The 57671-nt window shown below is 70.2% G+C and carries 21 protein-coding genes and 2 riboswitches (2 of these 23 only partly in view); of the genes, 9 read left to right on the top strand and 12 right to left on the bottom strand.

Annotated features, from left to right (window positions below):
- The 7 genes from AC07VX_RS09405 to AC07VX_RS09375 all read left to right on the top strand — a co-directional run.
- Positions 1-33542: the 3' portion of an Ig-like domain-containing protein gene (locus AC07VX_RS09405; RefSeq protein ID WP_493164443.1), read on the top strand. 7345 nt of this gene lie to the left of the window's left edge; 33542 of the gene's 40887 nt are visible here — the last part of the coding sequence; the start codon falls outside the window, past its left edge; it ends in the stop codon at positions 33540-33542.
- Between the two features lie 29 nt (positions 33543-33571).
- Positions 33572-34171 (top strand): PEP-CTERM sorting domain-containing protein, encoded by a 600-nt coding sequence (locus AC07VX_RS09400; RefSeq protein ID WP_493164442.1) that lies wholly within the window; start codon positions 33572-33574, stop codon positions 34169-34171.
- Positions 34172-34230: 59 nt separating this feature from the next.
- Positions 34231-36069, top strand: a complete 1839-nt coding sequence (locus AC07VX_RS09395) for a hypothetical protein (protein ID WP_493164441.1) — start codon at positions 34231-34233, stop codon at positions 36067-36069.
- A complete protein-coding gene (locus tag AC07VX_RS09390) occupies positions 36057-38231 on the top strand; it encodes a PqqD family peptide modification chaperone (RefSeq protein WP_493164440.1) in 2175 nt (724 codons plus the stop codon). The genes AC07VX_RS09395 and AC07VX_RS09390 overlap by 13 nt, the downstream gene beginning before the upstream one ends.
- Positions 38232-38234: 3 nt before the next feature.
- Entirely contained in the window at positions 38235-40223 is a 1989-nt protein-coding gene (locus tag AC07VX_RS09385) for a preprotein translocase subunit SecA (protein WP_493164439.1), read from the top strand.
- Entirely contained in the window at positions 40220-41038 is an 819-nt protein-coding gene (locus AC07VX_RS09380; protein WP_493164438.1) for an efflux RND transporter periplasmic adaptor subunit, read from the top strand. Before AC07VX_RS09385 ends, AC07VX_RS09380 begins: the two co-directional genes overlap by 4 nt.
- 47 nt (positions 41039-41085) lie before the next feature.
- Positions 41086-41167: riboswitch (S-adenosyl-L-homocysteine riboswitch) on the top strand.
- Positions 41168-41180: 13 nt separating this feature from the next.
- Positions 41181-42362 (top strand): MFS transporter, encoded by a 1182-nt coding sequence (locus AC07VX_RS09375; protein ID WP_493164437.1) that lies wholly within the window; start codon positions 41181-41183, stop codon positions 42360-42362.
- On the opposite strand, the gene AC07VX_RS09370 is transcribed toward AC07VX_RS09375, so the two are convergent.
- The 8 genes from AC07VX_RS09370 to AC07VX_RS09335 form a co-directional block, all read right to left on the bottom strand.
- A complete protein-coding gene (locus AC07VX_RS09370; RefSeq protein ID WP_493164436.1) occupies positions 42352-43275 on the bottom strand; it encodes a DUF3616 domain-containing protein in 924 nt (307 codons plus the stop codon). The genes AC07VX_RS09375 and AC07VX_RS09370 overlap by 11 nt on opposite strands.
- Positions 43272-45089, bottom strand: coding sequence for an aminopeptidase P family protein (locus AC07VX_RS09365; protein WP_493164435.1), 1818 nt, complete (start codon positions 45087-45089; stop codon positions 43272-43274). Before AC07VX_RS09365 ends, AC07VX_RS09370 begins: the two co-directional genes overlap by 4 nt.
- Before the next feature lie 56 nt (positions 45090-45145).
- Positions 45146-45973 carry a tryptophan 2,3-dioxygenase gene (gene kynA / locus AC07VX_RS09360; protein ID WP_493164434.1) on the bottom strand — a complete coding sequence of 276 codons (828 nt, stop codon included), beginning with the start codon at positions 45971-45973 and terminating at the stop codon, positions 45146-45148.
- A 3-nt stretch (positions 45974-45976) separates the two neighbouring features.
- On the bottom strand, positions 45977-47230 hold the full coding sequence (kynU, locus tag AC07VX_RS09355; protein ID WP_493164433.1) for a kynureninase: 1254 nt from the start codon (positions 47228-47230) through the stop codon (positions 45977-45979).
- On the bottom strand, positions 47227-47868 hold the full coding sequence (kynB, locus tag AC07VX_RS09350) for an arylformamidase (protein ID WP_493164432.1): 642 nt from the start codon (positions 47866-47868) through the stop codon (positions 47227-47229). The genes kynU and kynB overlap by 4 nt, the downstream gene beginning before the upstream one ends.
- 86 nt (positions 47869-47954) lie before the next feature.
- Positions 47955-49079, bottom strand: coding sequence for an ABC transporter substrate-binding protein (locus tag AC07VX_RS09345; protein ID WP_493164431.1), 1125 nt, complete (start codon positions 49077-49079; stop codon positions 47955-47957).
- Positions 49080-49289: 210 nt separating this feature from the next.
- Positions 49290-49868, bottom strand: a complete 579-nt coding sequence (locus tag AC07VX_RS09340) for a TMEM165/GDT1 family protein (protein WP_493164430.1) — start codon at positions 49866-49868, stop codon at positions 49290-49292.
- A gap of 2 nt (positions 49869-49870) precedes the next feature.
- Positions 49871-50052: riboswitch (yybP-ykoY riboswitch) on the bottom strand.
- Between the two features lie 91 nt (positions 50053-50143).
- Positions 50144-51019 (bottom strand): LysR family transcriptional regulator, encoded by an 876-nt coding sequence (locus tag AC07VX_RS09335; protein WP_493164510.1) that lies wholly within the window; start codon positions 51017-51019, stop codon positions 50144-50146.
- Between the two features lie 141 nt (positions 51020-51160).
- Between AC07VX_RS09335 and AC07VX_RS09330 the strand changes: the two genes are divergently transcribed.
- Positions 51161-52339: an acyl-CoA dehydrogenase gene (locus tag AC07VX_RS09330; RefSeq protein ID WP_493164429.1), complete on the top strand. Its 1179-nt coding sequence runs from the start codon at positions 51161-51163 to the stop codon at positions 52337-52339.
- Positions 52340-52403: 64 nt separating this feature from the next.
- Positions 52404-52850 carry a DUF4440 domain-containing protein gene (locus AC07VX_RS09325; RefSeq protein WP_493164428.1) on the top strand — a complete coding sequence of 149 codons (447 nt, stop codon included), beginning with the start codon at positions 52404-52406 and terminating at the stop codon, positions 52848-52850.
- Positions 52851-52859: 9 nt separating this feature from the next.
- Here AC07VX_RS09325 and AC07VX_RS09320 read toward each other — a convergent pair whose 3' ends face one another.
- The 4 genes in view from AC07VX_RS09320 to AC07VX_RS09305 are tightly spaced (at most 35 nt apart) and all read right to left on the bottom strand, a layout consistent with a single transcriptional unit that may run on beyond the window.
- Positions 52860-53636, bottom strand: a complete 777-nt coding sequence (locus AC07VX_RS09320) for a glutaminyl-peptide cyclotransferase (protein ID WP_493164427.1) — start codon at positions 53634-53636, stop codon at positions 52860-52862.
- 35 nt (positions 53637-53671) lie between these two features.
- Complete coding sequence (locus tag AC07VX_RS09315; protein WP_493164426.1) at positions 53672-55054, bottom strand: TolC family protein; 1383 nt, start codon at positions 55052-55054, stop codon at positions 53672-53674.
- Positions 55055-55059: 5 nt separating this feature from the next.
- Positions 55060-57075 (bottom strand): ABC transporter permease, encoded by a 2016-nt coding sequence (locus tag AC07VX_RS09310; protein WP_493164425.1) that lies wholly within the window; start codon positions 57073-57075, stop codon positions 55060-55062.
- Between the two features lies 1 nt (position 57076).
- Positions 57077-57671 carry the 3' portion of an efflux RND transporter periplasmic adaptor subunit gene (locus AC07VX_RS09305; RefSeq protein WP_493164424.1) on the bottom strand. The gene runs 560 nt beyond the window's last position, so the window shows 595 of its 1155 coding nt (coding positions 561-1155); its start codon lies beyond the right edge, outside the window — the gene reads right to left on this strand; it ends in the stop codon at positions 57077-57079.

Here is a 57671-nt window from a genome sequence, read left to right as displayed (position 1 = left end):
TCGACGTGGCGGCCACCTCGCACGAGAACCTGCTCACCATCGCCGTCGGCGGCGGCGCATCCAGCAGCGCGGCGGTGGCCGGCTCGGTCGTCGTCAACGTGCTGAACGAAACCACCAAGGCCCGCATCGACGACGGCTCGACCTTCACGGTCGGCACCGCATCGGGCGCCACCCAGGCCGACATGAAGGTGAGGGCGGACGACGAGTCCACCATCGTCTCGGTCGCCGGCTCGGTGGCCGCGTCCAGCAGCGTCGGCGTGGGCCTGGGTGCCGTCGTCAACACGCTGAACAAGACGACCGAGGCCCGCCTGGGCTCGGGCGTGAACGGCACGACGGACGGCGACCTCAAGGTCACCTCCGCGTCCAACGAGGACATCTCCACCGTCGCAGCCGGCGTGGCCGCGAGCTCCAGCGTCGGCGTCGCGGCGGACGCCAACGTGCAGGTGCTCAACGTCACCACGCGCGCCATCCTCGGCGACGACCCGACCGACGCCAAGGCCAACGCCGGTGCCGGCGACGTGCATGCCCAGGGCAGCATCGTCGTCGCCGCCGACGAGAACACCGAGATCGACCTCATCACCGGCTCCGTGGGCGCCTCCGGCTCGGCCGGCGTCGGCGCGGCCGTGGGCGTCGTCACGGCTACGAAGAACACCGTCGCCCTCGTCGGCGACGGCGCCAAGGTCACGGCCGACGGCCTGCGCGCCGGCCTGACGGTCGAGGACGGCGGCATCGGCGTCGGCTACGCCGCCGCGCCTCCCATGAACGCCAGTGGCCTGCCCAACGCGGCGGCCGGCCAGCGCGGCAGCTCGGCGGCCTTCGAGGTCGGCACGCCCACCTTCAACGCGCCCGACGGCAACGGCAAGAGCAGCACCGACCCCAGCTTCAGCGGCAACCGTGTCGCCACGCCCAGCGTGCGCAGCGGCTTCACGGGCCTGGCCGTCACTGCCACCAACCGTGACGACATCGAGACCTTCGCCGTCGCGCTGGGTGCGGGCACGGCCGGCATCGGCGTCGGCTCGGCGACCAATGTCGTCAGCACCAGCACGACGGCCGGCATCGGCGCGGGCGCCAACGTCAATGCCGACACCAGCACCGGCGCGGCCGGGCAGAGCGTGCTCGTCGGCGCGGGTGACGACTTCTCCCACGTGGCCTTGGCCGGCGCGCTGGGCTTCGGCACCGTGGGCGTGGCGCCGGGCGTGGACGTGACCGTGCTGTCGCACGACACCAGCGCCAGCATCGGCGGCAGCGCCAGCGTCAAGGCGCGCGATGACATCGTCGTGCAGTCGTCCAACCAGGACCACCTGCTGCTCATCTCCGCCGGCATCGCCGCCGGCACGGTGGGCGTGGGCGGCGCGGTCAACGTGCTGGTCGTCAACAACCACACGGCGGCCACCATCGGCGCCGCAGCAGCGGTGCAGGCCGGCGGCGACGTCGGCGTGCTGGCCAAGGACGTGACCGATGTCAACCTCATCGCCGGTGCCTTTGGTGGCGGCACGGTGGGCGTGGGTGCGTCCGTCGGCGTCATGAGCGTGACCAAGCACACCGATGCCGGCGTGCTGACCGGCGCCAGCGTCGATGCCAAGGGCGCCGGCACGGGGCTGCTGGGCATGCTGGACGGCAGCGTCGGCGCGGGCGGCCTCGGCACGGCCGAGCGCCATGGTGTAGTCGTCCAGGCCGACAGCAGCGAGAACTTCTTCCACCTCGACGTGGCGGCCGGCGCGGGTTATGTGGGCGTGGGCGGCGGCGTGGGTGTCACGCTGCTGGACTCCGACACCACGGCCATCATCGGCGCCAACACGCGAATCAACCGCAACAACGGCAATGCCGGCGCGGACGGCGACCAGGGTGTCTACGTGACGGCGGCCAACAACGCGTCGGGCACCCACTTCACCGGCGCGGTGGCCGGCGGCTTCGTCGGCGTGGGCGGCGCGGTGCAGGTGGGCAGCCTGCGCAACGACACGGCCGCACGCATCCTCGGCAATGCTGACGTGGCAGCCGCGGGCGACGTGGCCGTCAACGGCCTGTCGCGCATCGACCTCGACTCGCTGACCATCTCCGGCGCCGGCGGCTTCGTCGGCGCGGCAGGCGCGGTGACGGTGTGGTCCGTCGGCACGCCGCTGGAGCGCAGCTACAAGAACGACCAGGGCACGGCGGCCGACGGCCTGACCAAGACCCAGGGTGACGGCAGCTCCGGCTCGGGCGACAGCGACGCGGCCAGCCAGGCCTCGATGGCCAAGGGGCAGGTCGGCAGCGTGCTCGGCGGGTTCGCCGGCGGCTCGGCCGGCAGCGGCCAGCAGCGCGTGCACGACCGCGCCGGCGCAGCCAGCACACTGGTCAACGGCTCCGGCCCCAGCCAGGCCGACTGGCTGGCCGCCATCAACGCGGCCAACCCGGCCCAGGGCACCGAGGCGACGGTCGCCGGCGGCACCAGCATCACGGCCGGCAATGCCATCACCGTCAATGCCCGCCAGTGGGCGGACGTGGACTTCCTCGTCGGCGCCGTCGGTGCCGGCGCGGGCGGCATCGGCGCCGGCATCGGCGTGTTCTCCACCGCCTTCAACACGAATGCCAATGCCGGCGGCACCTACACCGCCGGCGGCCAGTTCAAGGTCAGCTCGCGGCTGGACAGCACGGTCGACGCCATCGCCTTCGCCGGCGGTGCCGGCTTCGTCGGCCTGGGCGCCGCCGTGTCCGTGCTCAGCGACCACAGCTACGTGCAGAGCGCCCTGGCCGACGGTGCACGCGTGCGCGCCGCGTCCAGCGTCGACGTGACGGCCCTGTCCAACCGCACCATCCACCTGAACACCGACCAGGGCGCCGCCGGCGCGGTCGCCGCGGGCGCATCCTTCACGCGGTTGACGAGCGACGGCCAGGTCAGCGCCGACGTGGGCCCGGGTGCCCGCATCGGGCAGGACGCCGGCTTCAACGTCGGCGCGCTGCACGTCTACGCCGAGGCGAACTTCGACACCTACGCGCACACGCTGGCCTTCTCGGTCGGCGCTGTCGCCATCAGCGCCAACTTCGCCATCGTCGAGGTGACGCCGACCGTGCGTGCCTCGGTGGGCGACGCCTCGCTGATCAAGACCACGGGCGATGCCACCGTCGACGCCATCACCACCGGCAAGGCCGACGCGAACGTGCTGACCGTCACCGCCGGTGCCGGCGCGACTGGCGTGAGCCTGTCCTCGGCCACCTTCTCGCCCACCGTGCAGGCGCTGTTCGGCGCCACCGCGGTGCTGAATGCCGGCGGCCTGATTCGCGTGCAGGCGCGCAACAACCACAACGGCACCAACGCCCTGGCCAACCAGGGTGCCTGGGCCACGTCCACGGCGCCGGGCTTCGGAGGCTTCACCGGCAACGGCGCGGTGCCTACGGCCGAGGCCAACGGCGTCGTCAAGGCCAGCATCGGCTCGGGCTCCCTGATCAGCGCTGGCGGCCGCGTGGATGTGCTGGCCTACGGCAACAACGAGGCCCAGGCCAAGGCGCTGGCGCTGTCGGTCGGCGGCGCCACGGTCGGCGTCAGCGTCGGCAACGCGCGCGCCAACGGCGGCACGACGGCCGAACTGCTCGGTGGCGTCGGCAGCTCCACCGACCTGACCGTGCGCTCGCAGGCGCGCAATCTCGCCAACTCGGCCTCCGATGCGTCCGGCGGCGGCATCGTCGGCACCAACGGTGCCAGCAGCACGGCGCGCGCCAACGGCAATGTGCAGACGACCGTGGGCGTCGCGGCGCAGAATGCGACGCTCAACGCCAGCGGCAGCATCGTCGTCGAGTCCCGATCCAGCAACGACGCGACGGCCAACACCTACGGCCTGTCGCTGGGCCTGGGCGGTGCGGTGGGCATCATGGCCGCCAGCGCCGAGGCTTCGCCCGACGTTCGCTCCACCGTCACCGGCAACACCAACCTCGTTTCGGGCGGCGGCGTGCGCGTCGGGGCCTATCACAACCAGGGTGGCGAGGACGTCACCGCCAAGGCCGACGCGGCCAGCGGCAGCCTGGGCCTGGCGGCCTCGGGCGCCATCGTCAACGCCAGCAGCCTCGGCGGCGCCCAGGCACTCGTGGGCGACAACACCTCGATGGCCGGCGGCAGCGGCGCGGTCGTCGTCGAGGGCCTGTCCAGCAACACGGCCAACGCCACGGGCGATGCGCTGTCGGTGGCCTGGGGTGTCGGTGCCGGCGCCGTCGTGGCCCATGCCACCACCGGTGGCACGACAGGCGCCGTCAGCGGCGCCGACGTGACCGGCGCCAGTTACTCGGTTCTGGCCCACGCGGACCAGAACGCCGACGGCAACGCCAAGGCGGCGGCCGGGGGCGTGCTGACCGGGGCCAGCGGTGCGTTCGGCACCAGCAGCGTCACGCCCACGGTCAACGCAGGCATCGGCGACGGTGCCCAGGTCAGCGTCGGCGGCCCGATTTCCATCTTGGCCGAAACCAATGCCGATTCCGACGGCATCGCCACCGGCGTGGCCGTGTCGGGCGGCGTGTCGATGGGCAAGTCCGCTGCCGATGCGACGCTGAGCCCGACCATGACCAACCGCATCGGCACCGGCGCCAGCCTCAGCGCCAACGGTGCTGGCTCGGACCTATCCATTCGCACCAGCGTGAACAACGGCAGCAGCCAGGCTGGCGGCGCCACGGCCACTGCCACGGCCGCCTCCGGCGGTGCTGCGCTGGGCACCAGTGGCACCGGTGCCTCGGCGCAGACCAGCTACAACATCCTGCAGAGCTCCGGCTCGGGCGTCACGCTGAACGCCGGCCGCGACCTGAACATCGGCCTGTCGGTGGGCAACCATGTCGAGTCCCTGGCCGACAGCGACACCTTCGGCCTCGTCGCTGCCGTCGGTGGTGCCGCATCCGACGCGACGGTGGATGGCTCGGCTACCAGCAACTTCACGAGCGCGAGCGGCACGGTCGGGCGCGACCTGAACGCGCTGGGCATCTCCAACCAGGTCGTCAACGGCACGGCCAAGGCGGCCGGCGGCGGCCTGTTCAGCGGCCAGATCAACAGCGCGACGGCGAGCTTCACGCCCACCCTGGGCATCAACCTGGGCAGCGGCACGACGCATGTGGGCGGCAACGCGACGGTGCAGATGCTCTCCAGCACCGACACGACGGCCAGCGCCATCGGCAAGGCCCTGAGCATCGCCGGCAGCATCGGTGCGTCCTCGGCCACGGCGACGATGAGCCCGACCGTTTTCGCGCGCACCGGAGCGCAGCTGCTGGACGCCGGCGGGGCCGTCCTCGTCGAGGCCCGCCACAACCACGACGGCACGGCCGCCACGGGCCAGGACACCACCGCCACGGCCAAGGCCTCGGCGGGCAGCGCCCTCGTCAGCGGCACGGGGGCGTCCGCCTCCGCCACGGCGGCAGCCAATGTCGACGCCACCGTCGGCGCCGGTGCCAAGCTGACGGCGGGCGGTTCGGTCAAGGTGCTGGCCGATGGCGCCAACATCGCCACCGGCGACACCTCGGGCCTGGGCGCAGCCGGCCTGATCGGCTTCGGCAAGTCGACCAGCTCGGCCGTCGTCGGCGGCGGCACGACGGCCGACCTGCGCGGCGGTGTCGGCGGCTCCACGGCCATCAACGTCGTTGCCCAGGGCAAGAACACGGCCGTGGCCGAGGCTGCGGCCTCCGGCGCGGCGGGCCTGGGTGGCGTCAGCGGCGGCAGCGCGACGGCACGCTCCAACAGCGGCGTGTCGGCCGGCATGGGCGACGGCAGCGTCGCCAGCAACGACCTCAGCACCGGCGCCGTGCTCATCGACGCCATCTCCAGCGCCGATGCCGACGCCAAGGGCAAGGCCTTCTCCTTCGGCTTCGGCGGCGCGGTGGGCATCATGAGCGCGACCAGCCAGGTCAGCCCGGCCGTCACGGCCGAGGTGCGCGGCACCACCGGCGTGACCGGCAACGGCATCACCGTGCGCGCCCGCCACAACCAGGGCGGCGAAGACAGCACGGCCGTCGCCGACGCAGCCGGCGTGAGTGGCGGCGTGTCCATCGGCGGCGCCAGTGCCGACGCGACGGCCGCGGCCGACACCAAGGCCTTGACCGGCAATGCGACCAGCTTCGACGCTGGCAACCAGGGCGTCTCCGTGCTCGCCACGGCGAGCAACATCGTCACCGGCACGGGCCAATCCTTCAACGGCGCTTTGGGCGTGTCGGCCGGCGTCGTGTCGGCCACCGCGCGCTCGGGCGGCATCACCGAGGCCACCAGCGGCGCCGACGTACAGGCCGGCTCGCTGAGCGTGCAGTCCAGCGCCACGCAGACGGGCAACGCGAGTGCCGAAGGCACGGCCGGCGGCCTGCTTGCCGCCGGCACCGGTGCGGGCGCAACCACCACCGTCAACCCCGACGTGCGCGCCGGCCTGGGCGATGGCGCCGTCATCGACGTGGCGGGCGGCATCAACGTCACCGGCACGGCAACGACCGACGCCGACGGCACCGCCAAGGGCGTGGCCGTGTCGGCCGGGCCGTCGCTGGGCCTGTCCAAGTCCGACGTGACGCTGGCGCCGACGATGACGCTGCGCGTCGGCACCGGCGTCAGTGCCACCACGCACTCGGCCAACACCGGCGACATCAACTTCGCGCTGACCCACAACGGCGGCAGCACCCAGGCCGGGGGCGCCACGTCCACGGCGTTTGCCGCAGGCGGCGGCATCGCAGCCGGCGGCGGCGCCGATGCGAGCGCGGCCGTCAACTACAACATCAACGCGACGACCGGCACCGGCGTCACGTTGAACGCGGCGCGCGGCGTGTCCTTCGCGGCGCTGACCGGCGCCCATGTCGAGGCCACCGGGGATGCCCGTGGCTTTGGCGTCGTCGGCGGCCTGGGCGGTGCGCTGTCCAGCGCCACCGTCACCGGCACCGTCAGCCAGGCCCTGGGCGCCGTCAGCGGCACGCAGAGCATCGATTTCAAGGTCGACACGACCGCCAACCACCTCGTCAACGCCACCTCCGAGGCCTCGGGCCTGGGCCTGCTGGCCGCCGGCCAGGTCAACTCGGCCACGGCCAACTTCAGCCCGACGATCACCGCCAACCTGGGCGGCGGCGGCGCGATCAACGTCGGCCGCGACCTCATCGTCAACGCGCTGTCCACGGCCGACACCACGGCCACGGCCCAGGGCCGGGCGGTCAGCGGCGGTGTCGGCTTCGGCAGCTCCATCGCTTCGGCGACGATGAGCCCCAGCATCAACGCGCTGACGGGCAACGAGACGGCCAACGTCGGCCGCAACATCAGCATCCGCGCCAGCCACAACCACGACGGCGCCGGCGGCACCGGCCAGGACACCTCGGCCCTGGCACGCAGCTCCTCCGGCAGCCTGCTGGCCAGCGGCGCGGGCGCGTCGGCCACGGCCAACGCCAGTGCCGCCACGACGGCGCGCAGCGGTGCCGGCAGCGTGCTGACGGCCGGCGGTTCGCTCAGCATCCATGCCGACGCGGCCAACATCGGCCACACTGAAACCTCGGGTGCGTCCATCGGCCTGCTGGTGGCGCTGGGCAAGTCGGTGGCGGTGTCCAACGCCAACGGCGCGACGACGGCCGAGATCGCTGGCGGCTCCGGCGGCAGCAGCGGCGTGGACGTGCGCGCGCTGGGCCACAACTACGCCGACGCACAGGCCAATGCCTCGGGTGGCGGCCTGGGCGCGGGCGTCAACAGCGGCGACGCGACAGCCAAGGCAGCCGGCAGCGTGACGGCGGGCGCCGGCAACGCGAGCTCGGCCAGCGTGGTCAGCAGCTCGGGCGCCATCAACATCCTGGCGCTGTCCGAGATGGACGCCGACGCCCAGGCGCGCGGCTTCACGGCCGGCCTCGCGGGCGCCGTGGGCGTCATGGTGGCCAATGCCGAGGTGTCGCCCACGGTCAGCAACCTCGTGCAGGGCACGACGACGCTGAGCGGGCAGGGCGTCAACGTGCTGGCCCAGCACAACCAGGGCGGCCAGAACGCCCGTGCCCGGGCCGACAGCACCGGCATCGGCGGCGGCGTGACCGTCGCCGGCAGCACCTCCACGGCCAAGTCGGGCGCCAACACCAGCAGCACCACCCAGGTCGCCTCCACCTTGAATGGCAACGGTGGCGTCGTCACCGTGCAGGCCCTGGCCAACAACCTCGTCAGCGCCGACGGCCGCTCGGTCGGCGGTGCGCTGGCCGGCGCAGCCCGCGGCGCCATGACGGCCACGGCCACCTCCACCGGCACCACCTCGGCCAACAGCGCCGCCAAGGTCAACGGCGCCGGCCTCCTCATCGACGCGACGGTCAACCAGACCTCCACGGCCAACAGCTCCGCCGCCACCGGCGGCCTCATCGCCGCCAGCTCCGGCGCCACGGCCAACAGCGCCGTCACGCCCACCGTCTCCGCCGGCATCGGCGCGGGCGCCGTCATCGACGTGAACGGCGCCGTCAACGTCGGCGCGAATGCGAACACGCAGTCCACCGGCATCGCCGATGGCGTGCAGTTCGCCGGCGGCGTGGGCGCCGGCGGCTCGGTGGCCAATGTCGATATCAACCCGACGATGACGGTCAACATCGGCAACAACGCCCGCGTCACCACCCATGGCGGCAACGGCAACGTGCAGATGGCGCTGCGCCTGAACAACGGCGACGCGGGTGCCGGCAAGGCAACGGCGCGCTCCAGCGCCAGCGCCGGTGCAGCCGGCATCTCGGTATCGGGCAGCAACTCGACGGCCGACGTCACGGCCAACCTGACCAACAACACCGGCTCGGGCGTTGTCTTCAACACCTCGGGCGACGTGCGCTTCGACACGCTCTCCGGCCTGACGGCCGACGCGACCGGCGACAGCCTGAACGCGGCTCTGGTCGGCGCGGGCGGCATCGCCAAGTCCAGCGCTACCATCGGCGGCACGACGAACGCCACCACCGGCAGCATCTCCGGCACGGTGGGCGGCGACCTCGTCGTCAACACCGCCAGCAACTACGCCGCCGTCTCCAAGACCGAGGGCTCGGCCTTCGGCCTGCTGGGCTCGGGTGGCACCAACACTTCCAACGCCATCGTCACGCCGACGATCAACGTCGGCATCGGCGCGGGCGGCAGCATTTCAGCCGGGCGTGACGTCATCATCAACAACGTCTCGACCGGCGATGCGGATGCGCGCAGCGACGGCGTCGCCGTGGCCGGGGCCGGCTCCTACGCTGGCTCCGATGCGACCGCCCGCGTGCGGCCCGACATGGACACCGTGGTGGGCGCGGCCGACGTCGCCGCCGGCCGCAACTTCACGATGCTGGCCAGCCAGAACCACAACGGTTCGGGCGCCAACGGCAAGGACGCCCACGCCTATGCCAACGCCTCCGGCGGCTCCTTCGGTTTCAGCGGCATCGGCGCTAACAGCCTGGCCCAGTCCTCGGCCGACATGACGACGACGCTGGGCGGCACCGGCAGCGACCTGTCCGCCGGCAGCGGCGACTTCACCGTGATCACGCGCTCGGGCAACGTCGCCAGCGCCGAGGGCTATGGCCTGTCCATCGGCGGCCTGCTCGGCAAGGGCAATGCCCGCGCCGACAGCATCGCCGGAGGCACGCTCACCAACGCGCAGAACAACAGCTACGCCAACGACAACCAGACGACGACGATCGCTGCCGGCACCGGCATCGCGGCCGGCGGCAACGTCGCCATCGACAACATCAGCGACCAGGGCGCGGCGACCGACACGACGGCGCCGGCCGGCGGCCTGATCGGCGTGGCGGCCAACGACTCCAGCGCCATCGTCGCGCGCAACCTGACGACCTCGATGCTGGGCAGCGGCATCACGGCCGGCGGCAACATCCTGCTGGGCGGCGCCACCAGCGGCGGCGCCCGCGCCACCTCGGATGCCGACTCCTTCGGCCTGGTGTCGCTGGGCAAGGCGGTGGCCAATGCCAAGGTCACGCCCACGGTCGCGACGACCGCGGGCGGCGTGCTGGACGCCGGCGGCCGCATCACCATCCGCGCCGCCCACGACGGCTCGCAGGGCGCGTCAGCTGCCGGCGAGGCGGGCGGGGCCAGCGGCTTCGCCAGCATCAACGGCGCGGACACCGCCGCGGCCACGGCCGCCAACGTCAGCGCCGAGATCCGCAACGGCGCATCGGTCCATGGCACCGGCGGCACCGAGGTGCTGTCCGCCGTGTCAGACAAGGCCAGCGCCAAGGCCGACGGCGAGGCCTATTCCTTCGGCGTGGCCATCGGTTCGACGGATGCGCGCGCGGATGCCAACTCCATCAGCCGCGCGACGGTGGGCGATGCCCAGATCACCGGCGCCAGCCTGACCATCGACGCCGCCGGCGGCGGCCGCGGCGCCGCGACCGCGCTGGCCACCACCGGCGGCCTCCTGGTGGCGGGCAGCGGCGCGGCGCCGGTCGTCAACGTCAACCCCAGCATCACCGCCGAACTGCTGGGCGGTGCCAACGTGGACGTGGGCGGCAACGTGGCCGTGCGCGCCCACGGCAATGCCGAGGGCGACGGCGTGGCCGACGGCAGCACCTTCGCCGGCGTGGGCTCCAGCGCCACGGCGTCAGCCGACGTGCACATCACGCCGGTCGTGCACGCCGACATCCTGGCCGGCGCCCACGTGAAGGCCGGCGGCAGCGTCGAGCTCAAGGCCGACCAGGGCCAGACCGTCAGCACCGGTGACACCACCTTCGGCGCCGGCGGCGTCGACACCGGCAACAACGTCATCACGCTCAACGGCGATCACGGGCTGAGCACCGGCGACACGGTGACCTACAGCATCGGCCTGGACAGCAACGGCGCTGTCGGCGGCCTGGTCGACGGGCGCAACTACCAGGTCATCGTGCAGTCGCCCACCGCGGTCAAGCTGGGCTCGGTGTTCAAGTCGACGACGGTCGACGCGGCGCGCGACGAGATCAAGTTCGACGTCGAGCACGGCTTCTCCGATGGCCAGCGTGTCATCTATCACAGCGCCGGCAACGCGGGCATCAGCGGGCTGGCCGACGGCCAGACCTACTACGTGCGCGTCATCGACCCGCAGACCATCAAGCTGGCGACCAGCCAGGCGGCGGCCACGGTGGCGCCCAAGACCTTCCTCAGCGGCGCGGTGAACGCGACCACCGACCGCATCACGCTGGGCGGCCACGGCTTCGTGGACGGCCAGGCCGTCACCTACCGCACGGCCGGCGCGGAGCAATTCGTCGGCACGGCCGTCGAGGCCGACGGCGCCGACTTGATCACGATCAGCGGCCACGGCTTCAACACCGGCGACCAGGTCAAGTACACGCTGCGCGACCTCGTCATCGAGAACCCCAACAAGCCGCCCACCGCCATCACCGGCCTGACGGCGGACTCGACCTACTACGTCATCCGCGTCGATGCCGATCACATCAAGCTGGCCACGACCTCGACGGACGCCACCAACGGCACCGCCATCGACATTGGCAAGACGGCCGATTCAGCCGCCAGCGGCCATGTGCTGACGCGCATCGGTGCGGCCCCGCTGTCCGGCCTGACGAGCGGCAACACCTACTACGTCAAGTTGGTCGACGCCAACACCTTCCAGCTCGCCGCCACCTCGGGCGGCGCGGCCATCGACATCGGCGCCGGCGGCGGCAAGCACACCATCGGCGTCGAGGGCATCGAGCTCTCGGGCGCCGCCACCAGCGGCCAGCATCAGCTGGAGATCGACATCACCGGCACCGGCAGCGGCAATGGCCACCGGCTGCTGGGCGCCGGCGGCGCGCTGCAGCTTGTCAACAGCGTGACCGACAACGGCGTGTCCAGCGCCAAGACGACGGGTGCCTCGGGCGCGCTGTTCGGCACGCACACCGGCTCGGATGCCGAGGTCAACCTGCTGACCAACGTGCGCGCCAACGTGGGCGACAACGCGGTCGTGCAGGCCGGCGGCGACATCACCCTGAACGCCTTCTCGGCGGCCAACGGCGCCGGCACGGCGGGCTCCACCGGCGGCGCCTTCATCGCGGTCGGCAACTCCATCGCCAACGTCAACGCGACCCAGACCGTGCAGGCCAACGCCGGCGCCGGCGCGCAGCTGAACTCGGGCGGCTCGGTCAGCATGCAGTCGACCAGTTCGCAGAACGGCACCATCGCCGCCAACTCCAAGGGCGGTGGCTTCATCAATTCGTCCCAGGTCACCGGGCGCGTACAGCTCAACCACAGCACCACGGCCGGCATCGGCAGCGGCGGCAGCATCGTCGCGGCGCACAACGTCGACATCAAGGCCGAGTCCAAGTTCGACGGCGACGTGTCCGGCAAGGCCTCCAGCGGCGGCCTGGGCGCCGACTCCGACTCGGACATGACCTGGCAGGTCGGCAGCAGCGGCAGCCAGCAGCAGACCGCGGTCAACGTCGACAACAACGCCGTCGTCAAGGCAGGCGACGACATCACGCTCGACGCGGCCATGTCGCACGCCAAGAGCCGCGTGACGGCCGATGCCTACTCGGCCGCCGTGGGCGCCAACCCCGACTCGCACGCCTACTCGCGCATGTTCTCCGACGCCGTCGTGAACGTGCGCGCAGGCGCTCTGGTCAGCTCGCTGGAGAACATCAAGGTCAGGTCCTCGCACGGCGGCCTGGACGCCTATGCCTACTCCGAGGGCGAGGCCGACGCGGCCGGTGGCGACACCGACGTCGACCTGTCCATCGAGCAGCGGCTCAATGCCCTGATCAACGCCGAGGCCGGGGCGACCTTCGAGACGCACGCCCTGGACGTCAACGCCGACCTGGGCAGCTACTCAACGAGCTATCGCTACGTGAAGGACGGCGCCTGGGTGGACGATGGCACCGTCAACGTCGGCACGCCGCACACCTACAACCAGCACATCGACTTCAACGCCGATGCTCGCCTGGCCTCCGGCCCCAACCCGGTGCTGCTGGTGGACGCGGCCGGCAACGTCGTGACGGCGCAGAACGTGTCGGTCAACAACACGGCCAGCACCGTCATCGTCAACGACATCGCCAACAACAGCGTCGGCACGGCCAATTTCCGCGCCAACGGCGTCTACAACACCGACCCCGCTCACTTCGACATGCAGCCCGGCTCCATCGCCGGCACGCAGTCGACCTTCACCTTCGTTCACACCTTCAACCGCATCACGCTGACCAACCAGTCAGCCAAGGACCTGCGCATCAACAACATCGCGCCGGTCAACACGACGGCGGTGCCGCAGGTGCACATCGACGTCGACAACGTGACCGGGCCCGCCGGCGATCCGACGCCGTTCGAGTTCAACATCCGCCACAGCTATGGCGCGACCGAGCTGCTAATCCGCAACACCAGCACGAATCCCGGTGCCGACATCCAGCTCAACGGTGTCATCGACAACCCGCTCGGCTCCACGTTGATCGCGGCCGTCGGCGGCAGCATCGTGCCGTTCAGCCCGGGCGCGCTGGTGCGCACCAGCACCGCCACGCTGAGCGCCGGCGGCAGCATCGGCAGCAGCAGCACGTCGCGTCTGGAGCTGGAGTTGGTGCAGAGCGCCGGCAAGGATGCGGCGCTGACCAGCGCCTCCGGCGGCAGCACGTTCCTCGGCATCCGCGGCCTGCTGCGCGACCCTGCGGCCGGCGGCTTCACGCTGTCCCTGGGCAACCTGTCGGCCGGGGGCGAGCTCAACCTGCTGCTGCGAGAGGCCAGGAAGCAGGTCACCGTCAACGGCGTGCCGCCGACCTACCAGGTCGACGTCAACATCGACTACGCCAGCCGCGGCCTGGATCTCGGCACGACGACCTGGATCCGCCACTTCCGGCCCGACCAGGCCGGCGGCGCCCTCGTCGACTTCCCGGTCGGCTACTTCGGCACCGGCAACACGGCGATCGCGTCCACCACCTCCCTCGGCAAGCTCGACGCCGGCACCAACCTCAGCGTCATCGCCGAGACGCCGGCCCAGCGCATGGACCTGTTCCAGCGCAACACCTGGATCGCCGGCGCCAACGCCACCGTGCGCTCCAATGGCGACGTCACGCTGCCCAGCACCCTGCAGGCCGGCACCGGCAACCTGTCGGTGCAGAGCCAGAACGCCTCCGTCTACGCCGACCACCTGATCGCTGGCGGCAACGCCACGATCACCGCCGCGCTGGACATCTCCAACGTGCTGGCCGCCTATGCCCACACCTGGATCAGCCTCTACACCAACAACCTGCTGACGGCAGGTGGCACCGCCAGCCTGCTGGCCGGCCGCGACATCACGCTGCCGCGCATCGTGCAGGCGGCGGGCAACGTCAGTGTCCAGGCCAGCCAGCAGGTGCTGGCCCCGGCATCGATCTGGTCGCAGAACGCCGACGTCAGCATCACCAGCGTCGACGGCTCGGTGCAGGTCGACCATGTCGTCGCCGGCAGCGACGTCAGCATCACGGCCAGCCAGGGCACCATCTCCAACGTGACCGGTGGCCAGACCGGCACGCGCATCGCCGCCTATCCGAACAATCTCATCACGGCTGGCGACAGCATCACCCTGCTGGCCGGTGGCGACATCACGCTGCCCCGCCTCGTGCTGGCGCTGGCCGGACCGATCAGCATCACCTCCACTGGTGGCAGCGTGCTGCTGGCCCAGGTGCAGGCCGACAACAACGACGTGACCATCTCCGCCGCCAAGGGCGGCATCCAGGAGATCGGCAGCGACGCCGCGGCCGACGTCCTCGGCATCAACCTGCGCCTGACCGCGGGTGGCGCCGGCATCGGCAGCGGCGCCAACGCGCTGGAGATCGACTCCTCGCGCCCCAGCCACGGCAATGTCTGGGCGCTGGCCGACGGCTCCATCTACATGACCGAGGTGGCCGGCGACCTCAACCTCGACCGCGTGCGCTCCAGCAGCGCCGACGTCGAGCTCAAGGTGCTGGCCGGCGACCTGCTGGACGACCTGTCCGACCTGGCCGCCGACATCGAGGGCAACAACCTCACGCTGACCGTCAGCGGCAGCATCGGCAGCTACTACAACGATGTCGAGATCGACAGCCGCTTCAGCGCGGCGGGAGGTTTCGTCACGGCCAGCGGCAACGCCGGCGTGCAGCTGACCGAGGTCGTGCAGGCCCTCTACGTGGGCAGCATCGTCAGCAGCGCCGGCCAGGTGCGCCTGGCGTCGCGCGACAGCCAGGCCGCCGGCGAGGACATCGTCATCGAGGCCGGCCGCACGGTGCAGGCCGGCAAGAGTGTCACGCTCGCCGCGGGCGACAACCTGACCATCTTCGGCACGGTGACGGCGGGCGACCGCCTGTTCCTGAACGTCGACGACCACAGCGCCGATGCAGCCGGCGGCGTTGCCGCCATCGGCGGCACCGTGACCGGCGACCGGCCCGAGCTGTCGGGCGGCGATCAGGACGACATCCTCGACGTGTCGGCGCAGTCCCAGGGCTGGACGATCCATGGCCTGGGCGGCAACGACACCATCAGCGGCGGCGCCGGGGCCGACGACCTCTACGGCGGCGACGGCGTCGACAACATTGCCGGCTTCGGCGGCGACGACTTCATCGACGCCGGCAGCGGCGCCGGCGGCACGCTGGACGGCGGTGCGGGCAACGACCGCATCTACGGCAGCGACGACGGTGGCCCCCAGGGCGACACCATCCTCGGCGGCGACGGCAACGACCAGATCTGGGCCTTGGGTGGCAACGACCTGATCGACGCCGGCGCGGGCGACGACTTCGTCGACGCGGGCGCGGGCGACGACACCGTCTATGGCGGCGCCGGCAAGGACGTCCTCTACGGCGGTCGCGGCAACGACCTCATCCGCGGCCACGGCCCCAACAGCGGTGCCGACGACAACGCAAGCGACCGCATCTACGGCGAGCAGGGTGACGACGAACTGCACGGCGACGGCGGCGACGACCTCATCGACGGTGGCTTCGGTGCCGACCGCATCTACGGCGAGGCCGGCAACGACGAGCTCAACCAGGGCTACGGCCAGGGCGGCCTCATCGACGGCGGCGACGGCAACGACCTGCTCGTTGGCTCGGCCGATGGCGACGACACCCTGCTGGGCGGCGCCGGCGACGACCGCCTGCAAGGCCTGGCCGGCAACGACCACCTGGACGGCGGCGCGGGTGCCGACACGCTGGAAGGCGGGGAGGGCGACGACCTGCTCGAAGGCGGCGCGGGTGCTGACCTGATGGTGGGAGGTGCGGGCAACGACACGCTGTACGGCCACTCGGTGACCGGTGCCGGCGACGACAACGCGGCCGACTACCTCTATGGCGACTTCGGCAGCAACGGCAACGAGGCCGGCTCCGGCCGCGACAAGCTCTACGGCCAGGGCGGCAACGACCTGCTGTACGGCGAAGGCGGCGACGATCTCATCGAGGGCAGCGCCGGCATGGCCATGCCCGAGACCGGCGGCGGCACGACCAACCTGATCGACTTCGGCGGTGCCGGCGACGACGCCACCTTCGCCGGCACCGTCACGCCCACGCCGGCACCGGCCATCGTGCCGGTGGACGACACCAGCCCGCGCGCGGCGGGCGCGCTGCCGGACGGCGTGGTGGGCAGCGGCCGCTGGGCCGACCTGAACGGCAGCTCGGCGGACTCCGCGGCCCTGCGCGGCCTGGCCGGCGACATCGGCCTGTCGCGGGACCCGGCCGTGGCGGTCGGCGCCGGCGGCGAGCGGTTCGTGGCCTGGAGCGACAGCCGCAACGGCAACCTCGAGATCTACGTCGCCAAGCACGACGGCACGCAGTGGGTCATGCTGGGCGGCAGCGCCGCGCAGGGCGGCGTGTCGGCCAGCACGGCGGCGGCGTCTGCCAAGCCGACGCTGATGGTGGACGGCACCGGTGCGCCCATCGTCGCGTGGACGGAGACGCTGGCCAACGGCAGCCACGACATCATCGTCAAGCGCTGGGACGGCGCGGCGTGGGTCAGCCTGGGCAACGCCAGTGGCACCGGCACGGCCCTGCAGGGCAAGCTGGTGGCCACCACCAACGGCCCGGTCCTCGTCTTCAGCGGCGGCTCGGCGGCCAGCCCCGAGCTGTTCGCCAAGGTCTACACCGGCGGCAACTGGATCGCGCTGGGCACGCAGGCGGCCAGCGGCCTGGCCACCGGCAGCGAGCTGCGGGATTTCAGCGTCACCGCCAGCGGCAACAAGGTCGCCGTCGCCTACTCGGCCGTGCAGACGGGCGGCACGCTGCGCCAGGTCTACGTCACCGAGTTCACGCCCGGCGGCGCGCCGGACACGGGCACCTGGGCGGGCCTGGCCGGCTCCAACGCCGGCGCTGGCGTCAGCGGCGGCGCCGCCGTCAGGGCGGCCCTGGGCCTCGACACGACCTGGCACGCCCAGCCCAGCGTCGCCTACTTCGGCGGCAGCCTCTTCGTCGCCTGGCAGGCCTGGGCCGACCAGGGCGCCACCGTCGTCACGGCCCAGCTCGGCGCCGGCGGCATCACGGTGAACGATGTCATCAAGGACCAGAGCCGCCCCGGCCTGCCGCAGCTCGCGGCGGGCGGCGCCTCGCTGCGCCTGGTATGGGTCAACACCCCGCTGGCCGACGCAGCCAGCAGCCTGTTCGAGCGCCAGTGGAACGCGGCCACCCAGCATTTCGAGGAAGTGCTGCCGGGCCAGGCCAGCGGCGTGGGCGCTGGCAGCGGCATCAGCCAGACGGGCGGCGAGCCGCAGCAGCTGGCGCTCGCCGTGGACGGCAGCGGCAAGGCCGTGCTGGCCTGGGCGGATGCCAGCGTCGGCTCACCCGAGATCATGGTGCGCGCCGATGTGGCCCCGGTCAGCCGCGTGTTCATGGCGACGGCCGGCAACACGGTGCAGGCCATCCTCGACACCCAGACGCTGGGCGCGGGCGACGTCATCGTCGTCAACGGCAGCCAGGGCGGCTTCACGGTGTCGGCCGCCGACGCCGGCGTGACCGTCTGGGGCGCACCGGGCAGCACCATCACCGGCGCCGTGAGCATCAACGGCGCCAACGTGACGCTGCAAAACCTCAAGCTGCAGTCCACGCTGACGATCGCGGCCAACGGCGTCGGCGTCAGCGACTCCAGCGCCACCGGCGCGGTCAGCATCACGGCGGGCCAAGGCGCCCGCCTGTTCGGCAACAAGTTCAGCGGCGGCGTCAGCATCGCCGCCGGCGTGCAGGACGCCAGCCTGCGCTTCAACACCATCGCCGGCGCCATCGGCCTGCTGCTGGACGGCGCGACCGGCGTGCAGATCCGCGACAACGGCGTCACCGGCTCAACCGCGGCGCTACGCATCGTCGGCGGCTCCGCTGCCAGCGGCCGCATCGCCGGCAACAGCTTCGTCGCCACCGGCACGGGTACCGGCCTCGACCTGCTGGCCACTTTCAACGGCCTCATCGAGACCAACCGCGTCCAGGGCGGCGCGCTGGGCGTCAACTACGCGGCGGCGAACCAGCTGGCCGGCAATACCGTCACTGGCGCCACGGTCGGCCTGAAGAGCAGCCTGATCGGCAACGCGGCGCTGGGCTGGGTGGGCGCGTCCGTCGACCGCCCGAACACCTTCGAGGCCAACGCCACCGGCGTTCAGCTGCTCGGCGGCGCGCTGATGCAGGGCCAGGTCGTGCGCGGCAACACGGTGGGTGTCACCGGCACCGGCCAGATCGGCGGCGAGACGCTGGACCACGCCAACCTCATCGAGGCCAACACGACCGGCGTCAACGCCTTCACCGGCACCATCCAGTTCAACCGTTTCTCGGCCAACACGACGGCCATCAATGCGACCAGCGAGCAGCGCGTGCTGCACAACCTGTTCTATCGCAACACGCTGGTCGGCATCGAGATCAACGGCAAGAGCGACGTGCGGGTGTTCAACAACACCTTCTACGCCGTCACCGGCGACAACCTGAGGGCCGAGGGCGGCAGCACCGAAGTCGAGGTGCAGAACAACCTGATGTGGGCGATGGGTGGCTATGACCTGTTCGTGGCCAACGACAGCCGCTACGGCTTCTACTCCGACTACAACAACCTGTTCACTTCCGGTGCGGGCAAGGTCGGCTTCTGGACCAAGGACTTCAGCGACATCCTCGACTGGCAGGCCGACATCGCCCGCTTCGACCTGCACTCCATCGGCGCCACCGTCGTCAACCCGACCTGGGCCCAGCCCGAGTTCGTCAGCCTGCTGGGCGACGACTTCCGCCTGCGCGAGCCGGTGGCATTGCAACGCTTCAGCTCGCCCGGCATCGACATGGGCAATGTGCTGGTGGACAACGGCCGCAACCCGGCCGACCAGAACCTCATCGCCAACCCTGGCTTCGAGAACGGCCTGACCGGCTGGGAAGTCAACGCCGGCTCGCAGGCCTTCGTGACGCCGAACGGCTCGGCGCCGCTGGCCTACGAGGGCAGCAACTTCTACTTCGCCGGCGGCGTGGCCGGCGGCTTCGCGCGCCAGACCTTCACGCTGGCCCAGTTGGGCCTGACGGCGGCCCAAGCCGACAGCCAGGACATCGAACTGCTGTTCGGCGGCCGCATCCGCATGGGCGTGGAGAGCCCGGTGGACAGCGGCGAGGTGCAGCTGACCTTCCGCAACGCTGCCGGCGACGTGATCGCCACGGCCACGGCCAAGGCCAGCGGCACGACCAACCGCTGGGAACTTGTCGGCCAGCGTGCCGAGGTGCCCTTCGGCACGCGCTCGGTGGAGTTCGTCTACAAGACCAACCGCCTCGCCGGCGGCAATGCCGACGGCTATTTCGACCAGGCCTTCCTCTACAAGATCACCGAGAACCAGGCCAGCGACCTCGGTGCCTACGGCCATGCCTACACCGACCAGCCGCTGACCGGCTCGCCGCGCATCAACCTGCGCAGCCCCGACCTCTACGTCGACTGGGAGAAGTTCAAGCCCCTGAACATCACCTGGGAGACCTTCGGCAACACCGACGACTCGCCGGTGCGCATCGACGTTTACCAGGACACGGCCGACGGCCCCAAGTGGGTGGCCAACGTCGTTGCGGCCACGCCGGACTCCGGCCAGTTCACCTGGATTCCCGGCAACAGCGGCATCGACTACAACACCCACGGCCTGCGCATCCAGATCAGCCTGGTGACCAACGCCGCCGTGCTGGACCGCAGCCAGGAAACCTTCACGGTGCCCGAGGACGGGCTGACCTACTGGGTCAACGACGGCTCGACCGCCGGCGACGAGTACGCCACGGCCGCCGGCGACAACCGCAACACCGGCAAGTCGGCCGGTGCGCCCAAGCCCAACGTCACCAACCTGTTCCGCAGCTATGACCTGCAGGCCGGCGCCACGCTCTACGTGGACACCGGCAACTACGCCTTCCTGGAGTCGCTGGCGTTGTCCGGCTCGGTCTCGCGCGGCTTCGGCATCGACGAGGGCTTCCGCCTCACCGGCCCGACCCAGGCCGGCCATACCGCTTCGCTCTTCCCCATCGTGCCGAACGAGCGCAGTTGGGCGCTGCTAGACCTTTCCGACACCGACTTCGTCACCATCACTAACCTGCAGCTGCGCGACGCCAACCGCGGCCTGCTGATCACCGGCGGCGCCGAGGCCGTGGAGCTGGACAACATCGAGTCCTACGGCCACGTCAACGAGGGCATCTACGCCAGCCAGATCAACGCACCGCTGGCCACCTGGACCGGCCTGAACGTGCACGACAACGGCCAGACCGGGCTCTACGTCAGCGGCACGCTGGGCGGCATCGATCAGCTCACCGCCAGCCGCAACCGCGGCCAGGGCGGCCTGTTTGCCGATACGAGCCTGGGCTTCCTGACGAACTCCACGCTGACCAGCAACACCGGCAACGGCGCCTACCTCTACTACCCCGGCGCCACGCGCGTGCAGGGCAACTTGTTCCAGGGCAACTCCGGCACGGGCCTGCTGCAATACGTGGGCGGCAGCACGCAGGCCCTGGTGGGCGGCGCCATCGGCTCGGGCCTGGGCAACCGCTTCCTGGGCAACGGCAACGGCGGCGCCAGCTTCAGCGGCAACGCGCTGGTGCAGGGCAACGTGGCCAGCGGCAACCTCGGCGCCGGCGCTTACGGCATCGGCATGAGTGGCGGCGAGGCGCGCGAGAACGTTGTCTACGGCAATGCCAACGGCCTGTACATGTACAGCGGTGCGGTCAACAACAACCGCATCTACAACAACGTCAACTTCACCAACAACACCGGCTACGGCCTGTGGGTTTCGTCCGGCACCGCCACGGGCAACACGGTCTACAGCAACGGCGTCGGCCTCTACAGCCAGGGCAACAGCACGCTGCGCAGCAACCTCGTCTACGCCAACAACCTCGTCGGCGTGCAGCTCAACGGCAGCGCGCCGCAGTTCGTCGGCAACACGGTCTACCAGACCACGGGCGACGCCGTCCAGCTCTACGGATCGGCCAGCAACGCCAAGTTCGTCGACAACATCCTGTGGGTCGGCGCCGGCGGCGTCGGCATCAATGTCGACTCGAACTCGCAGAACGGCTTCACGTCCAACTTCAACATCTTCCAGGGCGCCGTGGGCATATGGCAGGGCACGCAGCGCGCCACGCTGACGGCCTGGCGCCAGGCCAACTTCCAGGACCTGGACAGCCAGGCCACCAACCCGCTGTTCGTCGACATCGACGGTGCCGACGGCAACCTAGGCTATGCCGGCGCCGCCAGCGACGGCCGCGACGACGACTTCCACCTGCAGAGCACGCAGGGCAGCTTCCATGGCGCGTCGCTGGCACCCGTCGTCGGTGCGGGTGGCCTGCCCACGCTGCTGACCGGCACGCTGACAAACGATGCCCAGGACAGCCCCGGCATCGACCGCGGCGCGCTGGACCAGCCCTTCGCCAACGAGCCCGCGCCGCAGGGCGGCTACGTCAACATCGGCTCGGACGGCAACACCCTCTACGCTTCACTCAGCCCGGCCGTCTACGTGCGCGTGATGACGCCCAACGGCGGCGAGACCGTGGCCGAGGGCGAGAAGTTCACGGTGCGCTGGCGCTCGGACGGCTTCACCGGCAACGTCAACCTCGATCTCAGCCTGGACGGCATCAACTGGCAATCGCTGGCCGCCGGCGAGGCCAACGACGGCGTCTACGACTGGACGCCGGCCACCGGCCAGTTCCCGGGCGGCGATTACTACCTGCGCGTCAGCTCGGCCACCCAGCCGGCCGTCAGCGACCGCTCGGACGCGACCTTCCACCTCGCCTCCACGGTCACCGTGTTCTACGTCAACGACAGCGCGACCACCGGCGACGAGTACACGACCGCCATCGGCGACGACGCCAACGACGGCCGCAGCGCGTCCAAGCCCAAGGCCTCGCTGCAGGCGCTGCTGAACGCCTACGACTTCAAGCCGGGTGACCTCATCCTCATCGACACCGGCATTTACAACTCGTCGACCAACCTTCTGGTGGATGCGCAGGACAGCGGCGTCGTCATCCGTGGGGCCGTCAACCACGCCTCCATCCTGAACCGCGGCAACACCAACAGCGGCCAATACGCCTTCATGCTGGGCAGCGGTGCCACCGACGTGACGCTGGACCGCGTGACGCTGACCGGCGGCCAGTACGGCTTCGTCATCAGCGACAACGCGGCCGCCCACCGCTTCGTGCTGAGCAACAGCGACATCAGCGGCAACAGCTCGGGCGGCGTCTGGATCGGCCAGAACATCGACGACGGCAAGATCCTCGGCAACATCGTCCACGACAACGGCAACAGCACCGGCATCTACGGCCAGTACACCACCCGCCTGCTCGTCAGCGGCAACGAGGTCTACAACCAGAGCACCGGCATCTACACCTACTCGTCGGGCGACGAGGCGAGCGACGGCCCGACCATCACGGGCAACCAGGTGCACGACATCGGCGGCGTCGGCATCCAGCAGTACTACGACGGCTGGGTCAAGGGCAACACCGTCTGGGCTACCGCCACCGGCATCGGTGCCTCCGGCAACTACGAGGTCAGCGGCAACAAGGTCTGGGGCAACACGACCGGCATCGACGCCTCCAGCGTCGCCGTGACGGGCAACACCGCCTATGCCAACACGACCGGCCTCAGCGTCTCCAGCCTCGTCGCGAGCAACAACCGCGTCTACGACAACGCGCTGGGCGTCAACGTCAGCAGCAACACGCTGCTCACCAACAACCTGATCTGGGACAACACCAACGGCGTACGCATGGCCGGCGGCTACAGCGGCACCGAGCAGCAGGGCGTCGTCAACAACACCATCGTGCAGAGCGGCGGCACCGCCGTCATCGTCGAGAACGCCAGCAACGCCCGCATCGTCAACAACATCCTGGACCTGCGCAGCGGCGCGACCGGCATCTCGGTCAACCCGAACAGCGAAGGCGGCTTCACCAGCGACTACAACCTCTTCTCAGCCCAGCCCGGCACCGTGCTGACGCGCTGGGAAGGCCGTGATTTCGCCAGCCGCCCCGACTGGGTCTACGAGACCGGCTACGACGTGCACAGCCGCGTCAGCGCGCCGAGCTACGCCGACGAGAACGGCGCCGACAACCGCTTCGGCTGGGACAACAGCCCCATCGGCAGCGCCATCATCCTGGACGACGGCGACGCCGACGTCAGCTTCACCGGCAGCTGGGCAACGGTTTCCACCGGCACGCCGGGCTACGGCGGTGACCGCCGCGAAGCCAACGGCAACCAGTACGGCACCGGCAGCAACTACGCCACCTACACCTTCACCGGCCTGCAGCCCGGCACCTACGTCGTCGCGGCGACCTGGGCCAGCACCTCCGGCAATACCGGCAACGCGCCGTACTACTTCTACGACGGCGCAGCCACGGCGGCCAACCTGCTGCGCAACATGCGCACCAACCAGAGCGCCCTGCCGGCCGACTACGCCGTCAACGGCGCCAACTGGCGCGACCTGGCCACCGTCGTCATCACCGGCAACACGCTGACCGTGCGCGTCAGCGACGCCGCCTCGTACGGCAAGATCGTGGCCGACGCCCTCCGCGTGCAGCGCATCGCTGGCGACAGCGGTGCGGACGACGACTTCCACCTGCTCGCCGGCTCGGCCGGCGTGGACGGCGGCGACCCGACCTCGCCCTATTTCATCGAGCCGCTGAACAACGGCGCCCGCATCGATCAGGGCGCCTACGGCAACACGGCGGGCGCCACGCAAAGCGCGGCGCCGATGATCCAGGTCAACGGCCCCACCGGGTACGCCAAGCTCACCGTCGGCGAGCCGGCCACCATCGAGTGGCACACCGCCGGCCTGCTGCCCACCGAGCCCGTGCTGGCCATCAACGCCGGCAATGCCGGCCCCATCGCGGGCGGCGCCCTGGGCAACTGGCAGCGCAACGCCTACCAGACGCAGGGCTACAGCTATACCAGCAACACCGATGCCGTGGACCTGAGTGGCGTGACCAACCCCGCGCCGACGGCCGTCTACCAGAGCTCGGTCTACGCCAACGGCACCGTCGGCCAGGGCCTGAGCTATGCGCTGCCGGTGACAGACGGCCATTACGTCATCCGCCTGCATTTCGCGGAGGACTACATCTACACCCAGCCGGGCTACCGCCAGTTCGACATCAAGCTCAATGGCGCCACCGTCGAGAGCAACTTCGACATCCGCGCCACCGCGGGCGCCAACCACAAGGCGGTCGTCAAGGAGTTCACCGTCACTGCCAGCGGCGGCACCGGCATCAACCTCGACCTCATCACCAAGAGCAGCGGCTGGGGCGCCGAGATCAGCGGCATCGAGGTCCAGCGTGTCGTTCCCGCCGGCGACGCGGCGGCCAAGGTCAACCTGCAGGTCAGCCTGGACAGCGGCCTGTCCTGGACCACCGTCGCCACCGGCCTGGCGATGGATCGCTTCGGCAACGGCCGCACGACCTGGACGCCGGACTTCGCCACCGCCGGCAACACGGCGCTGGTCCGCGCCGTCGCCGTCTACGGAGATGGCACGACGGCAGCGAGCGACACCTCGGACGAGCCCTTCCTGATCGCCAATGGCGGCCATGTCTACTACGTCAACGACGGCGCCACCGCCGGCGACGAGTACACGACGGCCGCGGGCGACAACGCCAACAGCGGCAAGGACGCGGCCCACCCGATGGCCAGCCTTTCGGCCCTGTTCCGCGCCTACGACCTGGGCCCGGGCGACACCGTCTTCGTCGACAGCGGCCGCTACAACCTGATCACCAACTTCACGCTCGCCGCCAAGGATTCGGGCGTGCGCATCGTCGGCGCGCTGCATGCCGTCACCGAGCTCAACCGCGGCAACACCAACGGCAACCAGTACGCCGTCAACATCGCCGGCGCCACCGACATCACCCTGGAGAACCTCAAGCTCAGCGGCGGCCAGTACGGCCTCGTCATCGGCGACAACAGCGGCTCGCACCGGGCGACGCTGAAGAACCTCGAAGTGACGGGCAACACCTCCGGCGGCATCTGGATCGGCCAGAACGTCGACGACGTCCTCGTCACCGGCAACACGGTGCACGACAACGGCGGCACCGGCATCTACGGCCAGTACACGACGCGGCTGCTGGTCACCGACAACGAGGTCTACAACCAGTCCACCGGCATCTACACCTACTCTGCCGGCGACGAGGCCAACGACGCCCCGGTCGTCAGCAACAACCGCGTGCACGGCGCCAGCACCGGCATCCAGATCTACTACGAGGGCGTGGCGCGCGGCAACGAGGTGTGGGAGTCCGGCACGGGCCTTTACCTGCAGAGCGCGCGCGGCGAGGGCAACGTGCTGCGCCAGAACACCACCGGTATCGGCGGTGGCAGCGCCGAGATCTTCGACAACCAGGTGTTTGCCAACACCATGGGCATCGAGGCCTCCAGCAGCACCATCACCGGCAACCGCATCTACAGCAACACGACCGGCCTGCGCGACGCCGGCTCCGACCTGATTCGCAACAACCTCTTCTGGGCCAACACGGCGGCCGTGCGCATCGCCGGCGGCCGCAGCGGCAACGACCTGAACGGCTTCTACAACAACACCATCCGCCAGACCGGCGGCCGGGCCGTGGAGGTCGAGGCCAATGCCTACAACGTCCGGTTGCGCAACAACATCTTCGACCTGACCGGCGGCACGGCCATCTACGTGCCGGCCAACTCCGAGCGCGGCTTCGACAGCGACTACAACCTCTTCGGCGGCAGCAACCCGCTGGACTTCCTGGGCATGAACTGGGAAGGCGTGGACTTCAACAACCTGCTGACCTGGCGCTTCGAGACCGCCAACGACGTGCACAGCCAGGTGGCGCCGGTGCAGTTCGCCGATGCCAATGGTGCCGACAACGCCTACGGCTGGTCGGTGGCGCCCATCGGCAACGCGATCATCCTGGACGACGGCGACATCGGCGTCAGCCTGACCGGCAGCTTCACCACCGTCACCAGCGGCACGCCGGGCTACGGCGGTGACCGCCGCGAGGCTGGCGGCAACGTCTACGGCACGGGTGCCAACTACGCCACCTACACCTTCACCGGCCTGCAGCCGGGCACCTATCAGATCGCCGCGACCTGGGCCCACAACGTCAGCGGCGGCTATGCATCCAACACGCCCTACGAGATCTATGACGGCCTGATCGACCCCGACAATCTGATCAGCTTCCAGCGCACCGGCCAGAACAGCCTGCCCAACGACTTCACCGCCGACGGCGCCAAGTGGCGCGACATCTCGACCGTCGTCGTCAGCGGCACGACGCTGACCGTTCGCGTCAGCGACGCCGGCGCCTATGGCAAGTTCAGCGCGGACGCCATCCGCCTGCAGCGCGTGCAGGGCGATGCCGGCGCCGACGACGACTTCCACCTGCCCGTCGGCGCTGCCGGCGTGGATGCCGGCGACCCGAGCTTCGACTACAGCCGCGAGCCGCTGAACAACGGTGCCCGCATCGACATGGGCGCCTACGGCAACACCGCAGGTGCCACGCACAACCCGGTGCCCATGATCCAGGTCACCGGGCCGGACGGCTACGCCAAGCTGGAGGTCGGCACCGCGGCCGACATCGCCTGGCACACCGCCGGCATCAACGCGACCGAGCCGGCCCTGCTCATCAACACCGGCAACGCCGGCCCGGTGGGCGACGCGATCAACGGCTGGTGGCAGCGCAACGCCTACCAGACCCAGAGCTACAGCTACACCAGCAACACGGACGTGGTGGACCTCAGCGGCGCCACCAACCCCGCGCCGGCCGCCGTCTACCAGAGCTCGGTCTATGCCAACGGCACCATCGGCCAGGGCTTGAGCTATGCGCTGCCCGTCGGTGACGGCCAGTACGTCATCCGCCTGCACTTCGCCGAGGACTACATCTACACCCAGCCGGGTTACCGCCAGTTCGACATCAAGCTCAACGGCAGCACCGTGCAGAGCAACTTCGACATCCGCGCCGCCGCGGGCGCCAACCACAAGGCCGTCATCCGCGAGTTCAACGTTGTCGCAAGCGGCGGCAATGGCATCAACCTCGACCTCATCACCAAGACCAGCGGCTGGGGCGCCGAGATCAGCGGCATCGAGGTGCTGCGCGTGGTGCCGGCGGCCGACCTGCAGGCCACCGTCGAACTGCAGACCAGCCTGGACAACGGCGCCAGCTGGCAGACCCTGGCCACCGGCCTCGGCATGGACCGCTTCGGCAACGGCCACTACAGCTGGACGCCCGACCAGGCCACCAACGGCAACACCGCGCTGGTGCGTGCCGTGCTGCGGCACGGCGACGGCAGCGTCGCGGCCCAGGACGACAGCAACGAGCCTTTCCTGGTCGCCAACGGCGGCACGGAGTTCTACATCAACGACGGCAGCACCGTCGGCGACGAGAGCAGCACGGCCGCGGGCAGCAACCTCAACAGCGGCAAGGACGCGGCCCACCCGATGGCCAGCCTCACGGCGCTGCTGCGCGCCTACAACCTGGACGCCGGCGATGTCGTCCACGTCGACACCGGCAGCTATCGCATCTACACGAACGCCGGCTTCGACGCGAGCGACTCCGGCGTGCGCATCAGCGGCCCGAGCGGCCTCGGCCACACCGCCACCATCAGCCGCGGCAACACCAACACCGGCGCCTACACGCTGCACTTCGTCGGGGCCGACAACGTCACCATCGACCATCTCGGCATCACCGGCGGCGCCTATGGCGTCGTGCTCGACGGCAACGCCGACAGCGACAACAACACCTTCCGCGCCAACGACGTCAGCAGCAACACCAACGACGGCATCTGGGTGGGCAATCTCAATGACGGCAACGTCTTCGCCGACAACGTGCTGCGCAACAACGCCCAGCGCGGCATCTACATCGAGAGCGGCAGCAACAACACCGTCCAGGGCAACGACATCCGCAACAACCAGACCGGCCTGTACTTCAACTCCGGCAGCAACAACCTGGCCCTGGACAACAAGGTCCACGACAACAGCTCGGTTGGCCTCTACGCCTACTCGACCACCAACGCCATCTTCCGCGACAACGAGGTCTACAACCAGGCCAGCTACGGCATCCAGAACTACTACGGCAGCCTGCTGGTCGAGGGCAACCTCATCCACCACAACGGCACGGGCTTCGACAGCCAGTACGGCTCAACGCTGCGCAGCAACTACATCTATGCCAACACCACCGGCGTCCAGGTCTACGACGGCACGCTGGAGGGAAACCGCATCTACAGCAACTCCGTCGGCGTCATCGACACCGGCTACAGCCGCCTCGTCAACAACATCATCTACGCCAACACCAACCAGGGCGTGAGAGTGCAGGGCGGCCACACCATCGAAAGCGGTGACGGCCTCTACAACAACACCATCCTGCAGACGGTGGGCGAGGGCATCCGTCTGACCGGCAGTGCCAGCAACGTGCTGCTCGTCAACAACATCCTGCGCGTCGATGCCGGCTACGGCATCAGCGTGGACGCCAACAGCCAGGCCGGCTTCCAGAGCAACAACAACCTGCTCTACCGCGGCCCGGCCGCCAACGCCTACATCGGCCTGTGGAACGGCGCCACCCAGGCGACGCTGGCCGCCTGGCAGACCGCCAGCGGCAAGGACGCCAACTCGCAGACCGGCAACCCGCTGCTGCTGGACGTCGACGGCGCCGACAACATCCTCGGCGAGCAAGGCGTCTCCACCGGCAACGGCTTCGACGACAACTTCGAACTCGATGCCTACTCGCCGGCTATCGATGCCGGCAACGCCTACCTGTCGCCGGCCAAGGACATCGAAGGCCGCGACCGCCGCAACGACCCCGACTCGGTCGACAAGGGCTCGGGCTGGGATCTCTTCGTGCCGGCCGACCAGGGGGCCAGCCTCTTCACGGCTACCGGCACGGCCAAGAACTTCCGCACCACCGACTACGCCTTCGAGCAGGCCCTGGGCTTCAACTTCACGTTCTACGGCAAGACCTACACCACGATGCTGGTGAACTCGAACGGCTTCGTGCAGTTCGCCGGCCCCGACTCGGCCTACAGCGGCAATGCCAATTCCACCGCAACCCTGCTCCGCAACGTCCGCATCGCTCCGCTGTGGGATGACCTCGACACCGGCCCCACCGGCAAGGACGTCTTCGTCAGCCAGACGGCCACCAGCATCACCGTACGCTGGGCCGCCAAGCTGCAGGGCACCAACACCGACGTCAACGTGTCGATGACGCTGTTCTCCGACGGCAAGGTCCGCTTCGATTACGGTGCCGGCAACACCGGCCTCACGCCCACCGTTGGCCTGTCGGCCGGCAACGGCTTCGCCTACGTGCTTGCCGGCTACGACGGCCAGGCCAGCCTCGCCAGCGCCAACTCCCTTCTGTGGACGCCCACACCCGGCCTCGTCTACTACGACATCGGCGCCTACGAGTTCCAGGGCGCGTCTGGCGACACCACCGGCCCGCAGGTCGTCAGCATCTCGCAGTTGCCGGCCAACGGCGGCAAGACGGCATTGGCCTTCTCGTCCGTGCAAGTGGACTTCAGCGAATCCCTGAACGGCGTGTCCGCCCGCAGCCCGGCCAACTACGAGCTGCGCGGCGCTGGCGCCGACGGTACCTTCGACACCGGCGACGACGTCGTCGTCAAGGTCACGCCGTTCTATTCCTTCCCCGAGACAAAGCTGACGCTGAACTTCGGCGGCGTGCTGGCCGAGGGCAAGTACCGCCTGACGCTGTCGGGCACCAAGGCCATCTTCGACACCGCCGGCAATCCGCTGGACGGCGACGCCAACGGCACGCCGGGCGGCGACTATGTCCGCACCTTCACCATCGACCGCACCACCAACCACCCGCCGGTGGCGGCGCCGGCCACCGTCAGCGTCGCGGAGAACGGCAGCATCGTCATCACGCTGGCCGCGACCGACGCCGACGGCGACACCCTGGGCTACTCCATCCCCACCGACGTCCAGCACGGCACGCTGTCCGCCATCGACCCGGTCAACCACAAGCTCACCTACACGCCCGACGCCAACTACAACGGCCCGGACAGCTTCGTCTTCAAGGTCGACGACGGCAAGACCGGCTCCTCGTCGGCCCAGGTCACCATCAACGTCACGCCGGTCAACACGGCGCCTGCCGTCGTTGACCAGTCTGCCAACGTCAACGAGAACGGCAGTGCCAACCTGCTGCTGGATGCCACCGACGTCGAGACCGCGCGCGCCAACCTGACGTTCGAACTCGTCACCGCGCCCACGCATGGCAGCGTCGTCCAGGGCGCCGGCGGCGCCTGGGTCTACACACCCACGGCCGGCTACATCGGCGCCGACAGCTTCACCTGGCGCGTCAAGGACGGCGGCGACCCCGACGGCACCGCCGGCAACGCAAAGACCTCGGCCACGGCGACCTACAGCCTCACGGTCGTCAACGTCAACGACCCGCCGGTCATCACGCCGGTGGCCGACCAGCAGGTCAACGAGGGCAGCCAGATCCAGGTCCAGCTCACCGCCACCGACCCCGACGGCCCGGGCAAGACCTGGACGCTGCTCAGCGGCCCCTCAGGCGCCACGCTCGACGCCAGCACCGGCCTCTTCAAGTGGACGCCGGCCGACGGCGCCGCCAGCGTGGACATCCTCGTGCGCGTCAGCGACGGCGGCAGCCCCAACCGCACGGCTGACGCGAGCTTCAAGATCAACGTCAAGGACGTCGATCCCAAGCTCGTCTTCACCGCGCCCGGCGGCGCCAGCGGCAAGGGCGGCCAGCCCTACACCTTCACCTACACCGTCACCGACCCCGGCACCGACACCATCACCTCGCTCTTCGTCGACTGGGGTGACGGCAACACCGAGACCGTTGCCGGCAACCCGGGCAGCCTCACTCACACCTTTGCCAGCCTGGCTGCCGACTACACGGTCAGCGTCACACCGACCGACGAGGATGGCGCGCACCCGCCGAGCACCCTGGCACTGCACATGGCCTTCAATGGTGCGCCGACGGCCCAGGACGACAGCTACACCGTCCACGCCGGCAAGACGCTCACCGTCCCCGCCCCGGGCCTGCTGGCCAACGACAGCGACCCCGACGGCGGCACGCTCGCCATCCAGTCCATCGACGTCACCGGCACCCAGGGCGTGGTGCAGGTCTTCGCCGACGGCCGCATGGTCTTCACGCCGACGGCCGGCTTCACCGGCAACACGCAGTTCAGCTACAAGCTGAGCGACGGCCAGGGCGGCACGGCGACGGGCATCGTCCGCATCACCGTGGCCAACGCCGCGCCGCTGGCCGCCGACGACAGCTACACCACGCGTCCCGGCCAGGTCATCGACATCCCGGCACCGGGCCTGCTGACCAACGACACGGACGCCGATGGCGACGCGCTGGCCATCCAGTCCATTGACGTCACCGGCACCCAGGGCACGGTGCAGGTCTTTGCCGATGGCCGCATGAAGTTCACGCCCACGGCGGGCTTTGTCGGCAACACGCAGTTCAGCTACAAGCTGAGCGACGGCCTCGGCGGCACCGCCACCGGCATCGTGCGCATCACCGTCGCCAACGCCGCACCGGTCGCGGTCGACGACAGCTACAACATGCATGCCGGCCAGGTGCTGGACATCCCGGCGCCGGGCCTGCTGGCCAACGACACCGATGCCGACGGCGACCCGCTGAGCATCCAGTCAATCGACGTGACGGGCACCCAGGGCACCGTGCAGGTCTTTGCCGACGGCCGCATGAAGTTCACGCCCACGGCCGGCTTCACCGGCAACACGCAGTTCAGCTACCGCCTCAGCGACGGCTTCGGCGGCATCGCCACCGGCATCGTGCGCATCGCCGTCGGCAACGCCCCGCCTGTGGCCGTCAACGACAGCTACACCGTCACCGCCGGCCAGGTGCTGGACATCCCGGCGCCGGGCCTGCTGACCAACGACACCGATGCGGACGGCGACCCGCTGAGCATCCAGTCCATCGACGTGACCGGCACGCAAGGCTCGGTGCAGGTCTTTGCCGACGGCCGCATGCGCTTCACGCCCACGGCCGGCTTCACGGGCGCGACGAGCTTCACCTATCGCGTCGGCGACAGCCTTGGCGCCACGGCCACCGGCCGCGTCGACATCACCGTGCAGGCCGCTCCGGCCCTGCATGTCGACGCCTTCCAGGCCACCGACACCGGCTTCCACCTGCACTTCGACCAGGTCATCGACGCCAGCCTCATCCAGCAGTACGGCGCGGGCAACGTGGTGCCGGACATCGACTTCGCCGGCCCCTCGGGCCGTGTGGCCGGCAGCGTCGTCTTCGACGCAGACGGCCGCGGCCTGAGCTTCGTGCAGACCGGCGGCCTGCTCGCCGCCGGCAACTACACGCTGACGCTCAACGCAGGCGCGGACGGCTTCGTCAGCCTCGCCGGCCTGCGCCTGGACGGCAACGGCGACGGCACGACCGGCGATGCCTGGACGCGCAGCTTCACGGTCGCTGCCTACAGCGGCGCCGTGCTGGCGGTGCAGGAATTCGCCCGCGGCCCAGGACAGGTCGCCAGCTACGACCCGGCCCTCGGCGCCTTCGCCGTCACGCTGCGGGGCGCCACCGGGTTCAGCAGCCTCAGCTTCGACCTTGCCTACGACCCGGCCCTGCTCACGGTGACCGGCGCCACGCTCGCCAACGGCCTGCCCGCCGGCAGCAGCATCAGCGCCAACGCAGCGCAGCCGGGCCTGCTGCATGTGCAGGTCACGCTGGGCAGCGCGATTGCCGACACCGCCCTGCGCAACCTCGTCCTCGTGCAGGCGACCGTGCCGGTCTCTGCCGGCTACGGTGCTGCCGAGGTGCTGCACCTGGCCAACATGAGCGGCAACGGCGGCACGCTGCGCGGCGATGACGGCCTGCACGTGGTGGCCGTGCTGGGCGACGGCGACGGCAGCCGCGCCATCGGCAGCGCCGACGTGACCCTGGTTCAGCGCGTGGCCGCCAAGACCGACACCGGCTTCGCGGCCTACCGGCTCATCGACCCGGTCCGTATCGCCGACATGAACCGCGACACCCGCGTGACCGCCACCGACGCCCTCATCCTGCTGCAGCAGGCCCAGGCCACACCGGCTTCGGCACCCAGCGCGGCGAGCGTGGGCACCGCTGCCGATTCCTCGGCCCAGCCCACAGCCAAGGCGGCATCGCTGCAGCCGGCGCCGCTGCCGGCCGCTGCGAACGGCGCCGCGGCGCCGGCCCCCGTCGTGAAGATCGGCGGCGGTGCGCTGGACTTCGGCCTCAACGCGCCACTGGCCAGCGGCACCTGGGTGAATGACTGGGTTGCAGGATCGCGCCAGACGGCGCCCAATGACTGGAAGCTGACGCTGTGAACAAATTCAAAACCTCTGAGGGGCACCCCATGAAGACCTACACCCGACACCTGTGGCTCGCGCCGCTGGCCTGCGCGGCCGCTCTGGGCCTGGCCGTGCCGGCCCAGGCGCTCACTGTCACGGGCAGCGCGACGTCCGCGAGCGTCATCCAGGGAGGCAGCGCCACGCTGACGCTGACCCTCGATGTGTCGGACCCCGTTGCGCTGCTCGGCCTCACGCTGACGGGCGACTGGGACGTCGGCGCGCTCTCCGTCGACATGGCGGCGGCCCAGGCCTTCGGCGGCAGCCTGGCCAGCTTCGTCGCGCTCTACCCCGACATCCACGAGGTCAGCAGCGACGACCATCATCTCGGCGTCGTGGTGGGGGCGTTGGTGGCCCCCTTCAACCTGCCGGCCGGCCCGTCGACCCTTCAGTTCACGTTCACGGGCCTGCAGGCCGGCGCGCAGAAGCTGCAGTTCTTCGTCGAGCTGACCGACCCCAGCGTGCTGGCCGAGCCGTTCCCGCCGCCGGCCAGCAGCGCCTTCGATGCCACCATCACCGTGACCGCCGTGCCCGAACCCAGTCCGGCTGCGCTGCTTGCTGCCGGCATTGCCGTGTTGGGCCTGCTCGCGCGACGCAAGCTGGGCTGACTGGTGTTTGTCGCCATCCCGAGCGGGCAGGGTGGCGGGCATGATGACCTGAAGCCGTGATGAACGCCCGCCACGATCTGCCCACGCCCAACCCCGCCCTCGGCGCCGACGCCGCCTGGGCGTCCCTCGCCGAGGCCAGCTCCGCGGAGGCCCTGTGCCGCGCTTGGCTGGCCGTGCTGTGCAGCCTGGTTCCCGGCGTGCAGGTGGGTCTGCTGCTGCTGCAGGACGCGGCCGGCTCCTACGTTCCCGCCGCCGCCTGGCCCGAGGGCACGGAGCTTCAGCGCCTGGCCGACATCGCCCGCGAATGCCTGGCCACCCGCCAGGGCGTGCGCCGCCAGCACGCCGGCCATCCGGTGCAGCTGGCCTACCCGCTGGCCGCCGGCGAGGCCCTGCACGGCGCCGTCGTGCTGGAACTGCTGGACGCCAGCCCCGAGGCCGCGCGCCTGGCTGCCCGCCTCACGCACTGGGGTGCCGGCTGGATGGCCGACCTGTTCGCGCAGCGCGAGCTGGGCCAGGCCCGCCAGCGGCTGGACGAGTCGGCCTTCCTGTTCGAGGTGTCGCTCGCCGCGCTGGCCGAACCCGACTTCCGCCAGGCCGGCCTCACCCTCGTCAACAAGCTGGCCGCGCGTTTCGGCTGCCACCAGGTGCAGCTGGCACTGGCCGACGGCCCCAAGCTGGAGACAGCTGCCGTGTCGCACTCTGCCTGGTTCGACGAACGCGCCAACCTGACGGCCCTGGCCCGCGCCGCGATGACAGAGGCCTTCGACCAGCGCGCTGCCGTCGTCTGGCCCGAGGACGACAGCAGCGACTCGCGCGTGCTGCGCATGGCCCATGGGCGCTACGCGGCCGACTCCGGCAGCCTGGCCCTGGCCTCCCAGCCGCTGGCCATCGGCGCCGCGCCGCCGTTTGCCGTGCTGCTGTTCGAGCGCAACACCGTCTTCCTGCCGGCCGAGTTGAAGGGCATGGCGCTGCTGGCCGGTGTGCTGGCCCCCGTGCTGGAGCACAAGCATGCACGCGACGAGAGCCTGGCCCGCCATGCCCGCCGCAGCGTGCGCCACGCGGCCGCGCGGCTCACCGACGCCTCCCACCCCGGCCTCAAGCTGGGGGGCGGCACGCTGGCGCTGCTGCTGCTGATCGCCGCCCTCGTGCCGGTGGAGCACCGCGTGTCGGCGCCGGCCATGGTCGAGGGTGCCGTGCAGCGCGCGGCCGTCGCACCCTTCGACGGCTTTCTGCGGGAGGCTCCGGCCCGCGCCGGTGACACCGTCAAGGCCGGCCAGGTGCTGGCGCGCATGGACGACCGCGAGCTGCAGCTGGAAAAGGTGCGCTGGGAGACCGAGCTGGAGATGGCCCAGCGCAAGGAGCGCGAAGCCATGGCGCTGTCCGACCGCGTCAACCAGCGCCTCTCCGCCGCCCAGGCCAACCAGGCCCGCGCGCAGCTGGACCTGACGCTGTCCAAGCTGGCCCGCGTGGAGCTGGCAGCGCCGTTCGACGCCATCGTCGTCAAGGGTGACCTGTCCCAGCAGCTCGGTGCGCCGCTGGAAATGGGCAAGACGCTGTTCGAGCTGGCGCCGCTGGCCAGCTGGCGCGTCATGCTCAAGGTGGACGAGCGCGACATCGCCCGCGTGCAGCCGGGGCAGGGCGGCGAGCTGGTGTTGACCGGCGCGCCCGGCCAGCGCTGGCGCTTCACGCTGAAGTCGGTGACGCCGGTGTCGGTGGTGGAGGAGGGGCGCAACTACTTCCGCGCCGAGGCCGAGCTGGAAAGTCAGGAGGGCGTCCCGCTCAAGCCCAACATGGAGGGTGTGGCCAAGGTCGTCGTCGGGGAGCGCAGCCTGCTGTGGGTGTGGACGCATCGCTTTACCGACTGGTTGAGACTGGCCCTGTGGCAATGGACGCCGTAACCCTTCCTCCAAGACCACTCGGCGACGCGCTGTTCTCGGCCAACTGGTACCGCGTCGCCACGCTGAAGCCGCGGCTGCGCGGCCATGTGCGCATCCACCGCCATGTCTACCGCGGCGAGATCTGGTACGTCGTCGAGGACCGCGTCGCCGGCAAATACCACCGCTTCAACCCCAGCAGCTACCGCGTCATCGGGCTGCTGGACGGCGAACGCACGCTGCAGCAGGTCTGGGACCGGCTCAGCGCTGCGATGGACGAGCACACGCCCAGTCAGGACGAGCTGGTGCAGCTGTTCGGCCAGCTCTACGCGGCCGACCTCATCCAGTGCGACGTGACGCCCGACGTGGCCGAACTGTTCGAGCGCGGCGGCAAGCAGCGCCGCTCCAAGCTGCTGCAGCGCTTCGCCAACCCCGTGTCGCTGCGCTTCCCGCTGGTGGACCCCGACGCCTGGCTGGGCCGCGTCATCGTCGCCGCAGGGCCGCTGAAGGGCTGGGTAGGCATGGCTCTCTGGCTTGCCGTCGTTCTGCCGGCCGTGCTGCTGGCGCCCAGCCACTGGGGCGAGCTGACCGGCAACATCAACGAGCGCCTGCTGGCCGTCGACAACCTGCTGCTGCTGGCCATCCTCTTCCCGCTGCTGAAGGCCGCGCACGAGATCGGCCACGGACTGGCGGCCAAGCGCTTCGGCGGCGAGGTTCACGAGATGGGCGTGATGCTGCTCGTGTTCTTTCCGGTGCCTTACGTGGACGCCAGCAGTTCGGCCGCCTTCGAGAGCCGCTGGCCGCGCATGCTGGTGGGAGCGGCGGGCATGCTGACCGAGCTCTTCATCGCGGCCATCGCCTTCTATCTGTGGCTGGCGCTGGAGCCGGGCTTCGTGCGCTCGCTGGCCTTCAACGTCATCGTGCTGGCCAGCATGACGACGCTGATGTTCAACGCCAACCCGCTGCTGCGCTACGACGGCTACTACATCTTCGCGGACGCCATCGAAAGCCCCAACCTCGGCCAGCGCGCCACCGACTACTGGGGCTGGTTGCTGCGTTACCACCTATTCGGTCAGCACCAGGCCGAGCCGCCGCTGTCCACGTCCGGCGAGCGCCGCTGGTTCCTCGTCTACGCGCCGATGGCGCTGGCCTACCGCCTCTTCGTCATGTTCAGCATCGCGGTCTTCATCGCGAGCCGCTACTTCTTCGTCGGCGTGCTGATCGCCGCCTGGGGCATCGTCGCCAGCGTGCTGCTGCCCTGGGCGCGCGGTTTGAAGAAGCTGGCCGGCGACCCGGCGCTGGAGCCGCAGGCCGGGCGGGTTCGGCGGGTGCTGTGGGTGTCCGGTGCGCTCGTCGTGCTGCTGCTGTTCGTCATCCCTCTGCCGCATCACTCGGTCGCGACCGGCGTGGTCTGGCCCAGCGACAACGCCGTGCTGCGCGCCCAGGGTGGCGGCTTCTTCTCCAAGCTGCTGGTGCGGCCGGGCGAGGTCGTGCTGGAAGGCCAGGCCGTCGCCCAGCTCTTCGACCCGGCGCTGGAGGCTCGCGTCGGCGAGCAGCGCGGCCGGCTGGAGCTGGCCCAGGCCAAGCATGACGCGGCCTTCGGCGTCATCGGCATCGCGCCGGCCAAGGCGGCGCTGCTGGCCGAGGAGGTGCGGCGTGAGCAAGCGGCGCTGGCTTCACTGGAAGGCGAGGCGGCCAAGCTCGTCGTGCGGGCGGAGGTGGCCGGCTTGCTGCTGCTGACGCGGCCCGACGATCTGCCGGGGCGCTTCTTCAAGCGCGGCGAGGTGCTGGGCCACATCGACACCGCCGGTCCGGCGCGCGTGCGCGTCGTGCTGCCGCAGTGGCAGAGCGCGGCGGTGCGGAGCTTCGAGGTGAGGTTGCCTCAGCAGCCCGGGGTGAGCTACGAGGCCAGGCTGGCGCGCAGCGTGCCGGCGGCGGCGAGGGAGTTGCCCAGTCCGGCGTTGGGAACGGCTGCGGGCGGGGACATTCCGCTGGACCCGCACGATCCCAAGGGCTTGCAGGCGCTGCAGACCTTGTTCGAGCACGAACTGCAGCTGGGCGGGGACATGCCGTACCGGCAGATCGGCGCGCGGGTGCTGGTGCGGCTGGAGCATGAGTCGGAGCCGGTGGCGATGCGCGTGTGGGAAGGCCTGCGGCGCCTGTTCCTGTCGCACTTCCAGCTCTGAGTCATGAGCGCCGCCACGCTGCCCCTCGACATCGGTGAATCCATCGCCCACGGCGTCTTCCCCGAGCGCCGCGACGTCGACGAGCCCATACACGACCGCCTTGCCCGCGGAGTGCTGTGGCGCCTAAAGCGCCGCTTCATCCCCGGCGTGCCCACGCTGCGCGCGATGGCCAGGGCAGCGGGTGAGCTCGAAGCCGAACTCCAGCAGCAGTCCGACGAGGAACTGCGCCGCCGCCTGTTCAAGACGGCCCCCGCCGCCGTCCAGGCTGGCAAGGCCAGCGGCCTCGCCGAAGTGATGGCCCTTGTCCGCGAAGGCGCCCGCCGGTCCTTGAGCAAGCGCCCCTTCGACACCCAGCTCATGGGCGCCGCCGTGCTGCTCGAAGGTCGCCTCGCCGAGATGCAGACGGGCGAGGGCAAGACGCTGACCGCCGGCCTCGCCGCGGCCATCGCCGGCGCTGCCGGCCTGCCCACCCATGTCGTCACCGTCAACGACTACCTCGCCCGCCGCGACTGCGAGCTGATGCAGCCGCTGTTCGGCTTCTTCGGCATGACGGCCGGCGTCGTCTGGGCCACGCTGGAGCACGAGGCCAAGCGCCAGGCCTACCAGCGGCCCATCACCTACTGCACCAACCAGAGCCTGGTGTTCGACTATCTGCGCGACCGCGTCGCTGCCGGCGGCCGTGTCAGCCCGGCGCAGATGCAAGCCCGCCTGCTGCACGGCCAGCTCCCCCAGCCGCTGCTGCTGCGCGGCCTGCACTTCGCCATCGTCGACGAGGCCGATTCCATCCTCATCGACGAGGCCCGCACGCCGCTGATCCTGTCCGAGAAGCAGGGCCAGCCGCCCGACGCGACCGATTACCAGCAGGCACTGAAGATCGCCGCCACGCTCAAGCTCGGCGAGCACTTCGGCATCGACGCCGCCCGCCACAGCCTGCACTTCGAGGCCGCCGGCCTGCCCGCCGTGCGCGAGGCGGCCGAGGGGCTGGGCGGCATCTGGGGCGTGGCGCGCGGGCGCGAGCACCTTGTCGGACAGGCGCTGCGCGCGCTGCACCTGTTCCACCGCGACCAGCACTACGTCGTCATCGACGGCGCCGTGCAGATCGTCGACGAGTACACCGGCCGCGTGCTGGAGGGCCGCAGCTGGGAGGGCGGTCTGCACCAGATGATCGAGGCCAAGGAAGGGCTGGACCTGACCGAGCCGGCGCGCACGCTGGCCCGCATCACCTTCCAGCGCTTCTTCTGCCGCTACCTGCGCCTGGCCGGCATGACGGGCACCGCCGCCGAAGTGGCTGCCGAGCTGAACACGGTGTACCGCCTCGACGTCGTGCGCCTGCCCACGCACAAGCCCGACCAACGCGTCACGCTCCCCGCCCGCCTCGTGCGAAGCCAGGCCGCCAAGTGGACGGCCGTGCGCGAGGCCATCGGCGGGCAGCTGGCCTGCGGCCGGCCGGTGCTCGTCGGCACGCGCTCGGTGCGGGCCTCGGTCGCCTTGTCGGAGGAGCTCGGTCCGCGCCAGGTCCACCGCGTGCTGAATGCCCGCCAGGACAAGGAAGAGGCCGACATCGTCGCCATGGCCGGCGAGGCCGGCGCCGTGACCGTCGCCACCAACATGGCCGGCCGCGGCACCGACATCCACCTCGGCGACGGCGTCACGCAGAAGGGGGGGCTCGCTGTCCTGCTGACCGAGTTCCACGACTCGGCCCGCATCGACCGCCAGCTTGTCGGCCGCGGCGCGCGCCAGGGCGACCCCGGTGTGGCCCTGGCCATCGTCGCACTGGACGACGAGATCTTCACCGCCCACGCCGCGACGCTGCAGGCCTTGCTGAGTCGCCTCTTCGCCGGCCGCGACGAACTGCCCGCCTGGGCGCTGGAACTGCTGCGCCGCGCCGCGCAAGGCCATGCCGGCCGCCTGCATGCCGCCATGCGCTACCGCACCCTCAAGGCCGACCGCCAACTCGACAACCTGCTTGGATTCGCCGGAAACCAGATATGAGATTTGTTCTCCCGCTGCTGCTCCTGCCTGCCGCCGCCATGGCGCAAACGCCCAAGCCCGCCGCTGCGCCGGCCGGCCATGACTGCCTCATCGAGCCCAACCAGCGCATCGAGATCCGCAGCCCGGCCAACGCGCTCATCGACAAGGTGCTGGTGGAGCGCGGCAGCCAGGTGAGGGCGGGCGACACCCTGGTGCTGCTGGACGGCAGCGTCGAGCGCGAAGCCCTGGCCGGCGCCCAGCAGCGAGCCGAGTCGGAGGCCGAGCTGCGCGTGGCGCGCGCCCGCGCCGACTACGCCCGCGAGAAGTTCCGCCGCCGCGAGGACCTGCGCGAGCAGAACTACATCACCGCCCAGGACCGCGACGAGGCCCAGGCCGAGCTGCGCGTCGCCGAGGCCGAGCTGGCCCTGGCCGTGGACAACCGGCGTCTGGCAGGCATCGAGGCCCAGCGCCTGAATGCCGTCATGAAGCAGCGCGCCCTGCGCGCGCCCTTCAACGGCGTGGTGACCGACCGCCTGCAAAACCCGGGCGAGCTGGCTTTCACGGGCGAGGGCTCGCGGCCCATCCTGAAGATGGCGCAGACGAATCCGCTGCGCGTGGAAGTGGTGCTGCCCGTGTCGTTGCTTGGCCAGATCAAGGCCGGCCACACGGCCGAGATCACGCCCGAGGCGCCGCTCAAGGGCCAGTGGAAGGCACAGATCAAGGTCGTCGACGGCGTGATGGATTCAGCCAGCGGCAGTTTCGGCGTGCGGCTGGAGCTGCCCAATCCGAACGGCGACATCCCGGCCGGTGTGCGCTGCAGGGTGAAGTTCCTCTAACGCCTCAGCTACTAGAATCCGCGCCACACCGCATCGCGTGGTGCCGTCCCGCCGAGGGGTGCTGCGACGGAAGCCCGGGAGCTTCCGCCACGCTTGGCGACGACGACCGGACAAGGGCGCCCTCTGTGAAGAAGAGGCCCGCTTGCCATCCACCTCCGCATCGATACGCACCATCCTGCCGCTGGCCTTCGTGACCGGCGTCAGCATGGCCGCGATGGATCTCTATCTGCCCGCCGTGCCCGCCCTGCAGGCCGGCCTGGGCATCAGCGTGTCGCTGGCCCAGGCGACGGTGGCCGTCTATCTCGCAGGCCTGGCCGCCGCCCAGCTGCTGTGGGGCGAACTGCTGAACCGCCTCGGACCGCGCCTGTGCATCGAGATCGGCCTGGCGCTGCTGGTGCTGACCAGCCTGGGCTGTGCGCTCGCCCCCAACATCGAGACACTGCTGCTGTTGCGCCTGCTGCAGGGCGTGTCGGCCGCAGCGGCCACGGTCGTGGCCCCCACCGTCGTGCGCGCCACGCTGGCCGATGCCGACGTCGTGCGTGGCATTGCCGCCATTTCCATGGTCGAGGCCATCGTGCCCGCAGCCGGGCCGGTGCTGGGCGCACTGCTTCTGCGCGTGACGGACTGGCGCGGCACCTTCTGGGTGCTGGCCGCCCTGGCCCTGCTGGTGCTGCCCTGGGTGGTGAAGATCGCGCCACGCCGGCTGCCCGGGCTCAATCTCGATCACGACGCCGGCTACCTCGGCATCCTGCGCAACCGCAGCTATCTGCGGCTGGCCGGCTCGCATGCGCTGTGCATCGGTGCGCTGCTGACCTTCCTGGCCAGTGCGCCGCAGCTGCTGCAGCACACGCTGGGCCTGGGCACGGCGGCGTTCGCGCTGCTGCAGGTGCTGGGCGTCGGCTCCTTCATGCTGGGAGCCTCGCAATCGGGCCGGCTGGCGGCGCGCCTGGGCCATGCGCGCGTCGTGCGGCTGGGCAGCGTGGTGCAACTGGCGGCCTGCACGCTGGCGCTGCTGACGGCCTGGGGCGGGCAGGCGCTGCCTTATGGCGCGGTGGCGGCCTACTGGATGTGCTTCTGCGGTGCGCTGGCCATCCGCGGGCCGGCCACGTTCGTCGACGCCCTGGCCCTGCCGCCGGCCCAGATGGGTCGTGCCACGGCCATGCTGGTGCTGGCGCTGCTGGCGGCCGGCGCCCTGGGCACGCAGCTGGTGGCGCCTTTCCTGGGGCATGCGGGCAGCGCCGTGCCGGTGTTTTCCGGCGTGCTGCTGCAGCTGCTGGCCAGCGCGGCGCTGGTGTGGCGCTATCCGGTCGTGGCTAAGGCCTGAGGTCCAGGGCGCGGAAGGATCGCTTGCCCTTGTCCGCGTCCTTGCAGGCCTGTTTGCCCACCCTCAGGCCACCGTCGTCGCTGAGCAGCGTGACCTGCCCGTCCGGCCAGGCGAGCAGCGCCTCGGGCCGCAGCGTGCCGATGCCGGCCTCGGCGGGCACCGGCATGTCATGGGCCTTGCCGCTCCAGCGGAACAGCGCGAACGTGCCCTCGTCGGCCGGCGGGCCGGCGACGATCAGGTAGCTGCCGCCCACGCGCTCGATGGAGCGCACGCCGCGTCCGCCCAGGTCCAGGCGGATCACGCTGCCGAAGCGGGCCGGGCCCCTGGCCGCCACCAGCTCGGCCGGGTTCAGCAGCGGGATGAGGATGGCCTTGCCTTGCGGGATGGGGTTGCGCAGGCCGATCAGCAGGCTGCCGTCCGGCGCGGCGGCCAAGCCTTCAATGTTGAAGCCGCCGTTGGCCTCGGCCGCGCGCCGGGCTGCGTCGGCCAGCTTCAGGGCGCCGAGGGCCGGCGCCGCGAGCAGGTCGGCCAGCAGCGCCGTGTAGGGCTTGCCGACGGGCTCGACGGTCGTGCCGCGGATCTCGGTGGCGAAGAAGCGCTGCCGGTCCTCGCGCAGCTTGCCCTCGCCGTTGCGGGCGTGCGAGGCGATCCAGTAGATGCGCGTGCCGATCTGGGCCGCGCCTTCGAGGTCGGCCTCCTTGTCGGTCTTCAGGAACCTGTCGAGGTCGACCTGACCGACGCTGCGGGGCTCGCCGCGCCGGTAGATGCTCAGCCGGTTGTGCTCGTCGTCCGCGACGATGAAGTACCTGGCATCCAGCGCCACGGCCGCCGATGCGTCGCACAGGCCCTCGTAGCGCGTCTGCGCCCCAGCCGCGCCCGCCGCGATCAGCAGCAGCGCGGCCAGCGTCTTCATGCGGCCAGCGCTTCGGTACGTTCGAGCAGCCAGGTCAGCGCCGCGTCACTCACCAGCGGCTGCAGTCGCGCGCGCACGGTGGCGTGGTAGTCGTTCAGCCAGGCGATCTCGTCGGCGCGCAGCAGGCTCATGTCGATGCAGCGCGTGTCGATGGGGCACAGCGTCAGCGTCTCGAATTCCAGCATCTCGCCAAAGACGTTCTTCTCCGGCGTGTCGATGGTGACGTTGAGCACCAGGTTCTCGATGCGCACGCCCCACAGCCCCGGCCGGTACAGGCCCGGCTCGATGGACGTGATCATGCCGGGCTCCATCGCCATGGCAGGCTCGGCGATGGCCTTGCTGATGCTCTGCGGGCCTTCGTGGACGTTCAGGAAATAGCCCACGCCGTGACCGGTGCCGTGGCCGTAGTCCAGGCCGTGTTCCCACAGCGGCGCGCGGGCGATGGCGTCCAGCATGGGGCTGAGCGTGCCGCGCGGGAAGCGCGTGCGCGACAGCGCCAGCGTGCCCTTGAGGACCAGCGTGTAGTCGCGCTTTTGCGCGGCGCTGACGGTGCCGATGGGCCAGACGCGGGTGATGTCCGTGGTGCCGCCCAGGTACTGGCCGCCGGAGTCGATCAGCAGCAGGCCGTTGCCCTCGATTTGCGCGAACGACTCGGGCGTGGCGCGGTAGTGGGGCAGGGCGCCGTTGGCCATCCAGCCGGCGATCGTCGAGAAGGACAGGCCGACGAAGCCGGGGCGGCGCCTGCGCGCGGCGGTGAGCTTGGTGTCGATGTCCAGCTCGCTCCAGCGCTCGCCGCGGGCCAGCGACGCCTCGAACTCGGCATAGAACTCGCACATGGCCGCGCCGTCCTCGGCCATGGCCTCGCGGATGAATCGGGCTTCCTCGGGCGTCTTGCGGCTCTTCAGTAGCGTACTGGGGTTGATCTGCTCGACAACGGCCACCGTGGCCGGCACGGCCTCGCGCAGGCCCAGCGTCACGCGGCGCGGGTCGATCAGCAGCCTGCCCGTGGGGGGCAGGGCGGCCAGCGCCTTGCCCGCCTGGTCGTAGGGCAGGAGCTGGATGCCATCCTGGCCCAGACGCGCTGCCAGATCGGCCGGCACCTTGCCGTCGCCAACGAACAACCGGCCGGCTTGGCCGTCCAGCAGCAGATGCGCGATGAAGACGGGGTTGCACTCCACGTCGCTGCCGCGCAGGTTCAGCAGCCAGGCCAGGTCGTCCACGGTGGAGACGAGGTGGTGGCTGGCGCCCACGCTGGCCATGGCCTTGCGCACCCGGGCCAGCTTGTCGGCACGGGACACGGTGGCGTAGGGGGCGGGGTGTTCGTAGACGGGCGCGGTCGGCAGGCCGGGCCGGCCGTCCCAGGCCGCTTGCAGCAGGTCCAGGTCGGTCTTCAGCTTGACGCCGGCGCGCTGCATCGCCGTGCGCAGCGCGTTGGCCAGCGACAGGCCCAGCACTTGGCCGTCCACCGCCAGCACCTGGCCGGGCTTGAGCGCCTTGGCGGTCCAGTCGATGTAGAGCGTCGACGCCCCGTTGGGCATCTTCTCCAGCGCGATGCCGCTGCCGGCGATCTGCGCCTCGGCCTGGGCCCAGTAGCGGCTGTCGGCAAAGAGGGCCGCCTGGTCGCGCGTGACGACGAGGGCACCGACCGAGCCGCTGAAGCCGGACAGATATTGCCGGCCCTGCCAGCGGTCGGGCAGGTATTCGGACAGGTGCGGGTCGCTGGAAGGCACGAGCACGGCGTGCACGCCCTGGGCGTTCATGGCATCGCGCAGGCGTTCGATGCGCAGGCGGGTTTCGTGGGTGCGGGCGTCCATGGTGGCGGACCTTGTCTGGGCTGAAGCGGTGGCGGGATTTTAGGTTTGCCGCCGAATCACAGGTCCGTTCGCAATGCCCACAGCTCCGGGAACAGCACCACGTCCAGCATCTTGCGCAGATAGCTGACGCCACCGGTGCCGCCCGTGCCGCGCTTGAAGCCGATGACGCGCTCCACCGTCGTCACGTGGCGGAAGCGCCAGAGGCGGAAGGCGTCTTCCAGGTCCACCAGCTCCTCGCCCATCTGGTAGAGGTCCCAGTGGTCCTGCGGGGCGCGGTACACGGTCAGCCAGGCCTGCTTGACGCCCTCGTCGGCGCCGTGCGGCTGGGTCCAGTCGCGGTCCAGGCTCGCGGCCGGCACGGGGATGCCGCGGCGGGCCATCAGCTTGAGCGCCTCGTCGTAGAGCGACGGGGCCTCGTAGGCCTCGCGCACCTGGGCCAGCAGATCGGGCCGGTGTTCGTGGGGCTTGAGCATGGCGGCGTTCTTGTTGCCCAGCATGAACTCGATGCGCCGGTACTGCGCGCTCTGAAAGCCGCTGCTCCTGGCCAGATAAGGCCGGATGGCGCTGTACTCGGGCGGCGTCATCGTGGCCAGCACGTCCCAGGCGTGCACCAGCTGCTCCATGATGCGCGAGACCCGCGCCAGCATCTTGAAGGCCTCGGGCAGGCGGTCGACGGCCACGTTGGCGACGGCCGCGTGCAGTTCGTGCAGCATCAGCTTCATCCACAGCTCCGAGGTCTGGTGCTGCACGATGAAGAGCATCTCGTTGTGGTCGGGCGAGAGCGGAGTCTGGGCGTTGAGGATGGCGTCAAGCTGGAGATAGTCCCCGTAGCTCATGTCCCTGGAGAAATCGAGCTGGGCGCCGTGGTGTTCGAGGGTCGCCATGGGTCAGGTCACCTTCGAGCGGCTGGTGAACTGGGGGGCGTCCCAGCTCTTCTTGTCGAGGATGTCCACGAGCACGTCCACGGCCCTCGCCACGTCGGTGAAGCCGTTGTAGAGCGGCGCAAAGCCGAAGCGCAGCAGCTCGGGCGTGCCGGCACGGAAGTCGCCGATGACGCCCTGGGCGATCAGCGCCTGCATGACCGCGTAGCCATCGACGCCCTTGGGCAGCGAGAACGAGACCTGCGAGCCGCGCATCGCCGCGTCGCGCGGCGTGGCGATGACGGCGCCGTCCACGCGGGCCTCCACCTTGTCGATGAAGGCCTCGGTCAGTGCAAGCGACTTGTTGCGCAGCGCCTTGATGCCGCCGAGCTTCTGCGCCGCGTCGAACACGTCCAGCGCCGTGTCCAGGCCGGTCATGGCGAGCACCGCGGGCGTGCCGCACTGGTACTGCTGGATGCCCGGCGCGGGCTGGTACTCGCTGTCGAAGTCGAAGGGGTTGGCGTGTCCCAGCCAGCCCGTCAGCGGCTGCCACACCTGGCCCTCGTGGCGCGGGTGCATCCACACGAAGGCCGGCGCACCGGGGCCGCCGTTCAGGTATTTGTAGCCGCAGCCGATGGCGAAGTCCGCCGCGCTGCCCAGCAGGTCGATGGGCACGGCGCCGGCGCTGTGCGCCAGGTCCCACACGGCCAGGGCGCCCGCCTGGTGGGCCCAGCGCGTCAGCAGCGCCATGTCGTGCATGCGGCCGCTGCGGTAGTTCACGTGCGTCAGCATCAGAACGGCGCAGCGATCGTCCAGCAGCGGCGGGATGTCCTCGGGCGACTCCGTCAGGATCAGCTCGCCGCCATGGGCCCGCACCACGCTCTGGGCGATGTAGTTGTCGGTCGGGAAATTGCTGCGCTCGCTCACCACAATCTTGCGCTTGCCCTGCTGCAGCTGCAGCGCCGCGTGCAGCACCTTGTAGAGGTTGACGGAGGTGGAGTCCGCCACCAGCACCTCGCCCGGGCGCGCACCCAGCCAGGGCGCCAGCCGGTCGCCCAGCCGGCGCGGCAGGTCGATCCAGCCGGCCGCATTCCAGCTCTTGATGAGGCCCTGGCCCCACTCCTGCTCCACCGCGCGCTGGATGCGCGCCGGCGTGGCGCGGGGCAGGGCGCCGAGGGAGTTGCCGTCCAGATAGGTGATGCCCTCAGGCAGCGTGAACAGCTCGCGCAGCGAGCGCAGGGGGTCGGCGGCGTCAAGCCGCTTCGCGTCTTCGATGTTCATGGAAGTTCCCTCAGGATGGCGCGCACGGGCGATGCACAGGCGCCTTGGAGTTTGAGTGGCAGAGCGATCAATTCATAGTCGCCGGCGGGCACCTCGTCGAGCACGAGGTTTTCCAGCACGCGCAGGTCATGACGGCGCAGTTGCTGGTGGCTGTCCAGCAGCTTGGAGTCGGCCGGGTCCACGCTGGGCGTGTCGATGCCGATGAGCCGCACGCCGCGCGCAGCCAGCCATTCGACGGCCTCGGGGGCGTAGGCGGTGAAGGCGGGGTTCCACACGGTGTCGGCCCGCTCGCAGCAGCGCACCAGCACGCGGGGCGGCAGGTCGTGTTCAGCGTGTTGAAGATGCTCGACCGTGATCAACGGTGCCGCGCCGATGGCGTGGATGACGCGGCAGCGGCCGAGGTAGGTGTCCAGCGGCACCTCGGCGATGGCGGGCGCGTCGTTGGCGTAATGCAGCGGCGCATCCGCATGCGCGCCCACGTGGGGCGACATCGTGATGGCGCTGAGGTTGACGGGGCAGCCGGGCGACAGCTGCGCCGTCCAGCGCAGGCGGTAGGGCTCGTCGCCCGGGAAGATGGGAGCGTCGGGGGCGACGGTGGGAGAGATGTCCCAGAGGCGGGGAAAAGGCGAGGAAGGCATGGCGGGCGGCACCATAGCGTTGCCGGGTTGATCGTGGTGTCGGTTAATTCCAACTCCCTGTCAACCGGCGCCATGCCTCCCGGGTGCTAGCGCCGGAACTTGCCCGACTGGTCCACGATGGCCAGATCGACGTAGTCCAGCCCGCTGTGGTCAGTCGGGCTGTAGCCCAGCTCGATGCCACCCACGTCGAAGCGGCTCATTCCCTCCAGCGCCTTGCGCAGGCTGTCCCGCGTGGGCTGCTTGCCGGCGCGCTTCAGGCCCTCCACCAGCACCTTGGCCGACACATAGCCTTCAACAACGATGGGCGTGAGTTCCACACCGGCCTTCTGCGCGGCCTCCAGCGCCTCCTTGATGATGGGCTTGGCGATCGAGCGCTCGTAGGGGAACACCTGGCTGACGATGACGCCGTAGGCAACGTCGCCCAGTTCCTTGATGAAGCCGGCCGAGGCATTGTTCGACAGCGTCACCAGCTGCGCCGAGGAGCCTGCCGCCCGCACGGCCTTCATGCCCTGTACGACGGCCGTGCCCGAGCCGATGAACAGCACGGCCTGCGGCTGCCTGGCCAGCAGCTTGGGCACGATGGGCGCGAAATCGGGCTTGGCGCGGTCGTACTTCTCGTGGGCCACGGCGGTCTTGTTCACCTTGGCCAGCCCGTGCATGGCGCCGGTCACGGCGTCTTCACCGAAGCTGTCGTCCACCTGCACGATGGCGATGCGCTCCATGCCGATCAGGCTCAGGTGCTCGATGGCCCGCTCCGCCTCGCGCTGGTAAGTGGCGCGCACGTTGAACAGCCAGGGGTGCACGGGCTTGTGCAGCACCATGGCACCCGTCGACGGCGCCACCAGCGGGATCTTGTGCTCGGTGAGCAGCGGCATGATGGCCTGCGTGTGCGGTGTGCCGCGGTTGAGGAACAGCGCGAGCACGCCCTGGTCGATCAGCGCATTGGCATTGGCCACGGCCAGCTTGGGGTCGAACTTGTCGTCCAGCGACACCAGCGTGATCTTCTGGCCGTTGACGCCGCCTGCGGCGTTCACGATGTCGAAGTAGATCTTGGCGCCGGACGTCGCCTCCTTGACGCTGGCCGCGACGGTACCGGTGTGGCCGGCGGTCTGGCCGATGCTGATCTGGGCGTGTGCGGTGGCGGCTGCGAACGCCACCGTGGCGGCGAGCCAGGTGAAGCGGCCAGCGAGCCGCCGCAGTGAGGTCTTCATGTTCTGTCTCCAAGAGGCCCCTGGGTGCGGCGGCTCTTGATGCTCGGGGCGGCCTGCTCGCGGGAGTGCAATTCAAGCACGTGGCGCGGGCAGGAAATCCATTGTCCCGATGTGGACAGTACCTACTCGCGCAGCCCGCCCACGGCCAATGACCCCTGCTGTCCGCAGGCGCCTCGGACACCTGGCCCTGCAGGCGCCACGAACATCGGCTCAGAAGCCGAATCCGGATCCCGCCCCCAGCAGTGTCGCCACGCCCAGCACGGCGAAGATCGCTGCGGCGATGGTGTGAACCAGCCGCATCGGGATCTTGTTGGCCAGCTTGTCTCCCACGAACACGGCGGGCACGTCAGCCAGCAGCATGCCCAGCGTGGTCCCGATGACCACCCACAACGGCGTGGCGTAGTGCGCAGCCATGGCCACCGTGGCGATCTGCGTCTTGTCCCCCATCTCTGCGAGGAAGAAGGTCAGCAGCGTCGCGCCGAAGACGCCGAAGCGCTTCGCGACCTGGGTTTCCTCCTCCTCGATCTTGTCGGGAATCAGCGTCCAGATGGCCATGCCGATGAACGATGTGCCCAAGACCCAGCGAAGCACGCCTGGATTCACCGCCGACGTGATCCAGGCTCCCAGGGCGCCGGCGAGGCCGTGATTGACGATGGTCGCGCACAGGATGCCGGCAACGATCGGCCAGGGCTTCTTGAACCGTGCGGCGAGGATGAAGGCGAGGAGTTGTGTCTTGTCGCCGATCTCGGCAAGGGCGACGACGCCAGTTGAGACGAAGAGAGCTTCCATGAAATATTCCCTGGCCGGTTCAAAGACGAATGACCACATCGCTTCCCCGGCCAGTGCGGAGGCGATGTGGTCAAAGGTCTTGCCAAGCCAAGAAACCGCTTACGCCATGGCCTGCGGGCCAAGTGTGTTGACGTAAGCCTCTTCGGGCGAAGAGCGGCTACTCCCCAGTGACACCGCCATTATGCCCGCAGGCGCCCGAGGGACGCCCGGACTGTCCGCGTCGAACAGTCGGCTGCCACGCGGCACCGCAATGGCTTGCCGTGGCGAGGCCTTGCTCAGCGCTCTTGCCGTACTGCAAGAAACTTCCTGCGCAGCACCCCGTCACTGTTGATCCGCCAGGCCGCGAACACGGCCGAGCCCTCGATGCTTTCGGCCAGTGGCCTGAACACCGCCCCCTGCACGCCCGCGCGCTGGAAGGCCGCCGGCACGATGGACACGCCGAGGCCTTGGGCCACCAGCGAGACGACCGACAGCCAGTGCCGCCCCTCGTGCTGCAGCCGTGGGTAGAAGCCGTGCTGGCGGCAGATCTCGACGATGCGGGCGTGGTAGTCGGGCGAGCCCTTGCGGGAGAAGAGGATGAAAGGTTGGTCGCTCAGCGCAGCCAATGGGATCTCGACCATTTCGGCCAGCGGGTGGCTGGCCGGCAGACAAGCGAGGAAAGGTTCGCTGTACAGCGGCTCGGAGGCGAGTGCGGGTGGCAGCCGGTCGGTGTGGACCAGACCCAGATCCAGTTCCTCGGCAAGCAGTGCGTCGATCTGGTCCTGCGAGTTCAGCTCCACGACGACGACTTCGACCTTGGGGTGGCTGGCCTGGAAGGCCTGCAGCCAGGCGGACAGGCCGTTGAACAGCGTGGAGCCGACGAAGCCCAGCCGCAGCCGCCCCACCTCGCCGGCCTGTACCTCGCGGGCGAGCGCGCAGGCATCGTCCGCACGGTCGAGCAGGGCGGCGGCGCTGCCACGGAAGGCCTGGCCCGCGGGCGTTAGGCGCACGCCCTTGCTGTCGCGGTCGAACAGGCGCGCGCCGACACTGGCCTCCAGCTGCTGGATGGCCACCGACAGCGGCGGCTGTGAGATGGCCAGCCGCTGGGCAGCGCGGCCATAGTGCAGTTCCTCGGCCAGCGCGAGGAAGTAGCGCAGGTGGCGGAACTCCATCATCGAGCGGGAGGCATTCTCGATAGGCATTGCGAATCGTCGAAGTCGTTTCTTGAATTGGACACGAATCGAGCTCAGGGGAATACTGGGCGCACTGCGCCCGGCCCCCATGGCTAGGCAACCCATCACAAAGGACAGACCATGGCCCCCAAGGCAAGCTTTCACTGGGACGACCCCCTGCTGCTGAACGAGCAGCTCAGCGACGACGAGCGCATGGTGCGCGACGCTGCCGCGGCTTATTGCAGCGACCGGCTGCGTCCGCGCGTGCTGGAGGCCTTCCGCAACGAGAAGACCGACGCGAGCATCTTCCGCGAGATGGGCGAACTGGGCCTGCTGGGCCCCACCATCCCGACCGAGTACGGCGGCGCCGGCCTCAACTACGTGTCCTACGGCCTGATCGCCCGCGAGGTGGAGCGTGTGGATTCGGGCTACCGCTCGATGATGAGCGTTCAGTCCTCCCTCGTCATGGTGCCCATCAACGAGTTCGGCAACGAGGCGACCAAACGCAAATACCTGCCCAAGCTGGCCAGCGGCGAATGGATCGGTTGCTTCGGCCTGACCGAGCCCAACCACGGCTCCGACCCCGGCTCCATGATCACCCGCGCCCGCAAGGTGGACGGTGGCTACGAGCTGACGGGCAGCAAGATGTGGATCACCAACAGTCCCATCGCCGACGTCTTCGTCGTCTGGGCCAAGGACGACGGCGGCCAGATCCGCGGCTTCGTGCTCGAGAAGGGCGCCAAGGGCCTGAGCGCCCCGGCCATCCACGGCAAGGTGGGCCTGCGTGCCTCCATCACCGGCGAGATCGTCATGGACAAGGTGTTCTGCCCCGAGGAGAACGCCTTCCCCGAGGTGCGTGGCCTCAAAGGCCCGTTCACCTGTCTGAACAGCGCCCGCTACGGCATTGCCTGGGGCGCGCTGGGCGCTGCCGAGGACTGCTGGCACACGGCCCGCCAGTACACGCTGGACCGCAAGCAGTTCGGCAAGCCGCTGGCAGCCAACCAGCTGGTGCAGAAGAAGCTGGCCGACATGCAGACCGAGATCACGCTGGGCCTGCAGGGCTGCCTGCGCCTGGGCCGCATGAAGGACGAAGGTACGGCGGCCGTGGAGATCACGTCCATCATGAAGCGCAACAGCTGCGGCAAGAGCCTGGACATCGCCCGCATGGCGCGCGACATGCTCGGCGGCAATGGCATCAGCGACGAGTTCGGCATCGCCCGCCATCTGGTGAACCTCGAAGTGGTGAACACCTACGAGGGCACGCACGACATCCATGCACTGATCCTGGGCCGGGCGCAGACGGGCATCGCCGCGTTCTGATGACTTGAGACAGGGAACGGCGGCGCGAGGCATGCTTGCGGTCTCACAGCCCAGGAGACCGCCGATGACCACCCGCCGCCATGCCTTGCTGGCTGCTGCCGCGTTGCCCGCAGGCGCTTCCGCTGCCGCTGAGCCGGGGTGGCCGTCGGCGGCCGAGATCGCTCGGCGCGTGGCCGAGGTGTCGGCCACAGAGACCGCTTTCGCCGCCGCATTTGCGGCCCGTGATCTCGCGGCCTTCCGCAGCTACCTGGCGGTGGACACCATCTGGATGGGCAAGGAGCCGCTGCACGGGCCGGACGCCGTCATGCGGGCCTGGAACGGCTTTCTGACGGCAGCCAGGCCGCCGTTCAGCTGGGGCCCGGACCTGGCCCTGGTGTTGCCCAGCGGCGATCTGGCCCGCACGACCGGACCGGTGCACGACCCTGAGGGCAAGCTGATCGGCCGCTTCCAGTCCACCTGGCGGCGCAAGTCCGCTGGCGGCTGGGAGATCGTGTTCGACTTCGGGACCTGAGAATCGACGTCAGCGCGGTTTCGTCAGCTGGATCTCAAACAGCTTCGGCCACAGTTTGCCGGTGACAAACAGCCGCTTGGCCTTGGCGTCGTAGGCAATGCCGTTGAGCACGTCGTCGCTGCCGCTGCGCTGGGGCAGCAGGCCGCTGAGGTCGATCCAGCCGAGCACGCGGCCGGTCTTTGCGTCGATGCGGGCGATGCGGTCGGTGTGCCAGATGTTGGCCCAGACCTCGCCTTCCACCCATTCCAGCTCGTTGATCTGGTCTACCGGCCGGCCGTCGGCCGTCACGCGCACGCGGCGCAGCTCTTTGAACGTGAGCGGGTCCAGGAAGCGCAGCTCGGGCGTGCCGTCGCTCATGATGAGCTCACGCTCATTGTGCGTGATGCCCCACCCCTCCCCGGCGTAGTTGAACTTGCGCCAGAGCTTGAAGGTCTTCAGGTCCAGCACGAACGCCGTCTGTTCCTGCCAGGTGATGCCGATGAGGCGGTCGCCCCACTGCGTGATGCCCTCGCCGAAGAACTCGCCCGGCAGCTCGACGGCCTGCACGATCTTGCCGGTCTCGAGCTCCACCTTGCGGATGGTGGAGCGTCCGTGCAGGCCGGTGCCCTCGAACAGAAAACCGTCATGGAAGAACAGGCCTTGCGTGAAGGCGCCGGGGTCGTGCGGGTAGGTCTTGACGACCTTGTAGCCCTGAACAGGCGTGGTGGCCGAGGCCACGGGCGCCGCCACGGCGCCAGCCAGCGCGGCCAGCATCGCGCGCCGGCGCAGATCGAAATGCGGATTCATGCCGCCAGCGTAAATCAAGGCGCGGCGCGAACCTTTCAGGCACCTCCCAGCGACTTGAACAGCGCCGCCTGGCGCAGCCACTGCGACAGGTGCAGCCGGATGCGCGTCTGCTCGGCATCGAGCACGGCGCTGCGGGTCTGCAACCAGTCGGCACGGGCGATGGCGCCGACCTCGTAGCGCAGCGCGGCCAGACGCTCGTTCTCGGTGGCCTCGCGCAGCCGGCCGGCATTGGCCTGGAACTGCTGCGCCGCACGCTCGGCCTCGATGCGCTGGGTCTCGATGTCGGCCAGCGCGCGCTCCACGGTGTCGCGCAGCGTCAACGCCGCGGTGTCGAGCTCGGTGCGGGCGCCGTCGCGCTGCAGGGCCAGGCGCTGCCAGTCGATCATGGGCACGACGAGGTTGGCGGCGAACGAGGCCAGCGGCTGCGACAGCCAGTCGCTGGCGCGCGTGCCACCGGTGCTCAGGCCGGCGGAGAAGGATAGGCGCGGGTAGCGGTCGGCCTCGCTGACGCGCAGCCGGGCCAGCGAGGCATCCACGCCCAGGCGGGCGCGCTGCACGTCGGGTCGCCGGGCCAGCACCTCGGTGGGCGGGGCCAGGCGCCAGCGCGGCGGCTCGCCGGCGGGCAGGGCCGCTTCGGGAGATAGCCCCGGCAGGGGCTCGTCCAGCAGCAGGGCCAGGATCTGGCGCTGCAGCTGGGCGTCGGCGGCGAGGTCGGCCAGGCGGGTTTCGGCGGCCTGCACGTTGACGGCAATCTTGTCGAGCTCGATGGGCAGCAGCTTGCCTTCGCGCACGCGCTGGCGCGTCAGCTCCAGCGTCTCGCGGGTCAGCCCGAGCTGGGCCTCGGCCAACGGCCGTTGCGCTCGCAGGGCGGCCAGCGTCCAGTAGGCCTCGGCCACCTGGCTGCGTATGGAGAGGCGGGCGGCGGCGATGTCGGTGCGCGCAGCCTCGGCCTGGGCCTGCTGGGCGGCGGTGGTCTGGGCCAGGCGGTCCCACAGGTCGAGTTCGTAGCCCACGCCGAGGGACGCGCCATAGCTGCGGCTCCAGCCGGTGGAGGTCGTCACCGGCACCGTCACGCCGCCGATGTCGACGTTGCGGGTGCTGCTCTGCGTCTCGACCGGGCGGCTGGCGTTGGCCGAGACGCTGGCGCTGGGCGTCCAACGCAGCGCGCTCTGCTCGGCCAGCAGCTGCGCCTGCTTCCAGCGCAGCGCGGCCAGCGCGATATCGCGGTTGGCTTCCAGCGCGCGGACCTGCAGGGCGGCGAGCGTGGGGTCGAGCAGGCCGGCCCAGTCGGGCGCGATGGTGCCGTTGCTCAGGCTCCAGGCTGTCGGAGCGGCAACTTCCGGCGCTTTCACTGCGGGGCCGAGGGCGCAGCCAGCGAGCATCAGCGTGGCCAGGGCGGTCAAGGTCAGGTTCTTCATGATTCTCACTCCCGGGCCAGGGCATCCACCGGGCTCAGCGCCGCCGCGCGCCGCGCGGGCAGGGTGCCGAACACCAGGCCGACGCCGCTGGACACCGCAAAGGCCACTCCCAGGGCCGCCCAGCTGATGTCCACGTGCAGGTGCTGCTGGGCCGCGTTGACGCCCTGCGCGGCCAGCCAGCTCAGGGCCACGCCGACCAGGCCGCCCAGGCAGCACAGCACGACGGCTTCGATGAGGAACTGCAGCCTCACGTCGCCTTGGCGCGCGCCGACGGCCATGCGGATGCCGATCTCGCGGGTGCGCTCGGACACCGACACCAGCATGATGTTCATGACGCCCACGCCGCCCACCAGCAGCGAGATGGCCGCGACGCCGGCGAACAGCGCCGCCATCGCGCTCGTCACGCTCTGGAACTTGCGGAACTCCTCCTCGCCGTTCCAGGTGCCGAAGTCCTCGCGGCCGTGCAGGGCCTTCAAGCGGTGGATGATCTGCTCGCGCACCTGCTGGGGCGGCACGCTCAGGTCCAGCAGCACGTCGAAGTTGTCGACGTCGGGGCGGGCGTCGAGCTTGCGGGAGAACGTGGTGTGGGGCAGGTAGAGTTGGCCCAGCCAGCTGCCGAAGCTGAAGGCGCCGCCTTCGGGTGCGACGACGCCGACGACCGTGAAGGGCAGGGCGGCCGTGGGTGGCGGCGGGGCACCGGGCAGCGCGGCCTGGGCATCGGGCGGTGCCATGCCGGGGTTGACGAAGACGAGCTGGCCGATGGGCGACTCATTCTTCTTGAACAGCGCGTCGCGCGCCTTCTCGTCCAGCACCACGACCTGGCTGCGCGATTCGAAGTCCATGGCGTTCAGGTAGCGGCCCTGCACGATCTTGAGCTTGCGTGCCTTCAGCGTGTTGGGATCGCCGCCGACGGCCTCCAGCATCGCGTCGCGCGACTGGTGTCGTGCGGTGAGCTGCATCTGGCGATTCAGCGTGACGCCCCTGACACCCTTGAGCGCGCGCAGCGAGTCGATCTCGTGCGGCCGGAAGGGCTGGGGCACGGCGCCTGGCGGCAGGCCGGGATTGCCGCGCCAGACCGGGATGCGGCCCGAGATCAGGCTGCTGAGGTCGGTCTCGATGGAGGCTCTTGCCGCGGTCGTCAGCGCCACGATGCTGACGACCGACGCGATGCCGATGCTGATGCCGAGCATGGACAGCGCCGTGCGCAGCCGGTTTCCCCGGAGGGCGAGCAGGGCGGTGGCGACAGCCTCGCGCCACTGCACCTGGATGCGGCGTAGGCGGCCGCCTTCCTTGACCGGCGGCGCATCGCTGGGCAGTTCGGTCGGCGCCACATGGCCGGCCGGCGTGCCGTTGTCGGCCACCACCTTGCCGTCCTTGAGCTCGATGACGCGGCGAGCGTGGGCGGCGACGGCGGCGTCGTGCGTGACCAGGATGATGGTGTGGCCGCGCTCGTTCAGTTCGCGCAGCAGGCGCAGCATCTCGGCACCCGAGGCGGAGTCCAGCGCGCCGGTGGGCTCGTCGGCCAGGATGATCTGGCCGCCGTTCATCAGCGCCCGCGCGATGGACACGCGCTGCTGCTGGCCGCCCGAGAGTTCATTGGGGCGGTGGTGCAGGCGCTCGCCCAGGCCCAGGCGCTCCAGCAGCGCGCGCGCACGTTCACCGCGCGGGCCGGTGCCGACGCCCGCGTAGACGGCGGGCAGGGCGGCGTTGGCGCGTGCGTCCAGATGCGGCAGCAGGTGGTAGCGCTGGAAGATGAATCCGAAGCGCTCGCGGCGCAGGGCGGCGAGCTCGTCGGGGCCCAGCGTGCCGGCGTCCTTCCCGCCGATGTGGAAGCTGCCGCGCGTCGGGTTGTCCAGGCAGCCCAGCACGTTCATCAGCGTGCTCTTGCCGGAGCCCGACTGGCCCATGATGGCGACGAACTCGCCGGCCTCGATGGACAGGCTGACGCCGTCCAGGGCAGGCACGTCGATCTCGCCCAGCTGGTAGTGCCGGGCCACATCCTTCAGCTCGATCAGAGCCATGTCAGTTGCTGGCTGCGCTGGCGGGGGCAGAGGCCGCGTCGGCAGCGCTGGGTGGCGCCAGCAACACCTTCTCGCCAGCCTTGAGGCCATCGAGGATCTGCACCTTGGCGCCGTCCTGCAGGCCGACCTTGACCTGCCGCGGCGCCTGCTTGTTGGCCGCGTCCAGTACCGTCACCGTGAAGCGGCCGTCCTTGCCGCGTTCGCCGAGCGCTACGATGGGCATGGCCAGCACCTGCCTGGCAGAACCGGTCTCGATGTCGACCTGTACCGTCATGTCGCTGAACAGCGCGCGGTCGCGGTTGTCCACCTCGAACAGCACGTTGTAGAAGACGGCGTTGCCAGCGCGCTCGGGCACCGGCTGGATGACGCGCACCTTGCCCTCGTAGCGCTTGCCCTCACCCGACAGCGTCGTGAAGCGCGCCGTCTGGCCCACCTTGACGGCCTGCACGTCTGCCTCGGGCACCTTGGTGCGCACGGTGATGGTGTCCAGGTCGGCCAGCGTCAGGATGACCGGCGTGATCTGCACCGAGATCAGCGTCTGGCCCACCTGCACCGGCAGGTTGACGACGGTGCCGTTCATGGGCGCCGTGATGCGG

The organism is Roseateles sp. GW821-FHT03B02, assembly GCF_059421025.1.
This window is presented reverse-complemented; position numbering and strand designations above follow the sequence as displayed.

Bases quoted from the DNA above. Each gene is read 5' to 3' on its own strand.
- AC07VX_RS09400 (WP_493164442.1), top strand. From the start codon at position 33,572: ATGAAGACCTACACCCGACACCTGTGGCTCGCGCCGCTGGCCTGCGCG.
- AC07VX_RS09395 (WP_493164441.1), top strand. From the start codon at position 34,231: ATGAACGCCCGCCACGATCTGCCCACGCCCAACCCCGCCCTCGGCGCC.
- AC07VX_RS09390 (WP_493164440.1), top strand. From the start codon at position 36,057: ATGGACGCCGTAACCCTTCCTCCAAGACCACTCGGCGACGCGCTGTTC.
- AC07VX_RS09385 (WP_493164439.1), top strand. From the start codon at position 38,235: ATGAGCGCCGCCACGCTGCCCCTCGACATCGGTGAATCCATCGCCCAC.
- AC07VX_RS09380 (WP_493164438.1), top strand. From the start codon at position 40,220: ATGAGATTTGTTCTCCCGCTGCTGCTCCTGCCTGCCGCCGCCATGGCG.
- AC07VX_RS09370 (WP_493164436.1), bottom strand. From the start codon at position 43,275: ATGAAGACGCTGGCCGCGCTGCTGCTGATCGCGGCGGGCGCGGCTGGG.
- AC07VX_RS09365 (WP_493164435.1), bottom strand. From the start codon at position 45,089: ATGGACGCCCGCACCCACGAAACCCGCCTGCGCATCGAACGCCTGCGC.
- kynA (WP_493164434.1), bottom strand. From the start codon at position 45,973: ATGGCGACCCTCGAACACCACGGCGCCCAGCTCGATTTCTCCAGGGAC.
- kynU (WP_493164433.1), bottom strand. From the start codon at position 47,230: ATGAACATCGAAGACGCGAAGCGGCTTGACGCCGCCGACCCCCTGCGC.
- kynB (WP_493164432.1), bottom strand. From the start codon at position 47,868: ATGCCTTCCTCGCCTTTTCCCCGCCTCTGGGACATCTCTCCCACCGTC.
- AC07VX_RS09345 (WP_493164431.1), bottom strand. From the start codon at position 49,079: ATGAAGACCTCACTGCGGCGGCTCGCTGGCCGCTTCACCTGGCTCGCC.
- AC07VX_RS09340 (WP_493164430.1), bottom strand. From the start codon at position 49,868: ATGGAAGCTCTCTTCGTCTCAACTGGCGTCGTCGCCCTTGCCGAGATC.
- AC07VX_RS09335 (WP_493164510.1), bottom strand. From the start codon at position 51,019: ATGGAGTTCCGCCACCTGCGCTACTTCCTCGCGCTGGCCGAGGAACTG.
- AC07VX_RS09330 (WP_493164429.1), top strand. From the start codon at position 51,161: ATGGCCCCCAAGGCAAGCTTTCACTGGGACGACCCCCTGCTGCTGAAC.
- AC07VX_RS09325 (WP_493164428.1), top strand. From the start codon at position 52,404: ATGACCACCCGCCGCCATGCCTTGCTGGCTGCTGCCGCGTTGCCCGCA.
- AC07VX_RS09320 (WP_493164427.1), bottom strand. From the start codon at position 53,636: ATGAATCCGCATTTCGATCTGCGCCGGCGCGCGATGCTGGCCGCGCTG.
- AC07VX_RS09315 (WP_493164426.1), bottom strand. From the start codon at position 55,054: ATGAAGAACCTGACCTTGACCGCCCTGGCCACGCTGATGCTCGCTGGC.
- AC07VX_RS09310 (WP_493164425.1), bottom strand. From the start codon at position 57,075: ATGGCTCTGATCGAGCTGAAGGATGTGGCCCGGCACTACCAGCTGGGC.